49 protein-coding genes (1 of these 49 running past the window's edge) are annotated in these 44,795 nt (G+C 73.8%); 25 read left to right on the plus strand and 24 right to left on the minus strand.

Translation table 11 applies throughout. The annotated features are described in order from the left end of the window. Positions 1 to 509, minus strand: the 5' portion of a protein-coding gene (locus IEY96_RS01870) for a TrmH family RNA methyltransferase (protein WP_189193050.1). Its footprint begins 115 nt before the window's first position; 509 of the gene's 624 nt are visible here — the first part of the coding sequence; it begins with the start codon at positions 507 to 509; the stop codon falls past the left edge of the window. Positions 510 to 632: 123 nt separating this feature from the next. Between IEY96_RS01870 and IEY96_RS01875 the strand changes: the two genes are divergently transcribed. Continuing rightward, a complete protein-coding gene (locus IEY96_RS01875) occupies positions 633 to 1,283 on the plus strand; it encodes a hypothetical protein (RefSeq protein ID WP_189193051.1) in 651 nt (216 codons plus the stop codon). A 36-nt stretch (positions 1,284 to 1,319) separates the two neighbouring features. Here IEY96_RS01875 and IEY96_RS01880 read toward each other — a convergent pair whose 3' ends face one another. Next, positions 1,320 to 1,811, minus strand: coding sequence for a hypothetical protein (locus IEY96_RS01880; RefSeq protein ID WP_189193052.1), 492 nt, complete (start codon positions 1,809 to 1,811; stop codon positions 1,320 to 1,322). A 93-nt stretch (positions 1,812 to 1,904) separates the two neighbouring features. Then, positions 1,905 to 2,420: a MaoC family dehydratase gene (locus IEY96_RS01885; RefSeq protein ID WP_091314480.1), complete on the minus strand. Its 516-nt coding sequence runs from the start codon at positions 2,418 to 2,420 to the stop codon at positions 1,905 to 1,907. A 546-nt stretch (positions 2,421 to 2,966) separates the two neighbouring features. Here IEY96_RS01885 and trxA point away from each other — a divergent pair. The 3 genes from trxA (at position 2,967) to IEY96_RS01900 (ending at position 4,821) form a co-directional block, all read left to right on the plus strand. Further along, the gene (gene trxA / locus IEY96_RS01890) at positions 2,967 to 3,335 is read left to right on the plus strand and encodes a thioredoxin (protein WP_091314483.1); all 369 of its coding nucleotides are present in this window, start codon (positions 2,967 to 2,969) and stop codon (positions 3,333 to 3,335) included. A gap of 161 nt (positions 3,336 to 3,496) precedes the next feature. Further along, entirely contained in the window at positions 3,497 to 3,937 is a 441-nt protein-coding gene (locus IEY96_RS01895; RefSeq protein ID WP_189193053.1) for a hypothetical protein, read from the plus strand. Then, a complete protein-coding gene (locus tag IEY96_RS01900; RefSeq protein ID WP_189193054.1) occupies positions 3,934 to 4,821 on the plus strand; it encodes an HTTM domain-containing protein in 888 nt (295 codons plus the stop codon). The genes IEY96_RS01895 and IEY96_RS01900 overlap by 4 nt, the downstream gene beginning before the upstream one ends. A 25-nt stretch (positions 4,822 to 4,846) precedes the next feature. Here the strand turns inward: IEY96_RS01900 and IEY96_RS01905 are convergent, their stop codons facing one another. Continuing rightward, positions 4,847 to 5,266: a thiol-disulfide oxidoreductase DCC family protein gene (locus IEY96_RS01905; protein ID WP_189193055.1), complete on the minus strand. Its 420-nt coding sequence runs from the start codon at positions 5,264 to 5,266 to the stop codon at positions 4,847 to 4,849. A 92-nt stretch (positions 5,267 to 5,358) separates the two neighbouring features. Here IEY96_RS01905 and IEY96_RS01910 point away from each other — a divergent pair, with 92 nt between their 5' ends. Both IEY96_RS01910 and IEY96_RS01915 read left to right on the plus strand, forming a co-directional pair. Continuing rightward, a complete protein-coding gene (locus IEY96_RS01910; RefSeq protein ID WP_189193579.1) occupies positions 5,359 to 7,401 on the plus strand; it encodes an intein-containing Rv2578c family radical SAM protein in 2,043 nt (680 codons plus the stop codon). Positions 7,402 to 7,445: 44 nt separating this feature from the next. Beyond that, on the plus strand, positions 7,446 to 7,853 hold the full coding sequence (locus IEY96_RS01915; protein WP_189193056.1) for a CoA-binding protein: 408 nt from the start codon (positions 7,446 to 7,448) through the stop codon (positions 7,851 to 7,853). A 7-nt stretch (positions 7,854 to 7,860) separates the two neighbouring features. Here IEY96_RS01915 and IEY96_RS01920 read toward each other — a convergent pair whose 3' ends face one another. After that, positions 7,861 to 9,747 (minus strand): hypothetical protein, encoded by a 1,887-nt coding sequence (locus IEY96_RS01920; RefSeq protein ID WP_189193057.1) that lies wholly within the window; start codon positions 9,745 to 9,747, stop codon positions 7,861 to 7,863. A 74-nt stretch (positions 9,748 to 9,821) separates the two neighbouring features. Next, positions 9,822 to 10,421: a TetR/AcrR family transcriptional regulator gene (locus IEY96_RS01925; protein ID WP_189193058.1), complete on the minus strand. Its 600-nt coding sequence runs from the start codon at positions 10,419 to 10,421 to the stop codon at positions 9,822 to 9,824. 90 nt (positions 10,422 to 10,511) lie between these two features. Here IEY96_RS01925 and IEY96_RS01930 point away from each other — a divergent pair, with 90 nt between their 5' ends. Continuing rightward, on the plus strand, positions 10,512 to 11,162 hold the full coding sequence (locus tag IEY96_RS01930) for a hypothetical protein (protein ID WP_189193059.1): 651 nt from the start codon (positions 10,512 to 10,514) through the stop codon (positions 11,160 to 11,162). Positions 11,163 to 11,232: 70 nt separating this feature from the next. Here IEY96_RS01930 and IEY96_RS01935 read toward each other — a convergent pair whose 3' ends face one another. Next, the gene (locus IEY96_RS01935) at positions 11,233 to 12,429 is read right to left on the minus strand and encodes an acyl-CoA dehydrogenase family protein (protein WP_189193060.1); all 1,197 of its coding nucleotides are present in this window, start codon (positions 12,427 to 12,429) and stop codon (positions 11,233 to 11,235) included. Between the two features lie 182 nt (positions 12,430 to 12,611). On the opposite strand from IEY96_RS01935, the gene IEY96_RS01940 reads away from it, so the two are divergent. After that, a complete protein-coding gene (locus IEY96_RS01940; protein ID WP_189193061.1) occupies positions 12,612 to 13,040 on the plus strand; it encodes a DUF4190 domain-containing protein in 429 nt (142 codons plus the stop codon). Positions 13,041 to 13,043: 3 nt separating this feature from the next. On the opposite strand, the gene IEY96_RS01945 is transcribed toward IEY96_RS01940, so the two are convergent. Continuing rightward, positions 13,044 to 13,934 (minus strand): SDR family NAD(P)-dependent oxidoreductase, encoded by an 891-nt coding sequence (locus IEY96_RS01945; RefSeq protein WP_189193062.1) that lies wholly within the window; start codon positions 13,932 to 13,934, stop codon positions 13,044 to 13,046. Positions 13,935 to 14,048: 114 nt separating this feature from the next. Between IEY96_RS01945 and IEY96_RS01950 the strand changes: the two genes are divergently transcribed. Further along, complete coding sequence (locus IEY96_RS01950) at positions 14,049 to 14,615, plus strand: DUF4190 domain-containing protein (RefSeq protein ID WP_189193063.1); 567 nt, start codon at positions 14,049 to 14,051, stop codon at positions 14,613 to 14,615. A 56-nt stretch (positions 14,616 to 14,671) separates the two neighbouring features. Here the strand turns inward: IEY96_RS01950 and IEY96_RS01955 are convergent, their stop codons facing one another. Continuing rightward, positions 14,672 to 15,628 (minus strand): HpcH/HpaI aldolase/citrate lyase family protein, encoded by a 957-nt coding sequence (locus IEY96_RS01955; RefSeq protein WP_189193064.1) that lies wholly within the window; start codon positions 15,626 to 15,628, stop codon positions 14,672 to 14,674. Positions 15,629 to 15,754: 126 nt separating this feature from the next. Between IEY96_RS01955 and IEY96_RS01960 the strand changes: the two genes are divergently transcribed. Further along, positions 15,755 to 16,579, plus strand: a complete 825-nt coding sequence (locus IEY96_RS01960) for an SDR family NAD(P)-dependent oxidoreductase (protein WP_189193065.1) — start codon at positions 15,755 to 15,757, stop codon at positions 16,577 to 16,579. A 49-nt stretch (positions 16,580 to 16,628) separates the two neighbouring features. Next, positions 16,629 to 17,345 carry a GNAT family N-acetyltransferase gene (locus IEY96_RS01965; RefSeq protein ID WP_189193066.1) on the plus strand — a complete coding sequence of 239 codons (717 nt, stop codon included), beginning with the start codon at positions 16,629 to 16,631 and terminating at the stop codon, positions 17,343 to 17,345. A gap of 3 nt (positions 17,346 to 17,348) precedes the next feature. Here IEY96_RS01965 and IEY96_RS01970 read toward each other — a convergent pair whose 3' ends face one another. Then, on the minus strand, positions 17,349 to 19,499 hold the full coding sequence (locus IEY96_RS01970; protein WP_229791339.1) for an APC family permease: 2,151 nt from the start codon (positions 19,497 to 19,499) through the stop codon (positions 17,349 to 17,351). 55 nt (positions 19,500 to 19,554) lie between these two features. Beyond that, entirely contained in the window at positions 19,555 to 20,520 is a 966-nt protein-coding gene (locus IEY96_RS01975; protein WP_373293496.1) for a DMT family transporter, read from the minus strand. 89 nt (positions 20,521 to 20,609) lie between these two features. Between IEY96_RS01975 and IEY96_RS01980 the strand changes: the two genes are divergently transcribed. After that, the gene (locus tag IEY96_RS01980) at positions 20,610 to 21,305 is read left to right on the plus strand and encodes an HAD family hydrolase (RefSeq protein WP_189193068.1); all 696 of its coding nucleotides are present in this window, start codon (positions 20,610 to 20,612) and stop codon (positions 21,303 to 21,305) included. Positions 21,306 to 21,332: 27 nt separating this feature from the next. On the opposite strand, the gene IEY96_RS01985 is transcribed toward IEY96_RS01980, so the two are convergent. Then, positions 21,333 to 21,866: a hypothetical protein gene (locus IEY96_RS01985; protein WP_189193069.1), complete on the minus strand. Its 534-nt coding sequence runs from the start codon at positions 21,864 to 21,866 to the stop codon at positions 21,333 to 21,335. A gap of 8 nt (positions 21,867 to 21,874) precedes the next feature. Beyond that, positions 21,875 to 22,744 carry a PhzF family phenazine biosynthesis protein gene (locus tag IEY96_RS01990; RefSeq protein ID WP_189193070.1) on the minus strand — a complete coding sequence of 290 codons (870 nt, stop codon included), beginning with the start codon at positions 22,742 to 22,744 and terminating at the stop codon, positions 21,875 to 21,877. Positions 22,745 to 22,777: 33 nt separating this feature from the next. On the opposite strand from IEY96_RS01990, the gene IEY96_RS01995 reads away from it, so the two are divergent. The 3 genes from IEY96_RS01995 to IEY96_RS02005 all read left to right on the plus strand — a co-directional run bounded on the left by IEY96_RS01995 (position 22,778) and on the right by IEY96_RS02005 (position 25,999). Continuing rightward, positions 22,778 to 24,064: a magnesium transporter MgtE N-terminal domain-containing protein gene (locus IEY96_RS01995; protein ID WP_189193071.1), complete on the plus strand. Its 1,287-nt coding sequence runs from the start codon at positions 22,778 to 22,780 to the stop codon at positions 24,062 to 24,064. Beyond that, positions 24,057 to 24,677 (plus strand): DUF1003 domain-containing protein, encoded by a 621-nt coding sequence (locus tag IEY96_RS02000; RefSeq protein WP_189193072.1) that lies wholly within the window; start codon positions 24,057 to 24,059, stop codon positions 24,675 to 24,677. The genes IEY96_RS01995 and IEY96_RS02000 overlap by 8 nt, the downstream gene beginning before the upstream one ends. A gap of 173 nt (positions 24,678 to 24,850) precedes the next feature. Then, positions 24,851 to 25,999 (plus strand): P-loop NTPase, encoded by a 1,149-nt coding sequence (locus IEY96_RS02005; RefSeq protein WP_189193073.1) that lies wholly within the window; start codon positions 24,851 to 24,853, stop codon positions 25,997 to 25,999. A 68-nt stretch (positions 26,000 to 26,067) separates the two neighbouring features. On the opposite strand, the gene IEY96_RS02010 is transcribed toward IEY96_RS02005, so the two are convergent. Together IEY96_RS02010 and IEY96_RS02015 are read right to left on the minus strand one after the other, a co-directional pair. Continuing rightward, positions 26,068 to 26,490, minus strand: a complete 423-nt coding sequence (locus tag IEY96_RS02010) for a twin-arginine translocase TatA/TatE family subunit (RefSeq protein ID WP_107076009.1) — start codon at positions 26,488 to 26,490, stop codon at positions 26,068 to 26,070. A 73-nt stretch (positions 26,491 to 26,563) separates the two neighbouring features. Beyond that, positions 26,564 to 27,874 (minus strand): S1C family serine protease, encoded by a 1,311-nt coding sequence (locus IEY96_RS02015; protein ID WP_189193581.1) that lies wholly within the window; start codon positions 27,872 to 27,874, stop codon positions 26,564 to 26,566. A gap of 209 nt (positions 27,875 to 28,083) precedes the next feature. Here IEY96_RS02015 and IEY96_RS02020 point away from each other — a divergent pair, with 209 nt between their 5' ends. Next, positions 28,084 to 28,734 carry an O-methyltransferase gene (locus IEY96_RS02020; protein WP_255509951.1) on the plus strand — a complete coding sequence of 217 codons (651 nt, stop codon included), beginning with the start codon at positions 28,084 to 28,086 and terminating at the stop codon, positions 28,732 to 28,734. 12 nt (positions 28,735 to 28,746) lie between these two features. Here the strand turns inward: IEY96_RS02020 and IEY96_RS02025 are convergent, their stop codons facing one another. Beyond that, positions 28,747 to 30,207, minus strand: a complete 1,461-nt coding sequence (locus IEY96_RS02025) for a leucyl aminopeptidase family protein (protein WP_189193074.1) — start codon at positions 30,205 to 30,207, stop codon at positions 28,747 to 28,749. A 145-nt stretch (positions 30,208 to 30,352) separates the two neighbouring features. Next, entirely contained in the window at positions 30,353 to 30,520 is a 168-nt protein-coding gene (locus tag IEY96_RS02030) for a DUF3117 domain-containing protein (RefSeq protein WP_013283866.1), read from the minus strand. A 190-nt stretch (positions 30,521 to 30,710) separates the two neighbouring features. Between IEY96_RS02030 and IEY96_RS02035 the strand changes: the two genes are divergently transcribed. Together IEY96_RS02035 and IEY96_RS02040 are read left to right on the plus strand one after the other, a co-directional pair. Then, complete coding sequence (locus IEY96_RS02035) at positions 30,711 to 31,529, plus strand: PaaX family transcriptional regulator (protein ID WP_189193075.1); 819 nt, start codon at positions 30,711 to 30,713, stop codon at positions 31,527 to 31,529. A 3-nt stretch (positions 31,530 to 31,532) separates the two neighbouring features. Further along, positions 31,533 to 32,324 (plus strand): enoyl-CoA hydratase/isomerase family protein, encoded by a 792-nt coding sequence (locus tag IEY96_RS02040; RefSeq protein ID WP_189193076.1) that lies wholly within the window; start codon positions 31,533 to 31,535, stop codon positions 32,322 to 32,324. Between the two features lie 12 nt (positions 32,325 to 32,336). On the opposite strand, the gene IEY96_RS02045 is transcribed toward IEY96_RS02040, so the two are convergent. The 4 genes from IEY96_RS02045 to IEY96_RS02060 are packed head-to-tail and all read right to left on the minus strand — an operon-like array spanning position 32,337 to position 34,874. After that, positions 32,337 to 32,960, minus strand: coding sequence for a hypothetical protein (locus IEY96_RS02045; protein WP_189193077.1), 624 nt, complete (start codon positions 32,958 to 32,960; stop codon positions 32,337 to 32,339). A gap of 56 nt (positions 32,961 to 33,016) precedes the next feature. After that, positions 33,017 to 33,601: a DNA-3-methyladenine glycosylase I gene (locus IEY96_RS02050; RefSeq protein ID WP_189193078.1), complete on the minus strand. Its 585-nt coding sequence runs from the start codon at positions 33,599 to 33,601 to the stop codon at positions 33,017 to 33,019. 47 nt (positions 33,602 to 33,648) lie between these two features. Continuing rightward, positions 33,649 to 34,146, minus strand: coding sequence for an SRPBCC family protein (locus IEY96_RS02055; RefSeq protein WP_189193079.1), 498 nt, complete (start codon positions 34,144 to 34,146; stop codon positions 33,649 to 33,651). Next, the gene (locus IEY96_RS02060; protein WP_189193080.1) at positions 34,143 to 34,874 is read right to left on the minus strand and encodes a DivIVA domain-containing protein; all 732 of its coding nucleotides are present in this window, start codon (positions 34,872 to 34,874) and stop codon (positions 34,143 to 34,145) included. The genes IEY96_RS02055 and IEY96_RS02060 overlap by 4 nt, the downstream gene beginning before the upstream one ends. A 117-nt stretch (positions 34,875 to 34,991) precedes the next feature. Here IEY96_RS02060 and folP point away from each other — a divergent pair, with 117 nt between their 5' ends. Beyond that, positions 34,992 to 35,861 (plus strand): dihydropteroate synthase, encoded by an 870-nt coding sequence (gene folP / locus IEY96_RS02065; protein WP_189193081.1) that lies wholly within the window; start codon positions 34,992 to 34,994, stop codon positions 35,859 to 35,861. Between the two features lie 6 nt (positions 35,862 to 35,867). On the opposite strand, the gene ndhC is transcribed toward folP, so the two are convergent. Beyond that, positions 35,868 to 36,245, minus strand: a complete 378-nt coding sequence (ndhC, locus tag IEY96_RS02070) for an NADH-quinone oxidoreductase subunit A (protein WP_154229793.1) — start codon at positions 36,243 to 36,245, stop codon at positions 35,868 to 35,870. Positions 36,246 to 36,374: 129 nt separating this feature from the next. Between ndhC and IEY96_RS02075 the strand changes: the two genes are divergently transcribed. The 3 genes from IEY96_RS02075 (at position 36,375) to IEY96_RS02085 (ending at position 40,983) form a co-directional block, all read left to right on the plus strand. After that, positions 36,375 to 37,820 carry a hypothetical protein gene (locus IEY96_RS02075; protein ID WP_189193082.1) on the plus strand — a complete coding sequence of 482 codons (1,446 nt, stop codon included), beginning with the start codon at positions 36,375 to 36,377 and terminating at the stop codon, positions 37,818 to 37,820. Between the two features lie 288 nt (positions 37,821 to 38,108). Continuing rightward, positions 38,109 to 39,956: a 2-oxoacid:acceptor oxidoreductase subunit alpha gene (locus IEY96_RS02080; protein ID WP_189193083.1), complete on the plus strand. Its 1,848-nt coding sequence runs from the start codon at positions 38,109 to 38,111 to the stop codon at positions 39,954 to 39,956. Beyond that, on the plus strand, positions 39,949 to 40,983 hold the full coding sequence (locus IEY96_RS02085; protein WP_189193084.1) for a 2-oxoacid:ferredoxin oxidoreductase subunit beta: 1,035 nt from the start codon (positions 39,949 to 39,951) through the stop codon (positions 40,981 to 40,983). Before IEY96_RS02080 ends, IEY96_RS02085 begins: the two co-directional genes overlap by 8 nt. A 70-nt stretch (positions 40,984 to 41,053) precedes the next feature. Here the strand turns inward: IEY96_RS02085 and IEY96_RS02090 are convergent, their stop codons facing one another. After that, positions 41,054 to 41,701, minus strand: a complete 648-nt coding sequence (locus tag IEY96_RS02090) for an FMN-dependent NADH-azoreductase (protein ID WP_189193085.1) — start codon at positions 41,699 to 41,701, stop codon at positions 41,054 to 41,056. A gap of 84 nt (positions 41,702 to 41,785) precedes the next feature. Between IEY96_RS02090 and IEY96_RS02095 the strand changes: the two genes are divergently transcribed. Next, on the plus strand, positions 41,786 to 42,268 hold the full coding sequence (locus IEY96_RS02095; RefSeq protein WP_189193086.1) for a MarR family winged helix-turn-helix transcriptional regulator: 483 nt from the start codon (positions 41,786 to 41,788) through the stop codon (positions 42,266 to 42,268). Between the two features lie 31 nt (positions 42,269 to 42,299). Here the strand turns inward: IEY96_RS02095 and IEY96_RS02100 are convergent, their stop codons facing one another. Further along, positions 42,300 to 43,313 carry a potassium channel family protein gene (locus tag IEY96_RS02100; RefSeq protein ID WP_189193087.1) on the minus strand — a complete coding sequence of 338 codons (1,014 nt, stop codon included), beginning with the start codon at positions 43,311 to 43,313 and terminating at the stop codon, positions 42,300 to 42,302. 162 nt (positions 43,314 to 43,475) lie between these two features. Here IEY96_RS02100 and IEY96_RS02105 point away from each other — a divergent pair, with 162 nt between their 5' ends. Together IEY96_RS02105 and IEY96_RS02110 are read left to right on the plus strand one after the other, a co-directional pair. After that, positions 43,476 to 44,048 (plus strand): helix-turn-helix domain-containing protein, encoded by a 573-nt coding sequence (locus IEY96_RS02105; RefSeq protein WP_189193088.1) that lies wholly within the window; start codon positions 43,476 to 43,478, stop codon positions 44,046 to 44,048. Positions 44,049 to 44,184: 136 nt separating this feature from the next. After that, positions 44,185 to 44,778: an ATP-dependent Clp protease proteolytic subunit gene (locus tag IEY96_RS02110; protein WP_189193089.1), complete on the plus strand. Its 594-nt coding sequence runs from the start codon at positions 44,185 to 44,187 to the stop codon at positions 44,776 to 44,778. Positions 44,779 to 44,795 lie beyond the last annotated feature (17 nt).

Here is a 44,795-nt window from a genome sequence, read left to right on the forward strand (position 1 = left end):
TCGCAGGCGCCCCGCGCCACCTCGGAGAGCCCCGGCCCCTCCTGGCCGAAGAGCAGCACGCAGCGCCGCGGCAGGGTGCTCGTCTCCAGCGGCTTGGAGCCGGGCAGGTTGTCGATGCCGACCACCGGCAGCCGCTCCCCCGCCGCCCAGGCCACGAACTCCTCGATCGTCGGGTGGTGCCGGACGTGCTGGTAGCGGTCGGTCACCATGGCGCCCCGCCGGTTCCACCGCCGCCGCCCCACGATGTGCACCTCGGCGGCGAGGAAGGCGTTGGCGTTGCGCACCACCGTGCCGATGTTGAAGTCGTGCTGCCAGTTCTCGACGGCCACGTGGAAGTCGTGCCGGCGCCGGTCCAGGTCGGCCACCACGGCCTCGCGCCGCCAGTAGCGGTAGCGGTCCACCACGTTGCGCCGATCGCCCGCGGCGAGCAGGTCCGGGTCGTAGCGCGGGTCGTCCGGCGGGTCGCCGGGCCACGGCCCCACACCCACGTCGAGCTGGTCGTCGGTCACGGTCTCCAGAGGGTACGGCCCGGAGCGTCACGCCCGCGGGACCGGGTGTCGGGTGTCCGTCGACGCACGGGGCCACGAGCCGGCGCATCAGCACCTAGGCTCCGGCCCGAACGGGGGTGTGCGATGCGGACACGGATGCGGCGGAGCGCGACGGCGGTCCTGCTGGCGGGGCTGCTGGCGGCCGGCTGCGGTCCGGCCGCCGGGCGAGCCGGGTCGGGCGGCGCGGCGACCACGGCCGCGGGCGGGAGCACCGCCGCCGGGCCGGCGCCAGGAGCCTGGCCGAACGCCAGCGCCTCACCCGTCGAGCGGGTGCTCCGCACCGGCATCCGGATCGGCGACGACGAGCTGCTGCTCAGCCCCTCCCACAGCCACATCGTCGACACCGCCTGGTTCGACATCCGCACCGGTCGCTACCACGACCTCCCTGAGGACGAGAACTTCCGCTCGGCGCTCGGCGGCGACCGCACCCTGCCCTTCTTCGAGGTACGCGAGCGGCCCGCCCCGGACGGCCGCCTGATCACCTACGCCTTCGCCTCGACCCGGGTGGCCCGGGCGACCATCACCCAGCCGGGCTACCCGAACACCACCCTCACGCTGGCCCCGTGGGGCGGGAACGACCCGTCGACCCTGTTCTGGGCCGCCCGCCCGGGCCGGCCGCTGACCGCGGACCTGCCCACCGACCGGCGCGCCGTCTGCACCCTCTACGACGCGGCGGGGCAGGTGATCGCCCGGCTGGTTCTCGCCGAGACGCAGGGCGTGCAGAAGGGTGGCTGACCGTCCCGGCCCGGCGAGAGGCCGGTGGCGGCCGGTTCAGCGGAGGTCGAGCGCGCCGGCGAGCCGGTCGAGGAAGCGCCGGTCGGCGGGGCTCGGCGGCGCCTCGCCGGCCCGGCACACCCGGGCCGCCACCGACTCCACCCACTGCCGGTACGCCGCCGAGTCGGCGGGGTCGGCGCGCCGCCGGAGCACCCGTACCGCGGCCCGGGCGGCGGCGAGCAGGTCGACCAGGTCGGTGAGGCGCTCGTCCCGCTCGGCGGCGCCGTCGTGGCGGGCGTAGATGGCGGCGACCACGGCTCGGATCAGGTCGCTGTCGAAGGCCCGGCCGGCGGCCACCGCGTCCAGCCCGGCGAGCCCGGCGGCGACGCCGCGCGGCGGGCGGCCGGGACCGGGCGAGGCGGCGGCGACGAGGACCCGGCCCGGCAGGTCGGTCAACAGGTCCCACTCCGCCGCGGAGTAGACGGCGGTGGTCAGCGGTGCGGCACGGCGGCCGGCAGAGGGCGGCTCTCCGGCGACGGAGTGGCTCATGGGGACCTCCGGCGTCAGCATATGCCCCGGAACGGGAAAAGGGCCCCTTCCCCACGGATCGGAAAGGGGCCCTTTTCGGGCGTACGCGCGGGGTCAGCGCGGCTCGGGGAAGCTGGGCCGCTCGGGGTCGACGCCCTCGGGCAGCGCGGCGGCCGCGTACTCCTTCTTGGGGACCATGACCTTGCGGCGGAACACGCAGACCAGCGTGCCGTCCTGGTTGTAGCCCCGGGTCTCCACCGCCACCACGCCGCGGTCCGGCTTCGAGGAGGACTCCCGCTTGTCCAGCACCGTGGTCTCGCCGTAGATGGTGTCGCCGTGGAAGGTCGGGGCGACGTGCCGCAGCGACTCGATCTCCAGGTTGGCGATCGCCTTGCCGCTGACGTCCGGCACCGACATGCCGAGCAGCAGCGAGTAGATGTAGTTGCCGACCACCACGTTGCGCTTGAACTGGCTCGCCGACTCGGCGTAGTGGGCGTCCATGTGCAGCGGGTGGTGGTTCATGGTGAGCAGGCAGAAGAGGTGGTCGTCGTACTCGGTGACCGTCTTGCCCGGCCAGTGCCGGTAGACCGCGCCGACCTCGAACTCCTCGTAGTAGCGGCCGAACTGCATCCTTGTCCCCTTCGACGGGCGGCGATGGAGTTCGGCACAGCATGCCTTACCGCTTGTTAAGGCGGTGGGCGGGGCGTTGCCGGTGCGGAAAAGTCACACCCGGACCGACCCGGGGGGAGACGCAATGAGCGGCGGGGCCCTCCCCGGCACCCGCCGCCCACGCTCTGATGCGAGAGATTCTGCCGTACGGCGGTACTGTATCGACAGAGACGGACGTCACATTTATCTTTTCGTAACACTACTCAACGTGACGCAGGCTCACTCCACATGCGATCTCCGCGGGCCGGATCGCCGCTTGTCAAGCGTCAAGTTACCGATTCGTAGCTAGTACGCTGTGTGATCTCCCTGGAAGCGCTCCCATCACATCCCGTCACGCAAATGCGTCGTGCACTTGCGTTCCGCACGGGCGGGGAAACAGACTGCGCTCGATGCATCGCAGCGTCACCGTCGTGCTGCTCAGCGTTTCGTTGCGCACGTCACGGGAATGCGGAGGCATCGACCCTGGTTCCACGGGACGTAGGCAATCCGCGCTGATCGGAGAGTGCAATGGCAACGGTTGAGCTGACCACGGCCAACTTCGACGAGGTGACCGAACGCGACGGCATCGTCCTGCTCGACTTCTGGGCGGACTGGTGCGGCCCGTGCAAGCGCTTCGCCCCCGTCTACGAGCGCTCGTCCGACAAGCACCCGGACATCGTGTTCGGCAAGGTTGACACCGAGGCGCAGCAGGAGCTGGGCGCCAAGTTCAACATCAGCTCGATCCCGACGGTGATGGCGATCCGCGACGGCGTGATCGTCTACGCCCAGCCGGGCGCCCTGCCGGAGTCGGCCCTGGAGAACCTGATCGAGCAGGTCCAGCAGCTGGACATGGACGACGTCCGCAAGAAGCTGGCCGAGCACGGCCACAAGCACTGAGCCGACCGGCTCCGACACACCGGCCGGGTCCCCACCGTGGGGGCCCGTCCGGTGCTGTTCGGGCCGCCCCGGAGCGGCCCGAAAAGAGCGACACGGGCAGCGAGGAATGGACGACGGACCGACGCCTTCCGACCGTGTTCATCCCGTATCGTCACGAGCCGATGGAGACCTTGACCACCCGCGGGCGTGCCGTCCGACTGGGCGCCACGCTGCTCGGACTGGCGCTGCTCCTGCTCGGCACCGTGCATTGCACCGACGACGACTTCCCGTTCGGGCCGTTCCGGATGTACTCCACCTCCGACCCGCCGGACGCACCCGCCCCCGACACCCGGGTCGAGGGCGTCGACCGGACCGGGGCGGTGGTGCCGCTCGGCCAGGACGCCACCGGCATCCGGCGCGCCGAGATCGAGGGCCAGCAGGACCGGTACGCCGCCGACCCGAGCCTGCTGCGCCGCGTCGCCGAGGCGTACGCCGAGCGCCACCCCGCCGCCCCCGACCTGGTCGAGGTCCGCATCGTCGTCCGCTGGTACGACATCCAGGGCGGCCGCCCGACCGGCCGCTGGACCGATCGCACCGCCGTGAGCTGGGAGACCGCCCCGTGACCGGCTGGTTGACCGAGGCGGTCCCGCGCGGCCGGGTCGCCGCCTTCCGCACCCTGGTCTACCTCTTCGTCGCCGCCGACCTGGTGATCTTCACCCCCTGGGTCCGCACCCGGGTCGACGTGCCCGGCGACCTCTACCAGCCGCTGCTGATCGGCCGGCTGCTCCCGCTGCCCACCCCCACCTCGGCCCTGGTCGGCGTGATCTTCTGGGTGCTCCTGGCGGTCGCCCTGCTCGCCGCCACGGGCCGGGCGCCCCGGCTGCTCGGCTGGACGGTCTTCGCCCTCTACTTCGAGTGGATGATCGTCGCGATGAGCTACGGCAAGGTCGACCACGACCGGTTCGGGCTGCTCGTCGCGCTGGCCGTGCTGCCCACCGCCGGGCGGGCCCGGCACGGCGACCCCACCCGGAGCGAGGCGGGCGGCTGGGCGTTGCGGGTCACCCAGATCGCGGTGATCTGCACCTACTTCCTGGCCGCCTGGGCGAAGTTCCGCTTCGGCGGCCTGGACTGGGCCACCGGCTCGGTCCTGGCCCGGGCGATCATCCGGCGCGGCACCGACCTGGCCGACGTGATCGCCCAGGTGCCGCACCTGCTGATCGTCGCCCAGTTCGGCATCCTGGCCTTCGAACTGCTCAGCCCGCTGGTGTTCTTCCTGCCCGAGCGGTGGCGGCTGGCCACGGTCGGCTTCTTCTACTCGTTCCACGTGGTGACGATCGCGACGATCACCATCTCGTTCGCCCCGCACCTCGTGGCGATGACCAGCTTCCTGCCCCTGGAGAAGGTCCGCCCGGTGCGGTGGGCCCGGCACCTGCTCACCCGCCGTCGCGACCCGGCGGGCGAGGAGCCCGCCCTCGCCGGCCCCGAGCCAGTCGTCGACCCCGTCTGAGGCCGTCCGGCGGTCGGGAGCGCGGTCAGGGGGTCGGGCCGGGACGACCGGTGGGGCCGTAGAGCCGTTCCCGGGCCTCCTGCGGGAGGGCGCACGCGGCCGTGCCCCCGGGCATCCGGTGCCGGTTGCGGGCCACCCACCGGTAGGCGGGCCAGGCCGCGGCGCGCACCGGCGGGAAGCGCAGCCCGGCGCCGGCGACCCGCCAGACCGGCCCACTGTCGCCGAGCAGCTTGGCGATGGCGTCGGGACCGGCGGCGCGGGAGCCGTCGGCGCCCACCCACTGCACCGCCTCCTCGCACTCGGCCTCCGTCAGGCCCAGCGCCGCCAGGTCGGCGAACTGCCAGGGGACCACGCGGGCGCCGGTGGGGATCCGGCGCTCGATGAACTGCGCACAGCGGGTGCAGAACGCGCAGTCGCCGTCGTAGACGAAGGTCGACGTCTCCATGCCTCCATCCTGCACCCCACCCGCCCCACTCCGGTGGCCGGTGTTCGGCGGGTCACTTGCGCTTCGTTCGTACGCATGTTCGAATGAAGCACATGCGCTGGGACAACCTCTCCGCTCCCCCGGATGAGGGGACTCCCGACGGGGCAGCGCCAGCGACTCCACCCCTGCCGCTGGCGCTCCCCGGCGCCATCGCCCGCACCTTCGACACCCCCGGCTTCGCCGGCATGACCTTCTACGAGGTGCGGGCAAAGTCGATCATCAACCGGGTGCCGGGCCAGTCCCGCGTCCCGTTCGAGTGGACGGTCAACCCCTACCGGGGATGCAGCCACGCGTGTGTGTACTGCCTGGCCGGCGACACGCCGATCCTGATGGCCGACGGCCGCACCAGGCCGATCAGCGAGCTGGAGGTCGGTGACCGCATCTACGGCACCGAGCGGCGCGGCGCCTACCGGCACTACGTGGTGACCACGGTGCTCGACAAGTGGTCGACGGTGAAGCGGGCCCACCGCGTCACCCTGGAGGACGGCACCACCCTGGTGGCCAGCGGCGACCACCGGTTCCTCACCGAGCGCGGCTGGAAGCACGTGACCGGCAGCATGCGGGGTGACGGCCGCCGGCCCTACCTGACCACCCGCAACCGGCTGCTCGGCACCGGCCGGTTCGAGAGCGCGCCGAAGCGCTCCGCCGACTACCGACGGGGCTACCTCTGCGCCCTGGTGCGCGACGCCGACCACCCGGGCAGCCGCTTCCGGCTGGCCACCGCCGAGGAGGAGGCGCTGGCGCGCGCGGAACGGTTCCTCGCCGACGCCGGGATCGGCACGGAGCGGATTCCCGGCCCGCCGGTCCGCGCGGGCCGCCGGTCGACGACCGCGATCCGCACCGCCCGGCCCGGTGACGCCGAGGCGGTCGCCGAACTGATCCGCCCGGCGGACGAGCCGACGGACGACTGGTGGCTGGGCCTTCTCGCCGGCACCTTCGACGCCGCCGGCAGTTGCCGGCGGGGCGTCTTCCGGATCAGCGTCGGCGACGACGAGAGCCGGGACCGGACGGGCGCCGCCCTGGACCGGTTCGGCTTCCGTTGGGTGCTCGACGACCCGGGCAACCTCAACCGGGTACGCCAGCTCCGGCTGACCGGCGGCCTGCCGGAGCGGCTGCGCTTCTTCCACCTGACCGACCCCGCGGTCACCCGCAGACGCTCGATCGAGGGCATGGCGCTCAAGTGCCGGGCCCGGCTGCGTGTGGCCGGCATCGAGGATCTCGGGCTGGAGCTGCCGCTGTGGGACATCACCACCGGCACCGGCGACTTCATCGCCAACGGGGTGGTCAGCCACAACTGCTTCGCCCGCAACACGCACACCTACCTCGACCTCGACGCCGGGGCGGACTTCGACCGGAAGGTGATCGTCAAGGTCAACGCCGGTGAGCTGGTACGCCGGGAACTGGCCGCCCCGAAGTGGCGCGGCGCGCACATCGCCATGGGCACCAACGTGGACTGCTACCAGCGGGCCGAGGGGCGCTACCGGCTCATGCCCCAGATCATCGAGGCGCTGCGCGACTTCGCCAACCCGTTCTCGATCCTGACCAAGGGCACGCTGCTGCTGCGTGACCTGCCGCTGCTGCGCCAGGCCGCCGAGGTGACCCGGGTCGGGCTGTCCTACTCGGTGGGTTTCGTGGACGAGGCGCTCTGGCGGGCGGTCGAGCCGGGCACGCCGAGCCCGCGCCGACGGCTCGACGCGGTACGCCAGCTCACCGACGCGGGCTTCTCCGTCGGAGTCCTGATGGCGCCGATCCTGCCGGGGCTCAGCGACGACGACGAGTCGATCGACGCCACGGTTGCCGCCATCGCCGTGTCCGGGGCCACCGGCGTCACCCCACTGCCGCTGCACCTGCGTCCCGGCGCCCGCGAGTGGTACGCGCGCTGGCTGGCCCGGGAGTTCCCGCACCTGGTCCCCCGCTACCGGCAGCTCTACCAGGCCGGGGCGTACGCGCCGCAGGCGTACCAGCGGGAGGTGACCGCGCGGGTGCGGATGGCGGCCCGCCGGCACGGGCTGCACCGGGGCGAGGTCGGCGAGAATCGCCAACTACCCACCACGCCCACCCCGCCGCCGGCGGCCGAGCAGCTCTCCCTGCTCTGACCAGGCGCCCGGCCGTCCACCGTCGGCGGGGTTAGGCTCGACGAATGCGTTCCGCTCAGCAGATCCTCGCCGACTCCGCCGTGATCGCCGTCGTGGGCGCGTCCCGCGACCCGGGCAAGGCCGCGCACCGCGTACCGCTGGAGATGCAGCGGCACGGCTGGCGGATCATCCCGGTGAACCCGACGGTGGACGAGCTGTTCGGCGAGCGGGCGTACCCGTCGCTGGCCGACATCCCGCACCCGGTCGATCTGGTCGACGTGTTCCGCCCGGCCTCGGACGCCGTCGAGGTGGTCCGGCAGGCGGTGGCGATCGGCGCGCCGGCGGTGTGGTTGCAGCTCGGGATCTTCTCGGCCGAGGCGCGGCGGATCGCCGAGGAGGCGGGGATCGACTACGTCGAGGACCGCTGCCTGATCATCGAGCGGGCCGCCGGGGGCCTGACCCGCCGGAGCTGACCTCCACTCAGGGTCGGGCCACCACCATGACGTACTGGCCGTAAGGGTCGGTCGCCACCATCCGGCCGTCGGCGTCCACCGCCATGAGCCAGCGTTCTCGCGCGGGCCGGTCCAACCACCGGCTCCGGACCGGTGGTATCTCGACGAGCGGGATCTCTCTCGGCTCCCGGCAGGCCCGACCGGCGCAGACGCGCAGTACGGCGCGGTCGGGCCAGGGGCCGGAACCCACCCGGAGGTAGAGGCCGTCCGGGTGAGCCGGCTCGGCCACCACGTCCCAGACGTCACCCCGGGGCCGGTGAACGGTGGCCATGGGCTCGCGGCCGTCGCACCCGTGGCCGGCCCGGCAGCCGAGAACGTCGCCGAGGTTCAGCAGGGCGAGTTCGTCGGGTGTCGGCATGCCCGGGCGCTGTGGGCCCTCGATCGACGCGACCTCGGGCCGCGCACAGTCGAGGGTGGCGCACCAGCCCACGGAGACCGCACCGGTGGACGCGGAGCGGAGGGCGACGACCGGCCTGCCGCTCGCGTCGACCCGAACCACCAGCCTGGCGGGCCGGGAGCCGTCCCGATCGCCTAGCGAACCGTTCACCCGGCCGAGGCTGGTGACCCGGGGGGTCGCGCAGAAGACGTCCGGGCAGCGGATGAGCTTCAGCTCGACGGGGCCGGCGTCGTCGGGGGTCGGGGCGTCGGGCCGGACCTCCGTGGCGCTGGCGAGCAGGACCTCTCCGGCCGGGGACAGGGTGATGGCCGCGGCTCGAGTCCCGCGCAGCACCTCCAGCCCACCCTTGCTCCCCCGGCAGATCCGCTGGGCGTCGCACTGTTCCAGCGCGTGCTGGCCGAGGGCGTAGACGGAGCCGTCCGCGCCGAAGGCCGCTCCCCCGTACGGTTCGTACATCGTCACGGACAGGTCGGTGCGGCGGCGGGTCCGGCACGTGTCGTCGAGGCAGTCGTCGAACCACGTCTGACCGACGAGGATCGGACCTCGCCCCGCCGGCCAGCCGACCGCGATCATCCACTGTGAGTGGCCGGATGTGTTCACGGTGACCTCGGGCAGTCGGTCCGCGGCGACGACGCCACCGACCAGCCCGGCGGGCAACAGGACCGCGGCCAGCCCCAGCGGCACGGTGAGTCGGCCGAGCCGCCGGGTGAGCCGGTCGACCGCGGACACCGACTCCTCGGGAGCAGGGGCCGGCAGCAATGACGGTCCAGCCAGATGGCGGTGGGCCGTCAGGAGGGTCGCTGCCTGGAGGGCGACGACGGCGACGAGGGTCGCGTCCCGCAACAACCAGGCCAGGACACCCAGGAGAGGGTCGGTCACGTGCTCCTCGGGGCGGGTGAAGGCCCAGCCGTACAGCAGAGCCGGTGCCGCGACGCCGAACAGGAGTGCGACGCCGAGGCCCAGCACGTTTCCCCGTACGCCCACGGAGGACGCCCGGAACGCCGCCCTGCCGCGCCGGCCCTCCAGGACCGCGATCGGCAGCACGATGGCGAAGCGGACCAGGAGCGCGGCGACCGGCAGGGCGAGCAGCGCGGCGACCACCCAGACGAGTTCCACGGCGGCGGGCAGCACCATCCCGAGCAGGAAAAACGCCACGAGCAGCGTCCCCGCCCCGGCGAGCAGGGCGGCGCCGACCGTGGGAAGGGCCCGGAAAGCCCGCCGCAGCGGGCGGTCGACGGGGGCCAGGGCGGCGATCGCGGCGGTCACCGCCCAGGCCCACACGACCGGCTCCACGAGGGCGCCGACGACGCCGGCCGGCGGGACGAACATCCCGTTGACCACCCGCGCCGGGTCGACACCGGGCAGCGGGATCAGCCCGCCGAGCACCCGGAGCAGCGACCACGGTACGAGCACCAGCACGATCGTCGTGAGCGCGACGCGGCGGCGGGGAATCGGCACGGGCGTACGGTACGGCCCGGCCGCCACCTCTCGCTGTCCCGCCGCCTGCCGGTCGGACCTGGCCGAGCGGGCGCTCAGCTCGTGGGTTCCGCCGGCCCGAAGAGCAGGTCGAGCTGGGTGTCGAGGGCGGCCAGGGCGGTCTCCGGCGGGTAGTGCCCGCCGAGCAGGTAGATGCCGAGCCCTTCCATGACGGCCAGCAACCCGACCGCCGCCCGCTCCGGATCCACCGTCGTGCCGGCTCCGGAGCTGATCAGGCCGGCGATGAAGCCCAGCAGGGCGGCCGTCTCGTCGTGCAGCGCGGCGGCGACGGCCGGGCGTACGACGGTGTAGGCCAGGAACGCCAGCGCCACCCGGCCGTCGGCACGGCGCTCCTCGTCCAGCGGCAGCAGCTCGGCCAGCATGGTCCGCAGCAGTTCGCGCGGTGCCGGTGTCTCCCCGAGCGCCGCGATCGCCCGGGTCACCCGGGCCTCGTTCCGCTCCCGGATCACGGCGAGCGCGAAGGTCATCATCTCGTCGCGGGTACGGAAGTAGTGCTGCACCATCCCGGAGCTGACCCCGGCCGCGGCGGCCACGTGCCGGAGGCTGACCGCCTCCAGTCCCTGCTCGGCCGCGACCCGCATCAGCGCGTCCGCGATCAGCGCGCGACGCTCCCGGTGGTCGACCCGCTTCGGCATCCCCCCATGCTTTCACAATACGACTGCATTGACACGTCCCCGCTCCAGCGTTTACGTTGCAACTGCAATGCAAACGGAGGGTGGGCGGGGATGGGGAAGATCGACGCAGCCAGGCTGGCGCGCCGCGCGGTGGCGTACGAGTGGGGCATGTGGCGCAGCCTGGCCCGGTGGGCCCTGCGCCGGCCGTACCCGCTGGCGCCGGGCGCCGAGACGTTCGGCTACGTCGGCGTGGTGCAGCCGATCCTCGGCGTCTTCATCGCGCTGTCGGCGATCGAGATCCCGGTCCTCGACCTGATCCTCCGGCACACCGTCGGCTGGCCCACGGTGCGGCACGTCGCCATCGGGCTCGGCGTCTGGGGCGTGCTGTGGATGGTCGGGCTGCTCGCCAGCCTGCGGATCCACCCGCACGTCGTCGACGACACCGGCCTGCGGCTGCGCAACGGCGTCTCGCTCGACGTTCGAATCCCGTGGACCGCCGTCGCCCGGGTGGAGGCGCGCTACCGGTCGCTGCCGTCCAGCCGCGCCGTGCAGTACGACCCGGAGGACCCGGCGGTGCTGAACCTCGGCGTGGGCAGCCAGACCGCGGTGGACGTGGTGCTGCGGGAGCCGCTGTCGGTACCCCTACCCAAGGGCCCGAGCGCGCCCGTACGCGAGATCCGCCTCTACGCCGACGACCCAAAGTCGCTGGTGAACCAGGCCCGCCAACACCTACCGGCCCTGAACCCCACCCAGTCCCGTTGATCAAGAAGTTTGCGTCAGCGGCACGGCCGGATCGGACGCAAACTTCTTGATCAACCGGGGACGGTGCCGGTCAGAGCTTGTACTCCTTGAGGAGACCGCGGGAGATGATGGTCTTCTGGATCTCCGAGGTGCCTTCGCCGATGAGCAGGAACGGGGCCTCGCGCATCAGCCGCTCGATCTCGTACTCCTTCGAGTAGCCGTAGCCGCCGTGGATGCGGAACGCCTCCTGGACGACCTCGGCGCAGTACTCGGAGGCCAGCAGCTTCGCCATCCCGGCCTCGACGTCGTTGCGCTGGCCGGCGTCCTTGAGCCGGGCCGCGTTGACCATGAGGGCGTGCGCGGCCTCGATCTTCGTGCCCATCTCGGCGAGCTTGAACGCGACGGCCTGGTGCTTGGCGAGCGGCTGGCCGAAGGTGCGGCGCTGCTGGGCGTACGCGACGGCCAGTTCGAAGGCCCGGATGGAGATGCCGCAGGCGCGGGCGGCCACGTTGACCCGGCCGACCTCGATGCCGTCCATCATCTGGTAGAAGCCGCGGCCCACCTTCTCCTCGCCGCCGAGCACCGCGGAGGCGGGGACGGTGACGCCGTCGAGCACCATCTCGGTGGTCTCGACGCCCTTGTAGCCCATCTTGTCGATCTTGCCGGGGATGGTCAGGCCGGGGGCGGTCTCGCCGAAGCCGGGCTCCTTCTCCAGCAGGAAGGTGCTCATGTTGCCGTAGACCGAGTCGGCCCCGGTCTCGGTCTTGACGAGGGTGGCGACCACCGAGGAGTACGCGCCGTTGGTCAGCCACATCTTCTGGCCGTTGAGCACGTAGTTGTCGCCGTCGCGGACCGCCCGCGACTTGATCGCCGAGACGTCCGAGCCGCACTCCGGCTCCGACATCGAGAACGCGCCGCGCACCTCACCGGTGGCCATCCGGGGGAGCAGCCGGGCCTTCTGGTCCGCGGAGCCGTGCTGGGAGATCAGGTACGCCACGATGAAGTGGGTGTTGACGATGCCGGAGATCGACATCCAGCCGCGGGACAGCTCCTCCACCACGAGGGCGTAGGTCAGCAGGGACTCGCCGAGACCGCCGTACTCCTCGTCGATGGTGAGGCCGAACAGCCCCATCTCGCGCATCCCGTCGAGGATGTCGGTGGGGTACTCGTCGGCGTGCTCCAGCCGCTGGGCGTGCGGGATGATCTCCTTGTCGGCGAACTCCCGGACGGTTTCCAGGATCGACCGCTGCACATCGGTCAGGCCGGGCGTCTGGGCGAGTCGGGCCATCTCAGCCTCCGGGGGATCGGCGCACTACTCGTGGGTAACTGAACGCTGGGTCAGTATCGGCCCCGGGACCGGCGGAGCCAAGGTGACCAGTCCACACAACCGCTGTGAAAAGGTTCACCGCTGCGGGTAGCGTCCGCAAGAGAGAGGGCCGTCGACCTGCGAGGCGAGGGGGCGAGGAGGGCGTGAGCCAACCACCCGGTGAGCCGGACCAGCCACCGTCGCCGTACGAGCCGCCCGCCTACGGCCAGCCGTACGGGGAGCCGCAGCAGCCGCACTGGGGGCACCAGCCACCCGGCGCGGCCCAGCCGCCCTACGCCCCGCAGCCCCCGTACGGCCAGTACGGGCCACCCGGCCCCGGACCGCAGCCGCGCGGCGGCCCGAACGTGCTCGCCATCCTGTCGCTGGTCTTCGCCTTCGTCTTCGCCCCGGCCGGCATCGTCTGCGGCCACCTGGCGAAGCGGCAGATCCGGCAGACCGGCGAGGAGGGCGACCAGCTCGCCACCTGGGGGCTGATCCTCAGCTACGTCTTCACCGCGATCGGCCTGCTGGTCTGCTGCGGCTGGATCGGTCTGGCCATCTGGGCCAACTCGGACAACGGCGGCAGCTACTGACGGTCAGCGGAACTCCGCCTCGCGGACGCTGTTGCCGCCGTCGACCACCAGCATCTGCCCGGTGATGTAGGAGGCGGCCGGCGAGCAGAGGAAGGCGATCGCCGCGGCCACCTCGTCGGGCGTGCCGGGGCGGCCGACCGGGGTGCCGAGGCCCTGCTTGATCTCGACCATCGTGGACGCCGCGGTGTGGATGATGCCCGGCGCCACCGCGTTCACGGTCACCCCGTCGGCGATCATCTCCATGGCCAGGGCGCGGGTCAGCCCGACCACGCCGGCCTTCGCCGCAGCGTACGCGGCCTCGGTGGGCAGCGCGTTGACCGGACCGGCGGTGGCCGCCAGATTGACGATGCGCCCCCAGCCCCGCTCGGCCATCCCGCCGATGAACGCGCGGCTGCACAGGAACGCGGTGGTCAGGTTCCGGTCGATCTCGCCGCGCCACTCGTCGTAGGTCAGCTGGGCGACCGGCCGGAGCACCTCCGGGCTGGCCCGGCTGGCCAGGCCGGCGTTGTTGACCAGCACCTCGACGTCGCCGAGCTGCTCGGCCACCGCGTCGGCGAGCGCGCCCACCTCGGACTCGTCGGTGAGGTCGGCGACGAAGCCGGTGACCCCCAGCTCGCCGGCCCGGTCGTGGATCCGCCGGGTGGTCGAGACGATCGCCACCCGGGCGCCCAGGTCGGCCAGGCGGCGCGCGGTCGCGTACCCGATGCCGTCCGGACTGCCCGCGCCGGTGACCAGCGCGACCCGGCCGTCCAGGCGCATGGTGGCCGGCTCTTCGAGCGGAGCCGGCTGGTCCTGGTCGGCGGAGCCGGTGGGGCCGCCGCCGCGCGGCCGGCGCACCAGCCCCGGCCTGCTGACGTCCCGTCGCGACCGACCGCCGCGCGCGTCAAGTGCCATGCCGCGATCCTGCCCGTTGTGGACGTCCCGGGCAACGCGGCACCCGGAAAGGGGGTCCTGCGACTTGCCCGCAGATGGCTACCCTGACCGCACCACGTACATGGAGATGATCTGATGACCTATCCCCCACCGCCCGGTGGTTGGCACGACCCGTCGGCGGCGGCCGGACCGCAGTCGAGCCCGCCGGCCGACCCGACGCTGCCGATGGCCGGCAACCCCATCCCGACCCAGCCGACCTCGGCGGACCCGTACGCGCCCGCCGACCCGTACGCCGGCATGAAGTCCGGCGACCCTTACGCCGCCGCCGGCTACCCGCCGGCCGGCAACCCGTACGCCGCGCCCGGCTACCCGGCGCCCGGCGACCCGTACGCGGCGGCCGGCTACCCGCCGCCGGCGTACCCCGGCTACGCGCCCCCGTCCAGCAAGACGAACACCCTGGCCATCGTGGCGCTGGTGCTCTCGCTGATCGGCTTCACCTCCTGCATCACCGCCCCGATCGGCGCGATCATGGGCCACGTCGCCCGCAAGCAGATCCGGGAGACCGGCGAGCAGGGCGAGGGCATGGCGAAGGCAGCCATCATCGTGGGCTGGATCCTCACCGCCCTGCTGGTGCTGCTGATCATCTTCTACGTCGTGATGATCGTGATCGCGGTCAACTCGGACAGCTCCAGCGGCTACTGACGCGGACGGGCCGCCCCGGTCGACTGGGGCGGCCCGTCGCGGTCAGCGGCTCGCGGTCACTCCGACGGCGGGGTGAACGAGGAGGTACGGGTCATCCCGGCGGCCCGGCCCTTGGCCGCGATCACCAGCGCCATCTTGCGGGACGCCTCGTCGATCATCTCGTCGCCGAGCATCACCGCGCCGAGCTTGCCGCCCGCCTCCGAGGTGTACCAGTCGTACGCGTCGAGGATCAGTTCGGCGTGGTCGTAGTCGTCCTGGGCCGGGGAGTAGACCTCGTTGGCCGCGTCGATCTGGCCCGGGTGCAGCACCCACTTGCCGTCGAAGCCGAGCGCCGCCGAGCGCTTGGCCACCTCGCGGAACGCGTCGACGTCCCGGATCTGCAGGAACGGGCCGTCGATGGCCTGCTTGTCGTGCATCCGGGCGGCCATCAGGATCCGCATGAGGATGTAGTGGTAGGGGTCCCCCGGGTAGTCCGGGATCAGCGCGCCGACCACCAGCGACTTCATGTTGATCGAGGCCATGAAGTCGGCCGGGCCGAAGATGATCGTCTCGACCCGGGGCGAGGCGGCCGCGATGGCGTCGACGTTGACCAGGCCGGCCGCGTTCTCGATCTGCGCCTCGATGCCGATCCGGCCGACCTCCAGGCCGAGGGTCTTCTCGATCTGGGTGAGCAGCAGGTCCAGCCAGTGCACCTGCTCGGCGTTCTGCACCTTCGGCAGCATGATGCAGTCCAGGTTGGCCCCGGCGCCCTCGACCACCTCGATGACGTCCCGGTAGGTCCACGGCGTGGTCAGGTCGTTCACCCGCACCACCCGGGTCTTGCCGGCCCAGTCGCCCTCGTTCAGCGCGGCGACGATGTTCTTCCGGGCGTCCGGCTTGGCCAGCGGCGCGACCGCGTCCTCCAGGTCGAGGAAGACCTGGTCGGCGGGAAGGCCCTGGGCCTTGCCGAGCATCTTGACGCTGGAGCCGGGTACCGCGAGGCAGGACCGGCGGGGGCGACCGACTGCGGCCATGGATGCGCTCCTTCCAGCGTCCGGCGGGCACGCCGACGCCACCAGGTGAAAGACCAGAACTTAACGATCCCAAAGGGCGTTGTGACGCCACGGTAACCTCGTGCCGTGACCGGGGTGAATGGACCTGTGGAAGATCTCACTGAGCGACGGACCGTGGTGGTGACCGGCGCCAGCTCGGGCATCGGACTGGCCGCCGCGGTCGACCTGGCGGGCCGCGGCGACCGGGTGGTACTGGTCGGCCGGGATCCCGCGCGGCTGCGGGCCGCCGGGGAACGGGTCCGCGAGTGCTGCGGCGAGCAACCCGAGCTGTTCCGCGCGGACTTCGCCGTGCTGGACGACGTACGCGGGCTCGCCGAGCGGCTGCGCGCCGCGTACGACCGGATCGACGTGCTGGCCAACAACGCCGGCGCGATCGTGCTCCACCCGGTCACCACGGTCGACGGCTTCGAGCTGACCATGCAGGCCAACCACCTCGCCCCGTTCCTGCTCAGCAACCTGCTGCGGGACCGGATCGGCCGGATGGTGGTGACCGCCTCGGGCGCGCACCGCAGCGGCGTGCTCGACCCGGACGACCTCAACGCCGCGCTGCGCCGCTACCGGCCGATGCGCGCGTACGGCACCAGCAAGCAGGCGAACATCCTGTTCACCGCCGAGGCGGCCCGGCGCTGGCCGGAGGTGCCGGCGTACTCGTTCCACCCCGGCGTGGTGCGAACCCGGTTCGGCAACGAGAGCCGGCTGGTCGCCCTCGGCATGCGCCTGCTGCCGTTCCGCAGCCCCGAGCGGGGCGCGGAGACCCTGGTCTGGCTGGCCAACCAGGACCCGGCCCGGCTGGTCGACGGCGGCTACTACGCCGACCGTCGGCTCCGCCGGCCGCTGCCCAAGGCGGCCGACCCGGCCCTCGCCGCCCGGCTCTGGACCGCCAGCGCCAAGGCCGTCGGGATCGACGCCTGAGCCCTCGCCGGGTCCGCCCGCCGGGCCGACCGCTGCCATACTCCGCCGCATGACCGAGCACGAGGGAGCGACCCTGCACGTCGGCGGCGCCGACGACGGGCTGGCCGCCCGGATCGACCGGGAGCTGACGGCCTTCAACAACGCCGCCACCGGCGCCACCGACGAGGCCGACCTGACCGTGCGCGTCGTCGACCCGGACGGCGAGCTGGTGGCGGGGCTGACCGGGTGGACCTGGGGCGGCCGGGCCGGGATCAACACCGTCTGGGTGCGGGCGGACCGCCGCCGCGAGGGCTGGGGCGGCCGGCTGCTGCGGGCCGCGGAGGAGGAGGCCCGGCGGCGCGGCTGCACCGAGATCTCGGTGGCCTCGTTCTCCTTCCAGGCGCCGGACTTCTACCGCCGGCACGGCTACACCGACACCGGCATCCGGGACGGCATCCCGGGCGGCCACGTCGACCACCACTTCTGGAAGCCGCTCGTCGAGGACCCGGCCGGGGTGCTCCGGGTGGTCGCCCTGGTCGACCTGAGCGCCGACCCCGAGGCCGGCCGGCGGTACGAGGACGCGGTGCTCGCCCTGCTCGGGCGGCACGGCGGGCGGCTGGAGCGGCGGCTGCGTACCGGGGACGGACAGACCGAGGTGCACGTGATCCGGTTCGCCGCGCGGGCCGGCTACGACGCGTTCCTGGCCGACCCGGAGCGGGTGGCGCTGCGGGCCGCGCTCGGCGACGCCGCCCCCACCACCCAGGTCCTCGACGTCCACGACGTCTGACGCTCACTCGGCGAGGTGGACCGGGACGCTGGTGACCACCACGCCGGGCAGGGCCCGCAGGGCGGCGCGGAGCCGCTGCTCGACGCGGCTGTGCAGCGGGCGGTGCCAGCGGCGGCGGAGCACCACCTCGGGCACGATCACGGTGAGGGTCAGCTCCGGCCGGGTCGTGTGCAGCGCCTCCAGGTAGTGCGCCAGCGGCCCGATCACCGCCCGGTACGGCGACACGATCGTCTCCAGCCGCAGGTGGTCGCCCCAGGCCTGCCACTGCTCCCGGAACCGGTCCGCCTCGGCCTCCTCGGGAGCGATGTGCACGGCCAGCGTGGGCTGGCCCAGCGACGCCGCGTACGCCAGGGCCCGCAGCGACGCCCGGTTCAGCCGGGCCACCGGCACGACGACCAGGTGGCGTACCTCCTGGGGCAGTTCCTCGCCCTCGGCGGACCCGGCGGGGCCGGGCGGCGCGGGCGGGTGCAGCGCCAGGGCGTGGTGCAGCGTGGCGTAGTGGCGGTGGATCCGCCGGAACAGCAGCACCAGCAGCGGCACGGCGACCACCACCACCCAGGCGCCCTCGCTGAACTTGGCCACGGCGGCGGTGAGCAGCACCAGCGCGGAGAGGGTGGCACCGATGGCGTTGAGCGCCAGTCGGCGATGCCAGCCCGGCCCGCGGCGGCGCCACCAGTGCACGACCATGCCGGTCTGCGACAGCGTGAAGGCGAGGAAGACACCGACGGCGTAGAGCGGGATCAGCGACGCGGTGTTGCCCCGGAAGGCAACGAAGATGAGCCCTGCGGCGAGCGACAGCGCGACCAGGCCGTTGCTGAACGCCAACCGGTCACCCATGTGCAGGAACCGGCGGGGGGCGTGGCCGTCCCGGGCCATGAAGAAGAGCAGCCGGGGGAAGTCGTTGAACGCGGTGTTCGCCGCGAGCAGCAGGATCAGCGCGGTGGTGGCCTGGAGGAACGCGTACCAGGGGCCGGTCGGGAAGGTCACCCGGCCGAGCTGGGAGAGCAACGTCTCGCCCGGCCGCGGGACCAGGCCGTCCAGGTGGATCAGCCCGACCAGGCCGGCGAAGAGCGCGACCAGCATGGCGACCATCCAGCCCAGCGTGGTGCGGGCGTTGCGCCACTCGGTGGGCCGGAACGCGGGGACCGCGTTCGACACCGCCTCGATGCCGGTCATCGACACCGCGCCGGAGGAGAACGCGCGTAGCACCAGCAGCAGGCCCAGCCCTTCGGCGGCCGGCACCGGCGGCGGGGGCACCGGCGCGAAGCCCCGGCCCGCCGCCCGTGCGTATCCGACCACCAGCAGCACGAGGACCGCGACCACGAAGGCGTATGTGGGGAGCACGAAGAGGTTCCCGGCGGTGCGCACGCCGCGCAGGTTGCCGGCGAGCAGCACGGCGATCACCAGCAACCCGAGCGGCACGGTGACCGGGGCCAGCCCGGGCAGCGCCGAGGTGACCGCGTGCACCCCGGCCGCCACCGACACCGACACGGTCAGCACGTAGTCGAGCATCAGCCCGGCCGCCGCCGCCAGTCCCGGGATACGTCCCAGGTTGTCGCCGGCCACGATGTACGAACCGGCCCCGTGCGGGTACGCCGGGATCGTCTGCCGGTAGGACAGCCCGACCGCGACCATCAGCACCACCAGCAGAGTGGCCAGCGGCAGGGAGAGCCCGAGCGCGGCGCTGCCGGCCAGCACCAGCACGCCCAGCATCGCCTCCGGCCCGTACGCCACCGAGCTGAGCAGGTCGGAGGAGAGCACGGGCAGGGCGACCAGCTTGCGCATCCGCTCGTAGAGCACCGAGGCGCTGGAGAGCGGCGGCCCGAACAGCGTCCGGCGGGCCCGGGTGAGCAGCCGTCCGGCCCGCGTGCCGGGCAGGTGGGCCGGCTCGGTGGCGACCAGCTCGTCCGGCTCCTCGACGGTGAACATCTCGATCGGCACGAGCCGACCGAACCGGGTCGGCCGCGGCGGCCGCCCGCTACGCCCGAGGGTGGGGTCGACGGGCAGCTCGTCCGGGCCGCGCGGCTCCCGCCAGCGCTCGCCGATCCGGCCCAGGGCCGCCCGTTCCTCGGGGCCGAGCGGCGGGAACTCGGCCGACGGGGTGACGATCGTCCCCCGCTCGGCCGCGTCGTCGTGTTCCCCTGCCGCCCCCACCCTCCGCACTTTCATGGAATCGGGCCGGGCGGGGGGCGCTTTCCGCAAAAGCGGGTCAGTCGGCCAGCGGGGCGGGGTCGGCGGGCACGGCGACCGGCGCGGTGCGGCGGCCGGCCCGGGCCCCGCCGAGGATGACGACGGCGACGCCGGCCAGCAGCAGGCCCAGCCCGGGCAGGGCCAGCGTGCGGGGCAGCTGGCCCAGCCAGGCCCAGCCGATCAGCGCCGCGCCGGGCGCCTCCAGCAGGATCAGGACGCTGACCGTGGTGGCCGAGACCCGGTGCAGGGCGTAGTTGAACATCGAGTGGCCGAGCAGTTGGGCGCCGGCCACCAGGCCGAGGATCGCCAGCCAGGTGGCGCCGTCGTAACCGTGCAGGCGTACGCCGCCGGCCAGGCAGACCACCAGCAGGATCGCCGCGCAGACGCCGTAGCAGATGGTGGTGTAGGTGGTGGTGCTGATGCTGGCCCGGGCGCGCTCGCCGAAGGCGGTGTAGACCGCGGCGAACATGCCGCCCGCGACCGCCAGGAGGTCACCGGTGAAGGCCCGGCCGGAGACGCTGAAGTCGGCGCCGGTGGCCAGCGCCGCACCGAGCACCGCGACCGCGATGCCGGCCCAGACCACCGCGGGCAGCCGCCGCCCCTGCCAGCGGGCGATCAGCCCCTGCCAGACCGGCTGGGTGGCGCCCAGCGCGGTGGCCGCGGCCACCGAGGTGAGCTGCGCGCTCGGCATCCAGGTGGCGAAGTGGGCGGCCAGCGCCACCCCGGAGAGTACGCAGTACAGCCCCTCCCGACGGCCCGCGCCGACGGTCAGCGCCCGGAACTCGGCGCGCCGCCGGGTCAGCGAGACCGGCCCGAGCACGGCCAGCGAGAGCACGTTGCGCCAGAAGGCGATGGCCAGGGCCGGCGCGGCGGCGAACGCGACCAGCGGCGCCGAGGACGAGACGGCGGCGACGGCCAGCGCGAGCGCGCCGACGGTCAGCGCGTCGAGCGGCGGGCGGTGCGGAGGGTGGGACACGGAGAGCAATACTCACACGCCGCCCGGCACCACGGAACGTCAGCACTCCGTTACGATCATGCGCGTCCCGGCGATCCCCCCTCGACGTCCGGAGGCTCATGCCCACGTACCAGGCGGTGCTGTTCGACTTCTTCGGCACGCTGACCCGCTGCGTCCAGCGCGGGTCCGCCCACCGGACCATCGCCGAGCTGCTCGGCTGCTCGGCCGACACCCTGATCGAGGTGCTCGACCGCAGCTACTACCAGCGCGCCAGCGGGCGGTTCGGCAACGCCGAGGCGACCCTGCGCTGGGTCTGCGGCCAAGCCGGCGTGCACCCCTCCGACGAGGCGCTACGCGCCGCCGTCGCCTCCCGGCACCGGGCGGTACGCGCCGACACCCGGCTGCGCGCCGAGGCGGTGCCGGTGCTGGCCGCGCTGCGCCGGCAGGGTGTCCGCACCGGCCTGATCAGCGACTGCACGCACGAGCTGCCGGCGTTCCTGCCCCAGCTGGCGGTCGCGCCGCTGCTCGACGTGCGGGTCTTCTCGGTACAGGTCGGGCGGTGCAAGCCCGACTCGGCGCTCTACCTGGCCGCCTGCCACCGGCTCGACCTCACGCCGGCCGACTGTCTCTACGTGGGCGACGGCGGCAGCCAGGAACTCACCGGCGCCGAGCGGGCCGGCATGACCGCGGTCCGGCTGGCCGCCCCCGACCTGACCGGCCACATGGTCTTCAACGCCGACCACGGCTGGGACGGACCGGCGCTCACCTCGCTCACCGAGGTGCTCGACCTGCTCGACCCGGTCGGCGTCGGCTGAGCGGCCGGCGGAGCCGGGCCCGGCGGTTCAGCGGCGGCGGACCTTGTGCAGCCGGAACGGCTTGCGGGTGGCCCGGACCACCGGCGCCTCCCGGGGCTGCTCGGCCAGCGACCCGGCCGGCAGGTCGCCGCCGGTCGTCGCGGTGCCCGCCGGGCTCAGCCGGTTCAGGGCACACCCCTCGGCCGCCCAGCGGGCCACCAGGTCGGCGGAGGGGCCGGAGGCGTTCAGCCGCTTCGCGGCGACCAGCGGCGCCGCGGTCTCCCACTCCTCGGTGCCCGGCCGCAGCCGGGTGACCCGGGCCGGCCAGGTGACGATCCGGCCGCCGTGGTCGCCGCGCAGGGTCACCTCGGCGGCGTCCGCGTCGGCCAGCCCGGGGGCCGACTGCTCGCCCGGGCCGGTCACCACCAGCAGCGCGCCGTCGAGCGGCAGGCACCACAACGCGTACGCCGGCCCGCCGGCCACCGACACCCAGGCGACCGCGGCCTTCTTCACGGCCTCGTCCACCAGGGGCGGGGTCGGCCGCTCGTCCACCTCGTCGCTCACTCCGACATCCTCCCGCATCCCGGCGCTCAGCCCACGAAGGGCGGGACGGCGATCTCGCCCCGGGCCACCGGCATCACGTGACCGGCGACCGTGGCGCCCACCGCCACCCCGCCGGCTGCGGTCACCGTGCAGGCCAGCGCGGACGGCCGGTTGATCTCGATGCCCTGGCGGACCGCGTACTCGGAGCGGCCCTCGCCGGGCAGCAGCCCGCTGGCCACCAGCCAGACGCCCAGGCCCAGGGCGGCCGAGCCGGTCGCCGGGTCCTCCGGCACGCCGAGGCCCGGCACGAAGACGCGGGCGTGCGCGGTTTGCGAGTCGGCGTCCCAGGAGAAGACGCTGACGTGCTCCACGCCGTACCGCTCCGCAGCCGCCGTGTTCACCCTGGCGCGGGCCACCGCGTCCGGGCGTACCGGAAGGTAGGGGAACTCCAGGCCGCAGCCGGCGACCCGGGGTGCCGGGCCGGCGTGGTCGGCGGCGGTGAGGCCGGCCATCTCCAGCAGCGGCTCCGGGTCGAGTTCGGGCCCGAGGGTCGGGGTGCCCCCGGTGAGCGTCGCGCCGGTGGGGGTGACCTCGATGGGCAGCACCCCGGCGCCGCACTCCTGGGTGACCCTGCCCACATCGAACATGCCGCGCCGGCTCGCGGTCACCGCGGCGCCCACGCTGGGGTGACCGGCGAACGGCAGTTCCTCGGCCGGTGTGAAGATCCGCGCCCGGTACGTCGCTCCGACCTGCGTGGGCGGCAGCACGAACACCGTTTCCGACAGGTTGAACTCCACCGCGAGCGTCTGCATCTGCTCGGTGGCGAGCCCTTCCGCGCCGAACACCACGGCCAGCGGGTTGCCGGCGAACGGGCGGTCGGTGAAGACGTCCACGATCTCGTACGCCAAGGTCGACATGTTGATAAACACTAGGCCCTTAGGCTGGTGCCCGTGAGCACGCCGAACCGGGTCTACATCGCTCGACTCGCCGGAGTCGCCGTCTTCGACCCGAACGGCGACCAGGTGGGTCGGATCCGCGACGCCGTGGCCCGGATGCGGCCGACCCAGCGCCCACCCGAGGTGGTGGGGCTGGTCGCCGAGATGCCGATGCGGCGGCGCATCTTCCTGTCCATCAACAGAATCACCTCCATCGACGCCGACGCCGTGGTGCTCGGCAGCGGCACCCTCAACCTGCGCCGGTTCGAGAAGCGCCCGAACGAGCTGCTGGTGCTCCAGGAGCTGCTGGACCGGCGGGTCCAGCTGGACACCGGGCAGGCCGGCTCGGTGGTCGACGTGGCCATGGAGTGCAGCCGCGGAGGCGAGTGGGCGCTCACCCGGGTCGCCGTCCGCGAGCAGACCAGCCGGCTCGCCCGCCGCGGTCACCTGCACCAGGTGGAGTGGGACCGGGTGCGCGGCCTCGGCACCCTCGGCGAGAACCGGGGTACGGCCAACCTCCTCGCCGTGCTGGAGGACATGCGCCCGGCCGACCTGGCCAACGCCCTCCAGGACCTGCCCGACGCCCGGCGCAACGAGGTCGCCGCCGCGCTGGACGACGAGCGCCTCGCCGACGTGCTCGGCGAACTGCCCGAGCACGACCAGGTGGAGATCCTGGCCGCGCTGGACCGGGAACGCGCCGCGGACGTGCTGGAGGAGATGGACCCGGACGACGCCGCCGACCTGCTCAACGAGCTGCCCCCGCCGGAGCAGGACGTGCTGCTCGACCTGATGGAGCCGGACGAGGCCACCCCGGTCCGCCAGTTGCTGCGCTACGCCTCCGGCACCGCCGGCAGCGTGATGACCTCCGAGCCGGTGATCCTGCCGCCGGACGCCACGGTGGCCGAGGCGCTGGCCCGGATCCGCGAGCCGCAGCTCTCCCCCGCCGTGGCCGCGCAGGTCTTCGTGACCCGCGCCCCGCTCACCACGCCCACCGGGCGCTACCTGGGCATGGTGCACTTCCAGGCGCTGCTCCGCGAGCCGCCGGCCGACCTGCTCGGCGGGGTCGTCGTCAACGACATAGACCCGCTGCGGCCGACCACCCCGCTGCCCGAGATAACCCGCCGGATGGCCACGTACGACCTGGTCGCCATGCCGGTGGTGGACCGGAGCATGCGGCTGGTCGGCGCGGTGACCGTGGACGACGTGCTGGACCACTCGCTGCCGCGGGACTGGCGGGACCGGGACGCCATGCCGACCGCGCCCGCCACCGACGAGGGGCACCTGGACGGCGGCAATGGCTGACCAGCGACGGTCCGAGCGGCTGGACCAGCCCCGGGCGCCCCGGGGACTCCGGCTGCCCCGGATCGACGCGGAGACCTTCGGCCGCTGGTCGGAGGGGATCGCCCGGGGCATGGGCACGGCGAACTTCATCGTCTACATGACGCTGGTGATCGCCGCCTGGTTCGCGTGGAACACCCTGGCCCCGGCGGACCTGCGCTTCGACCCGTACACGTTCACCTTCCTGACCCTGGTGCTCTCCCTCCAGGCCTCGTACGCGGCCCCGCTGATCCTGCTCGCGCAGAACCGGCAGGCCGACCGGGACCGGATCGCGCTGGAGGAGGACCGGCGGCGGGCCACCATGCAGAAGGCCGACACGGAGTACCTGGCCCGGGAGATCGCCGCCCTGCGCATCGCGATGGGTGAGGTGGCGACCCGGGACTTCCTCCGCTCCGAGCTGGCCCGGCTGGCCGAGGAGCTGGACGAGGCAGCCGAGCGGCGGCGGAAGCTGGAGCGCCGGCAGCAGGAGCGGGAGGTCCGGCGGGAGGCCCGGCGGCAGCCCGGCGGGGAGCCGCTCGACGAGCCCCGCGACGACCTCGACGGCGACTTCGCGCACGACGGCCGCTTCGAGAGCTGAACCGGCCCGGAGCGTATTGAACGCCGCGCGCCTCAAGGGGCCAGGCGAGCGGCGTTCGGCCCGATCGTCCCACTTCGCGGCATGCCCGTCCACCCCTCGGGCGGCCATCGATTCGCTCACACCGGCCCCCGCCAGCGGCGGACGCCGATGACCACCGACGTAGCATTGCGGGCATGTCAGCACCCGTCAGCACCGTCTCCGACGCGATCCAGGCCGCCCTGGCCACCGTCAACGACCCGGAGATCCGTCGGCCGATCACCGAGCTCGGCATGGTCCGTTCCGCCGTGGTCGGCGACGACGGCGTGGTCCGGGTGGAGCTGCTGCTCACCGTGGCCGGCTGCCCGCTGAAGGACAAGCTGCGCACCGACATCACGGCCGCCGTCGCGGCGGTGCCCGGCGTGACCGGCGTCGAGATCGAGTTCGGCGTGATGAGCCCGGAGCAGCGCCAGGAGCTCCAGTCGAAGCTGCGCGGCGGCGGGGCCAGCGCCGAGCCGGTCATCCCGTTCGCCCAGCCCGGTTCCCGCACCCGCGTCTACGCGGTCGCCAGCGGCAAGGGCGGCGTCGGCAAGTCCAGCGTCACGGTCAACCTGGCCGCCGCGCTGGCCGCCCGCGGCCTCTCGGTCGGCGTGGTGGACGCCGACATCTACGGCCACTCGGTGCCCCGGATGCTCGGCGCCGACGGTGCGCCCACCCGGGTCGAGGACATGATCATGCCGCCGCAGTCGCACGGCGTGAAGGTGATCTCGATCGGCATGTTCACCCCGGGCAACGCGGCCGTCGTCTGGCGTGGCCCGATGCTGCACCGGGCGTTGCAGCAGTTCCTCGCCGACGTCTACTGGGGCGACCTGGACGTCCTCCTGCTGGACCTGCCCCCGGGCACCGGCGACATCGCGATCTCGGTGGCGCAGCTGCTGCCGAACGCGGAGATCCTGGTCGTCACCACCCCGCAGGCGGCCGCCGCCGAGGTGGCCGAGCGGGCCGGCGCCATCGCGCTGCAGACCCACCAGCGGGTGGTCGGCGTGATCGAGAACATGTCCTGGCTGGAGTTGCCGGACGGCTCCCGGATGGAGGTCTTCGGCGCCGGCGGCGGCGCGGCCGTCGCCGAGTCGCTGACCCGGACCATCGGCGCGCAGGTGCCGGTGCTGGGGCAGATCCCCATGGACACCCGGGTGCGCGAGGGCGGCGACGCCGGCAACCCGATCGTGCTGGCCCAGCCGGACGCCCCGGCCGCCCGGGCGCTGGTCCAGGTCGCCGACCGGCTCGCGGTGCGCCGCGAGTCCCTGCTCGGCAAGCCCCTGGGTCTCAAGCCCGCCGGTCGCTGACCGTCCGGAAAACTTTTCCACCGACCCTCCCCGGCCCACGGCCGAGGGGGGTCGGTCCCGTTACGGGCTCAGGTGGCGTCGTCGTAGGAGGGGCGGGGGGCGGGCGCCGGGGCGCCGCCGGTCGCGGTGGCCGGGCGGGTGCCGTTGGTACGCAGGTCGGCCGCCTTCGCCACGTCCTTGAGCTCCTCGTGCACGCCGGTGACGTCCGAGCGCAGGTTGTCGTACATGCTCTGCAGCGGCTTCCGGAGGGCCTGCTCGTCCTCCTCGCTGAGCAGGTGCTTCCGGATGAACGCCTTGGGGTGCAGGTCCTCCAACTGGATGTCCGTGCCCAGCTCGCGGCTCAGGTCGCCGGTGGCGTTCCGCGCCATGTTGCGCAGGTTGCGGACCATCCGGAGGCCGTCGTTGATCACCGTGGGCAGCCGGTCCCCGAAGATCAACAGTGCCAGGAGCAGCAGGGCGCCGATCTCCCACCAGTTCAGGTTCTCGAACACTCCGGCCTCCTCGTGGCGTGTCAGGGCAAGACTACGCACGTCAGGTGGCCGGCCGGGAGGGGGTGAGGGGTCCCTACTTGGCGTCTGCGGCGAGCGTCACCGAGGCGTTCTGCCGATTCGACCCGCGCCGGTACTCCACCCTCACCACCGAACCCGGGGCGTACTTGCGGACCAGCGCCACCAGATCGGTCGGATCGTTCATCGGGTGCCCGTCCAGCCGGAGCACCACGTCCCCGGTACGCAGCCCGGCGGCCGCGGCCGGCCCGGCCGGCTCGACGCCGTTGAGGCGTACGCCGCCGCCGCTCACGCCGGTGCCGCCCACCTGGGCGCCGATCACCGTGCGCCGGGCCTTGCCGGTGCCGATGATGTCCTCGGTGACGCGCTTCGCCTGGTTGATCGGGATGGCGAAGGCGAGCCCGATGTTGCCGGCCTCCTGCCCGTCGGCGACCAGCGACTTGATGGTCGAGTTCACCCCGACCACCCGGCCGGCCCCGTCGACCAGCGGGCCGCCGGAGTTGCCGTGGTTGACCGCCGCGTCGGTCTGGATCGCCGCGTAGTAGCGGGTCGGCCCGCCCGGCTCGCCGGCCATCATGGTGCGGTCCAGGGCGCTGACGATGCCGGCGGTCACCGTGTTGGCCAGGGAGAGCGGCGACCCCATGGCGAGCACCGGGTCGCCGACGGCGAGCGCGTCGGAGTCGCCGAACTCCACCGGCTTCAGCCCGGTGCGGGTCACCTTGATCACCGCTATGTCCGACTCCGGGTCCTGCCCGACCACGGTGCCGGGGGCGGTGCTGCCGTCGTTGAAGACCACCGTGGCCTTGCCGGGGCCGCCCGCGACCACGTGGTCGTTGGTGACGATGTGCCCGTCGGCGCTCACCACGAAGCCGGAGCCCTCGCTCGTGCCGCCGAGGCTGGCCACCCGGACGGTCACCACGCTGGGCAGCACCCGCTCGGCGACCCCGGCCAGTGACTCGGGCTTGCGCTGGGCGAGCGCCGGGGCCTGGCCGGACTGCGCCCCGAGCGTCGGCACGGCCCCGCCGCCCCGCAGGAAGGCGTAGGTCAGGGCGCTGCCGAGCGAGCCGGCGAGCAGGGCGGTGATCAGCGAGATGAGCACCACCTGGCGCAGCCCCGGCCGGGTCGGCGCGTCCGGGTCGGTCACCGGTTCCGGCTCGCCGCTCCCGGTGACCGGGGCGGCCGGGACCACCACGGCGGCGGGCGCGTACGGGTCGCGCCACGGGTCGGCGAGCGCGTCGGACCACCAGGGCGAGGTCGTGCCGCCCCCGGCGCCCTGCGGGGGCTGCCCGGGCGCCGGCCCACCCGCCGGTGCCGGGCTCCCGCCGGGCTGGCGCCAGTCCCAGCCGTCGGTCACGTCGGTGCCTCCCAGTCCGTCCCCCATGCCCCGTGCCGGAGGGCCGGCGGAGCCGACCGTGCCGCACGGGACTCCGTCCAGGATTGCACGGATGCCCCGCGTGGAGTCAGGGGTTGCCGCGCGTGATCGTCTGAGGGCCGACTCGCGGCTGCGCCCGCCGAGGCACGCCTCTAGGCTCTCAGTGCCAACCGACCCCTCGCACCAAGTCCGCCCGGAGGTGTCCCATCGCCACGGTCGCCGGCTCCGGCAACTCGACCGCCCAGGCGCTCCAGTTCGCCGAGTCGTACGTCACCGAGGACCTCGTGCTGCGGACGGCCCGCGCCCTCGCCCACGAGGTGGGCGTCGACGCGGTCACGCCGGGCGCCGGGGCCGCGCTGCGCCTGCTCGCCGCCGCCGGGAACGCCCGGGCGGTGGTGGAGATCGGCACCGGCACCGGGGTGAGCGGGGTCTGGCTGCTGCGCGGCATGCGCCCCGACGGGGTGCTCACCACCATCGACGTGGAGGTCGAGCACCAGCGCATCGCCCGCCGGCTGTTCCAGGAGGCGGGGTTCGCGTCGGGGCGTACCCGGATCATCACGGGCCGGGCCCTCGACGTGCTGCCGCGGCTCGCGGACGGCGCCTACGACCTGGTCTTCGTCGACGCCGAGGCGACCGGCTTCGCCGCCTGCGTGGATGCCGCGCTGCGGCTGCTGCGCCCCGGCGGGGTGCTCGCGCTCAACGGCGCCCTGGCCGGCGGCCGGATCGGCGACCCGGCCGCCCGCGACGTGGAGACGGTGACCGTGCGGGAGACCATCAAGGCGATCCGCGAGTCGGAGCACTGGGTGCCGGCGCTGCTGCCCGTCGGGCACGGCCTGCTCGCCGCCGTGAAGGGCTGACCGCCCCGCCGGTCAGCCCAGCGTGGCAAGCCAGCGCAGCAGCCCGCGGACGCCCCAGCCGGTGGCGCCCTTGACCAGCTCGCCGTGCACGTCGTCCGACCAGGAGGGGGCGGACATGTCCACGTGCACCCAGCGGTCGCGCAGGTCGCCGGTGAACTCGCGAAGGTAGAGCGCGGCCACCACCGAGCCGGCGCCCCGGTTCGGGGAGCTGTGCAGGTCGGCGATGTCGCTGCCCAGGTACTCGACATAGTCGTCGGCCAGCGGCATCCGCCAGGCCCGCTCGCCGGCCGCCGTGATCGCGGCCAGCAGGTCGGCGGCGAGGTCGTCGTTCTCGCTGTAGAGGGCGGCGTGCCGCTTGCCCAGCGCCACCGCGTTCGCCCCGGTCAGCGTGGCCAGGTCGACCAGCAGGTCGGGCTTCAGCTCCCGGACGGCGTACGCCATGGCGTCGGCGAGGACCAGCCGGCCCTCCGCGTCGGAGTTGGTGCTCTCGCTCGTCAGGCCGCCGTAGTGGCGGATGACGTCGCCGGGGCGGAACGCCGAGCCGCTGACCATGTTCTCGGCGAGCGGGGCCAGCGTGGTGACCCGCACCGGCAGCCCCAGCGCGGCGGCGCCCAGGGTGGCGGTGACCACCGCGGCGGCCCCGGCCATGTCCTTGCGCATCAGCTTCATGGCCGGCACCGGCTTGATCGAGATGCCGCCGGTGTCGAACGTGATCCCCTTGCCGACCAGCACCACGTGGGTACGCGCCCCGGCCGGCCGCCAGTCCAGCTCGACCAGGCGGGGGCCGCTGGCCGAGCCGCCGCCGACGGCCAGGATGCCGCCGAAGCCCTCGGTGACCAGTTCCTCCGGCCCGCGCACCCTCAGGTGGAGGTCGGCGCGGCCGGACGCGGCGGAGGCCACCTGGGCGGCGAACCACTCCGGGTTCTTGGTGGACGAGGGGGTGTTGGTCAGGTCCCGGGCCAGCCGGGTCATCTCGGCGGTGGTCCGGGCGGTGGCCAGGGTCGGCGCGAGCGCCTCCGGGTCCCCGACCACGACGTCCACCTCGGCCAGCGCGGGCGTGCCACCGGCCTCTGTCAGCCGGTAGCGGTAGGAGCCCAGCAGCAGCCCCTCGGCCAGGCCGCGCAGCGCGTCCGTGGCCTCGTCCGGCAGCGCGATCGTGATATGTGTCTCATCCTTGGCGGCCCGTGCCAGCGCCGCGCCGGCGAGCCGCCAGCCGTGCTCGTCGCCCGCGCCGACGCCGAGCAGCCAGAGCCTGGCCGGGGTGCCGCCGGGACGCAGGTGCTCCCGCACCTCGCCGGCGGCGCCGGTGAGCCGGGCGGCCGGCAGCAGCGCCACCGCCTCGGCCCGGACGTCGTCGCCGGGCGCGGCGGCGGTGGGGACCAGCGCGGCCGGGCCGTCCGGCCCTTCGGGACGAATGGGCAGGACGAGGGTGTCGGGCCGCGCGGGCCCGCTCACCAGACGAATGGCCAGCACGCTGGACCGAACCTCCGAAGATTGCTCGAATCGGGACACTTTGCCGCTCACCGGCCGATGAAGGCCCTGAGCCACCGGCTCAGCCGGTGGCTCAGGGTAGGACGAACCGTCCGCGCGACGGACGTCGCGCGGACCGCTCCTCGAATCAGCCGGCGGCCGCCTTCAGCGCGTCACCCAGCGCGGTGGCCTCGTCGGGAGTCATCTCGACGACGAGCCGGCCACCACCCTCCAGCGGGACCCGCATGACGATGCCCCGGCCCTCCTTGGTGACCTCCAGCGGACCGTCGCCCGTCCGCGGCTTCATCGCCGCCATGTTGTCTCCCCTCAGACCTACACCAGGGTCGGTGGGTTGCCCCACAGCCACTTCGTCATGACCACCCGCAACCGTCGCGGGGGCGTCGACCAACGATTTTCCCTGATGAACACCGCCGGACCCAAACCGAAGCAGCATTGATGTAACAGCATCTAGCTTATCTTGGATAGGCCTGTCACAATGTGCGGTCATGCAGGCACGGTCGGCACTCTTCGACCTGTACGGCGACCACCTCCGGGCGAGGGGTGGCCGCGCACCGGTCGCCGCCCTGGTCAAGCTGCTGGCGCCGCTCGGGATCGCGCCACCGGCGGTCCGCACCGCGGTCTCCCGCATGGTCCGCCAGGGCTGGCTCGAACCGCTGCGGCTCGCCTCCGGACCCGGATATTCGATCACACCGAAGGCGGCCCGCAGACTGGACGAGGCGGGCGCCCGGATCTACCGCACCGGCCGGCACGCCTGGGACGGCCGCTTCGACCTGCTGGTGCTGGAGGCGCCCGCGTCCCGGCGGGACCGGCAGCGGCTCGCCGCCAACCTGACCTTCCTCGGCTACGGCACGCTGGACGACTGCACCTGGGTGGCGACCCGGCCGGGCGAGGACGTCGACGTCCTGCTCGCCGAGGCCGGGGTGCGCTACGAGCGGTTCACCGCCGCGCACGCCGCCGGCACCCCCGGCGCCATGGGAGTGGTCCGCCGCGCCTGGGACCTGGCCGAGATCGGCCGCGCCTACGAGCGGTTCGTCAGCGAGCAGAAGCCGCTGCTCGCCGGAGTCACCGTGCGCAGCAGCGACGAGGAGGCGTACGCGGCCCGGTTCCGGCTCGTGCACGCGTGGCGTACCTTCCTGTTCCGGGACCCGCAGCTGCCCCCGGCGCTGCTTCCCGAGCGCTGGCCGGGCAGCAGCGCCGCCAGTTTCTTCGACCGGCACGCGGCCCGCCTCCGGCCGGCCGCCGACCGGTACGTCGAACACTGCCTCGACGCCGGCAACCGCCTAGCCCGACAGAAGGGTCGTTAGAACGTGACCGAGCCGCTGCTCGTCGACCGCACCGACGCCGTCGTCACCGTGACGCTGAACCGCCCGACGGCGATGAACTCGCTCGACGTGGCGCTCAAGGAGGCGCTCCGGGACACCCTCGCCGAGCTGGAGGCCGACCGGTCCTGCCGGGCGGTCGTGCTGGCGGGCGCGGGCGGCTCGTTCAGCGCCGGACAGGACCTGCGGGAGCACGTGCAGACCCTGGAGTCCGCCGACGCCGACCCGCTGGGCACCGTGCGGGCCCACTACAACCCGATCGCCGCCCGGCTGGCCAACCTGCCCAAGCCGGTGATCGCCGCGGTCCGGGGCATGGCCGCCGGGGCCGGCGCCTCCCTGGCGTTCCTCGCCGACTTCCGGATCGGCGGCCCGAAGACCCGGTTCCTGATGGCCTTCGCCGGGGTCGGGCTCGCCGCCGACACGGGTGCCTCCTGGACGCTGCCCCGGCTGGTCGGCCACGCCAAGGCCGTCGAGCTGCTGATGCTCGCCGAGCCGGTGGGCGCCGAGGAGGCCTGCCGGCTGGGCCTGCTCACCCGGCTGGTGGACGACGACGAGCAGGTGCTCCCGGCCGCGCAGGAGCTGGCCGCCCGGCTCGCCGCCGGCCCGACCGTCGCGTACGGGGCGATCAAGCGGCAGCTCTCCATCGCCGACGCCGGCACCCTGGCCGACGCGCTGGCCGCCGAGGCCCAGGCCCAGGCGATCTGCGGCGCCACCGCCGACCACCGGGCCGCGACCATGGCGTTCGTGAACAAGCAGAAGCCGGTCTTCGAGGGCCGCTGACCCCGTCGCGGGTCAGTCGTCCTCTTCGGGATCCTGGTTGGCCTCGGCACCGAGCACGAACGCCTGCATGGCCAGCTCGTCACCGGACGGCGAGACGAAGGCGGGCAGCTCGCGCGGGCCCAACTCCTGCACGTAGGCCCAGAAGAGCCGGACCGCCTCGGCGGGTGAGGCCGCCTCGATCGGCAGGTCGAGGCTGACCAGCCAGGAGCGGCGGGCCGGCGGCGGGCCGATCCGGTCGGCCAGCTCCCGGAAGCGGGCCGGGTCGAGCCCGGTCACCGGCCCGCCGAGGGCCAGGCCGGGCACCGGCACCGGCTCGTCGAGCACCCGCCGGGTGTACGTCACGACGAGCGCCCCCGGACCGGCCTCGGACTGCGGGTCGTCCGGGTCCTCCCGGATCTCCGCGGTGGCCGACGCGACCCGGCCGAGCCCCACCAGCCGCAGCGGCTCGTCGGCCAGCACCGCGACCGGGTCACCGGGGCGGGGCCGCACGGCCGCGTCCAGCCCGGTCAGCTCCAGGGTGTCGTGGTGCACCAGCCGCTCGGCCTCGTAGCGCTCGGCGGGCAGCAGCACCGCCCAGGCGCCCGGCGCGGTGCCGCCCTCGGTCGTCCCGCTCGTCCGCGGCTCGGTGTCGGTCATGTCCCAATCCCATCACGCCGGACCCGGGCCGGTCCCGCCGCGTCCGCCGTCCCGGGTCACGCCCCGGGACGGTCGCGGACGACGTGGCAGCCGGCGAGGTGGTCGTCGACCATGCCGGTGGCCTGCATGAGCGCGTAGGCCGTGGTGGGGCCGACAAACCGGAAGCCGCTCTTCTTGAGCGCCTTGGCCATCGCGGTGGACTCCGGGGTGAGCGCCGGCACCTCGCCGAACGACCGCGGTCGGGCCGCCCGGGGCGGCGGCGCGTAGGACCAGAGCAGCGCGGAGAGGCCGTCGGGCAGCTCCAGGGCGGCCCGGGCGTTGGCGATGGCCGCCTCGACCTTGGCCCGGTTGCGGACGATCCCGGCGTCGGCCATCAGCCGGGCCACGTCGGCCTCGCCGTAGCCGGCGACCTTCTCGATCCGGAACTCGTCGAAGGCGAGCCGGAACGCGGGCCGCTTGCGCAGGATGGTCAGCCAGGACAGGCCGGACTGGAACGCCTCCAGGGTCAGCCGCTCGTAGAGCGCGTCGTCGCCGCGCAGCGGCCGGCCCCACTCCTCGTCGTGGTAGACGGCGTAGTCCGGGGTGCTCGCCCCCCAGGCGCAGCGGGGCAGCCCGTCGGCGCCGGTCACCAGGTCAGTCACGCCGTACACGGTAGGCCAGCCCACCGACAGCGGGCGGCGGCCGGCGGTCAGGGCAGCCGGCCCCGCTCCACCAGCCGGGCGAACTTCTTCAGCGCCTGGGTCAGGCCGAACTTGGAGCCGGGCCAGAGCACCGGCCAGGCCACCCGGCCGGCCGACCCGCCGGGGAGGTGGAACCACTCGTGCCAGACCACCTGGGTCCGGTCCCGCCCCATCGGGGTGCAGCGCAGCACGCCGGGGCCGCGCAGCAGCTTGCCGCAGTGCACCACGCCCACCTCGTACGGCGCGTCCACCCGGACCACCCGCATCTCGTCGCGGAGCACGGCCGGGCCGAGCGCGGTGACCGCCTCGACCAGGCTCCCCTCGCCGCCGTCCCCCTCGACCACCCGGACGGTGGTGAGCGGAATCCAGTCGGACTGCCGCTCCCAGGCGGTCAGCGCGGCGAAGACCCGCTCGGCCGGCGCTCTGACGATCACCGTCGCGGTGACCTCGGCGGCCCCGGGCTGCGCCGCCTCGGCGAAGCCGGCGTCGCCGTCGGCGCCGGTCACGCGGACTCCGAGCGGACCACCGGTCCACGGTCCCGGTCGGCGTCGTCGCCACTGTCGGCCCCGGGGGCGCCGTCGGCGGTCGGGCCGGCGTCGGTGGGGTCGCGGTCGGTCGTGTCGGCGGGTGGCCGGAGGCCGACCTCGGGCGGGGTCTGGTCGACCGGGGCCGCCACCGGGGCGATCGGGGCCGGCCGGCCGGTGGCGGCCGCCGGGGCAGCGGCGGACGGCAGGGTGGCCACGTCCTCGACGGCGGCAGCGGCCGGGGCCTCCGCCACGCCGGCCTCGGCGGTGAGCGACCCGGCGGGCGGCGGGTCGGCGATCGGCCGGCCGGTGGCCGGCGGCGGGGCGGGAGCCTCGGCCTCCGCGCCGGTCGCCGCGGCCTCCGCACGGGCCCGGCGCAGGGCGTCGGCCTCCTCGATCCGGCCCTCGCGGAGCGCGGCGTTCTCGGCCTCCAGCACGCCGATGAGCTCGGTCTTGTAGCCGATGTCGTACGCGGCCCGGCGCAGCGCCGCGTCGACCTGGGCCATCCGGTAGCCGCGCAGCGCGGTGTCGAAGCGCACCTCGGCGACGTCCGACTCGTCCAGCGGGCGGCTGCCCGGCAGGGGCACGGCCCGCCCGTCCGGCTCGGCCGGCGCCAGGCCCGGATCCCGCCCGGAGACCAGCACCGTCACCCCGAACACCACCGCCGCGACGACGAGCGCGACGACCAAGAGGAGCAGAACCTCACCCATGGGGAGATCGTGGCATGCGGGCGGGGATCGGGCGAGCCCTCCGCCGCCTCCGATCGGAATCGCCCGGCGGGATAGCGTCGGGGGCGACCGGGGAGGATCGGCGATGCGGAGGCGGGCATGAGCGGGGCGCTGCGGCTGGGCGGGCGGACCTTCTCCCCCGGCGAACTGGTGGTGATGGCGATCGTCAACCGCACGCCGGACTCGTTCTTCGACCGGGGCGCCACGTTCGCCCAGGACAGTGCGCTGCGCGCGGTCGAGCGGGCGGTGACCGAAGGCGCGGAGATCATCGACATCGGCGGGGTGAAGGCCGGGCCGGGCGACGAGGTCGACGTGACCGAGGAGATCCGCCGCACCGTGGACACCATCGCCGCCGTGCGGGCCGCCTTCCCCGACGTGGTCATCTCGATCGACACCTGGCGCGCCGAGGTGGCGGTGGAGGCGGTGGCGGCCGGCGCCGACCTGCTCAACGACACCTGGTCGGGAGCGGATCCCGCGCTGGCCCGGGTCGCCGCGGCGACCGGTGCCGGGTTGGTCTGCTCGCACGCGGGCGGGCTCACCCCGCGGACCCGGCCGCACCGGGCCGCGTTCGACGACGTGGTGGCCGACGTGGTCGCGACGGTCACCGGCCTCGCCGAGCGGGCGGTCGGCCTGGGCGTACGGCGGGACGGCATCCTGATCGACCCGGCGCACGACTTCGGCAAGAACACCCGGCACTCGTTGGAGATCACCCGGCGGCTGGGCGAGCTGACCGACACCGGCTGGCCGCTGCTGGTCGCCCTGTCGAACAAGGACTTCATCGGCGAGACCCTGGACCTGCCCGTGCCCGACCGGCTGGAGGGCACGCTGGCGGCCACCGCCGTCTCGGCCTGGCTCGGCGCCCGGGTGTTCCGCGCCCACCAGGTCCGGGAGACCCGCCGGGTGCTGGACATGGTGGCCACGATCCGGGGGGACCGGCCGCCGGCCCTCACCCGGCGCGGGCTGGCCTGAGCCGGGTCAGGTCCAGCGGAGGATGTTCCGGCGCCAGGCGTAGAGGATGCCGAGCGCCACCACCGCCACGAAGACGCCCATCTCCACCACGGTGGTCACGCCGAACCCGGGCCGGTCGAAGACCAGCGCCCAGGGGAAGAGGAAGACCGCCTCCACCGCGAAGAGCACGTACAGGTAGGCGTAGACGTAGTAGCGGATCTGCATCTGCGCCCAGTCGCCGCCGACCGGGTCGAGACCGCACTCATACGTGGCGCGCTTGCCCCAGGGATCGGCCGGACGGCCAGGACGTAACACCCGATTGGCTGAGAACGCCGTAACGAAGAAGAGCACGGCGGCCAGCAGCAAGAGACCGAGCGTGGCGTACGAGCCGAGGTAACCGGTCACGGTCGGGAGCCTACCGGGCCGGCCGTCGGGACACCCCGAACACGTTACGGATTTGTTTCCTCGCTGGACTAGTGCTCGAAGGCAACTGTTGTCAAATAATGAGACCTCACTGAGCGTCACGGAGGACAGATGGCCCGCCCCCGCGTACGGCCTGCTCGGCGCGCCGCGCTCCGAGGTACCCCCGCACTGCTCGTGCCCGCGCTGGTCGCCGGTATGGCGGCGGCCGTCGCGGTGGCGCCGGGGTGGGCGACGGCCTCGCCGACCGTGACCGGCGTGGTCCGGGCGGCCGAGCCGGGCGACCCGGGTGAGCCGGGCGGCGAGCCCGGCACCGACCCGACCGAGGCCACGCCCACCGTGGACCCCACGACGACGGAGCCGGCGCCGACCACCCCGCCGCCGACCGAGGAGGCCCCGCCGCCGACCACGCCGCCGGCCCCGACCACCACCGCGCCGGCGCCCACGACCACGGCGCCCGAACCGGTTCCCACCACCACCTCGCCGACCACCACGGCGCCGGCGCCCCCGCCGGTCGTGCCGCCGCCCGCCGGGCCGCCGCCGGGCCAGCCGGGCCAGCCGGCCGGCAGCCCGCTCGGGGTACGGGTCACCACCGAGGACGTCGTGCTGACCCCCGCCTACTGGAACGCGGACAGCACGGTGACCACGCTGCGGGTGACGGTGACCAACACCGGCGGGCGGACGGAGCTGATCCGTCTCGGCTACACCCTGCCGGCCGGCCTGACCGACGCCGGCACGCCCGGCTGCGCGTCCGCCGGCGGCGGCAGCCACCGCTGCGGCGAGTGGACCGCCGCCCCCGGCGCGCGGTTCCGTGCCTCGATCCGGGTCCGGGTCGCCGGCACCGCCTGGCGGTCCATGCCGCTGAGCGGGTCGGTCCAGGTGACCGCCACCGCCCCGGGGGTGGCCGGCGCGGCCGGCGACGACCAGGGCTTCGCGGTTCTCTTCCCGCCCGGGCCGCCGGTGCCCGGCATCTCGCTCCGCGCCGACGAGGTGCTCTTCGACATCAGCGGCGCGCCGAGCACCCTGGCCGTCCGCCTCGGCAACACCGGCAAGGTCGACGCCGCCAGCCGGGTCGACGTGGTCCTTCCCGCGGGGGTCACCGTCACCGAGCCGCCGGCCGGCTGCACGGCGACGGCCCCGGACCGGGCCCGGTGCGAGCTGGGCACCGTCCCGGCCGGTCGAACCGTCACCCTGAGCCTGTCCGTGGCCGCCTCGGCGGAGGCCCAGCGCCGGGCCCCGCTGGCCGGCGCGGTGGTCGCGCGGCTCGACCCGCGCAGCGGGCGGGACCGGCAGGTGCAGATGAGTTTCCGGATCACCGCGGCGGCCGCGCTGGCGACCCCGGCGGTCGGCGCGCCCGCACCGACCGGGTCGCAGGGCGTGGTGGCCGCCGCCGGTCAATCCTCCGGCGACGACGCCGGCTCGGTGCACCGGACGGCGATCACCCTGATCGGGGTCTCCGGGCTGCTGGTCGTGCTGGCGCTGGCCCTGGCGACCACGTCGCTGCGCCGCCGCATGGGCGCCGCGGCGACCGATCCGGTCGTCCGCCCCGCCGAGGAGTGAGTCACGGAAAGCGTCCGGCTGGTTGCGGTGATCTGAATTACGGGTCGCGGTACTAAACGCCGCAAAGCCGGGCATACACCGGCCCGATCAGGTCCCATACGTCGGACCTCCACCAAGGTTGCCCTAACGGACCGACGTAGGCTCTGACGTGAGAAATGGAGCGGGCCGAGCCAGCGACGGACGGCCTGCGGCAGCAGCGCGTCTAGGAGGGCACGTGGCCGGGCAAGGCGGGGTCACCATCACGTTCAGCCGCCCGTGCGACGGCGCTCAGCGAAGCGAGGTGCGGGCGTGACAAAGCAGATCCGTCAACTGGACCGGGTGGTCATCCGGTTCGCCGGCGACTCCGGCGACGGCATGCAGCTCACCGGCGACCGGTTCACCTCGGAAACGGCGCAGCTGGGCAACGACATCTCCACGTTGCCCAACTTCCCGGCCGAGATCCGCGCCCCCGCAGGCACCCTGCCGGGCGTGTCGAGCTTCCAGGTGCACTTCGCCGACTACGACATCCTGACCCCCGGCGACGCGCCGAACGTGCTGGTGGCGATGAACCCGGCCGCGCTCAAGGCCAACCTGACCGACCTGCCGCGCGGGGCGGACATCATCGTCAACACCGACGAGTTCACCCGGCGCAACCTGGCCAAGGTGGGCTACACGACCAGCCCGCTCGAGGACGACTCGCTCGCCGGCTACGTGGTGCACCCGGTCGCGCTGACCTCGATGACCGTCGGCGCGCTGGCCGAGCACGAGGTGTCCAAGAAGGACGCCGAGCGGGCCAAGAACATGTTCGCGCTCGGCCTGCTGAGCTGGATGTACTCGCGCCCGTACGAGTCGACGCTGCGCTTCCTGGAGCGCAAGTTCGCCGCCCGCCCCGAGCTGGTCGCGGCGAACGTGGCGGCCTTCCGGGCCGGCTGGAACTTCGGCGAGACCACCGAGGACTTCTCCGTCCGCTACGAGGTCAAGCCGGCGAAGATGCTGCCGGGCACCTACCGGAACATCACCGGGAACGCGGCGCTGTCGCTGGGTCTGGTGGCCGCCGGGGTCCGCTCGGGGCTGCCGGTCTTCCTCGGCGCGTACCCGATCACCCCGGCCTCGGACATCCTGCACGAGCTGAGCAAGCACAAGAAGTTCGGCGTCGTCACCATGCAGGCCGAGGACGAGATCGCCGCGGTCGGCGCGGCCCTGGGCGCCTCGTACGGCGGCTCGCTCGGCATCACCACCACGAGCGGCCCGGGCGTGGCGTTGAAGAGCGAGACCATCTCCCTGGCCGTGGCGCTGGAGCTGCCGCTGGTCATCGTCGACGTGCAGCGGGCCGGGCCGTCCACCGGCATGCCCACCAAGACCGAGCAGGCCGACCTCAACATGGCCCTGTACGGCCGGCACGGCGAGGCCCCGGTCGCGGTGATCGCGCCGAAGTCGCCGGCCGACTGCTTCCACGCGGCCCTGGAGGCGGCGCGGATCGCGCTGACCTACCGCACCCCGGTGCTCCTGCTGTCCGACAACTACGTGGCCAACGGCTCCGAGCCGTGGCTGCTGCCGGACGTGGAGAGCCTGCCCGACCTGCGGGTCGAGTTCGCCACCCGGGCCAACGGCGAGGACGGCACCACCTTCCTGCCGTACCTGCGGGACCCGGAGACCCTCGCCCGGCCGTGGGCCATTCCGGGCACCCCGGGGCTGGAGCACCGGATCGGCGGCCTGGAGAAGGCGGACAAGACCGGCGACATCTCGTACGACCCGGCGAACCACGACTTCATGGTGCGCACCCGGGCGGCCCGGATCGAGACCATCCCGGTGCCGGACGTCGAGGTGGAGGACCCGGACGGCGACGCCCGGGTGCTCGTGCTCGGCTGGGGCTCCACGTACGGCCCGATCGGCGCCGCCTGCCGGGGCCTGCGGCAGCGCGGGCTCTCCGTCGCCCAGGCGCACCTGCGCCACCTGGCCCCCATGCCGGCCAACCTCGGCGAGGTGCTGCGCTCCTACGACCGGGTGGTCATCCCCGAGATGAACCTCGGCCAGCTCGCCCACGTGATCCGGGCGAAGTACCTGGTCGACGCGATCGGCTACAACCAGGTCCGCGGCCTGCCGTTCACCGCCGCCGAGCTGGAGACGATGCTGGAAGAGGTCCTGAAGAATGTCTGAGCCCGTCGCCCTCAAGCTCACCGCCAAGGACTTCAAGTCCGACCAGGAGGTGCGCTGGTGCCCCGGCTGCGGCGACTACGCCATCCTGGCGGCCGTCCAGGGCTTCATGCCGGAGCTGAACATCCCCCGGGAGAACGTCGTCTTCATCTCGGGCATCGGCTGCTCGTCCCGCTTCCCGTACTACATGAACACCTACGGGATGCACTCCATCCACGGCCGCGCCCCGGCGATCGCCACCGGCCTGTCGGTGACCCGGCCGGACCTGTCGGTCTGGGTGGTCACCGGTGACGGCGACGCCCTCTCCATCGGCGGCAACCACCTGATCCACGCGCTGCGCCGCAACGTCAACCTCAAGATCCTGCTGTTCAACAACCGGATCTACGGCCTGACCAAGGGGCAGTACTCGCCGACCTCCGAGATCGGCAAGATCACCAAGTCGACGCCGGTCGGCTCGGCGGACGCGCCGTTCAACCCGCTGTCGCTGGCGCTCGGCGCGGAGGCCACCTTCGTGGCCCGGACCATCGACTCCGACCGCAAGCACCTCCAGTCGGTGCTGCGGGCCGCCGCCGAGCACCAGGGCTCGGCGTTCGTGGAGATCTACCAGAACTGCAACATCTTCAACGACGGCGCGTTCGACCCGATCAAGGAGCCGGCCACCCGGGACGACTTCCTGATCCGGCTGGAGCACGGGCAGCCGATCACCTTCGGCAAGGACGGCCAGTTCTGCGTCGTCCACCCGCCGGGCGGCTTCGGGCTGGAGGTCCGGGAGACGGCGGGCACCCCGGCGGAGGAGATCGTGGTGCACGACGCCACGGTCACCGACCCGGCGTACGCCTTCGCCCTGTCCCGGCTGCCCGGGCTGGACCTGCGGAACACCCCGATCGGCGTGTTCCGTTCGGTGACGCGCTCGTCGTACGACAGCGTGGTGCAGGAGCAGGTCGCCGCGGCGAAGGCCAGCGTCGACCAGACCCCTGAGCAGCAGCTCGCCGGTCTGCTGTCCGCCGGCGACACCTGGACGATCCTCTGACGCGTTCCTGACGACGACCGGAAAGGGCGGGCCGCTCCCTCACGGGAACGGCCCGCCCTTCGTCGTCGGGTCAGGCGACCGCCGAGGCCGGCACCCACAGCTCGTCGATGGCCCGCTCGGCCGCCGCGAGGCTCTCCTCGTGCAGCGGGATCAGCTCGGCCATGGCCGGGTTGACCGGGGCGAGGGTCAGCTCGGCCGAGATGAAGCGCGGCTCCAGGCCGGTCATGGACAGGCCGTGCGGGAGCCAGGGCTCGGCGTGGTCCCAGCCCTCGCGCGGCGTGCCCGGGCCGTAGCCGCCGCCCCGGCTGCCCAGCACGATGAACTCGCGACCGCCGAGCAGGCCGGCCCCGGTGGCCGGGTCGTACGCGATGCCGGGCGCGATGAGGTGGTCGACCCAGGTCTTCACGCTGCTCGGCGCGCCGTAGTTGTAGAGCGGGAGGCCGAGCAGGATCGTGTCGGCCCGCCTCACCTCGTCCACCAGCCGCTCGCTCAGCTGCCAGGACGCGCGCTGCGCCGGGGTGTGCTGCTCCGCCGGCACCATCCGGGCCAGGCCACCGGCCTCGTCCAGGTGCGGCAGCGGCTCCCGGCCGAGGTCCCGGTAGGTGACCGTGCCGCCCGGGTGGGCGGCGCGCCACGCGGCGGCGGCGCGGGCGGTGAGCCGCCGGCTGACCGAGTGCTCGCCCCGGATGCTGGAGTCGATGTACAACAGGTGTGCCATTTGGTTAACCCTCCACGGATCGTTTGTGTAGCGCCAACCATTTATAGCAGGCTGATGTTCCGCGCCGTGCGTAAACTGGCTCACATGGCAGCCGTACCGGTCGAGGAGTCGGAGCACCGCTCCGGGCCGCTGCTCGACCACCTGGCCCGCCGGATGCGGCTCCGGTCCGAGTCGGTGCTGGCGCCCCTCGGGCTGCGCCCCCGGCACCTCGTCGCGCTCACCGTGCTGCGGGACTCGGAGGGCATGAGCCAGCAGGGCCTGGCCGGCACGCTCCAGATCGACGGCACGAACGTGGTCGGGCTGCTCAACGACCTGGAGGCGGAGGGGCTGGTCGAGCGGCGCCGGTCACCCGAGGACCGCCGCCGGCACGTGGTGAGCCTCACCGGGGCGGGCGCGAAGCGGCTGCGCGAGGCCGAGTGCGCCCTCGCCGTGGCGGAGGACGAGGTGCTCGGCGCGCTGGAGCCGGCCGAGCGGGACACGCTCTACGAACTGCTCCGGCGGGCGAGCAGCGGCCGCCCGGTCAGCTGCGTCGAGGCGACCGGGGACGAGCCGGACGCCGCCTGCTGACCGCGAAGCGGCCGGCCGGATCGGGAGAAGGTCAGACCGTCGCCGCGGACTGCGGCCGGTCGTCACGGACGTGGACCAGCATGTCGCCGGTCTCGATCACCGCGCCGGCCTTGTCGTTCAGCGCGACCACCTTGCCCCGGCGGACCAGGGCGATGACCAGCGAGTCCAGCTCCCGGGGCGACCGGCCCACCTCGCTGCGCTCGGCGGAGCGCATGGCCAGCGCCATGCCCTGGCCGGGGGTGAGCAGGTCCTCCACCACGTCGATCAGCGGCGGGGCGGAGGTGGAGAGGCCGAGCAGCCGGCCGGCCGTCGCCGAGGAGACGATCACGTGGTGCGCCCCGCTCTGCTTGAGCAGCGGCGCGTTCTCCGCCTCCCGGACCGCCGCGATGATCCGCACCTGGCCGGCGGTGAGCTGCCGGACGGTCAGCGCCACCAGCACCGAGGCGTCGTCGCTGTCGGTCGCGATGATGACCGACTTGGCGGTGCGGACGTGCGCCTCCTCCAGCACCGAGGAGCGCGTCGCCGAGCCCTCGATGGCGACCAGCCCGGCCGAGGTGGCCTGCCGCAGCGCGGCGCCACTCCGCTCGACCACCACGATCTTGGACTTGTCCAGACCGTTCTCCAGCAGCGCGGAGACGGCGCTGCGGCCCTTGGTGCCGTAGCCGCAGATGATGACGTGGTCCTTCACGACTCTCCTCCACCGCGCCAGGCGACGGCCGGTCCGGTACTGCTCGGTCAGGACTTCCAGGGTGGTGCCGACCAGGATGATCAGGAAGAGCACCCGGGCGGGGGTCACGAACAGGACATTGACCAGGCGCGCCGAGGAGGCGGCCGGGGTGATGTCGCCGTAGCCCGTGGTGGAGAGCGAGACCACCGCGTAGTAGAAGCAGTCGAGGAGGGTGAGGCCGTCCTCGTTCACGTCGCGGTAGCCGTCGCGGTCGATCCAGACCGCCAGCACCACGGCGAGGACCAGGCCCAGGGCGGCGAGCAGGCGCAGACTCAGCGCGCTCAGCGGCCCCCGCCGTTGCGCGGGAAAATGGATCACCGTCGGCCCTGCTCCACCACCGTCGCCTGCACGCCCACAACATAGCGGGTACGCGGAACTCCGGCCTGCCGGGGCGAGGTGCGGGCGGTCCGGGCCGGTCTCCGTCGCCGGGACGGGGCATGATGGGGACGTCCGGGGGACGACGACCGCGAGGAGGCCCGTATGTCGTTGCTGCGACGGGTGATCGGCGGGGTGCTCCGCCGGGTACGCCTGCGCCAGGGCCGCACCCTGCGCGAGGTGGCGCTGGCGGCCGGCGTCTCCCTGCCCTACCTCTCCGAGGTGGAACGCGGCCGCAAGGAGGCGTCCTCCGAGGTGCTGGCGGCGATCTGCCGCGCCCTCGGGATCCACCTCTCCGACCTGCTCGAGGAGGCCCGCGACGAGCTGCGCCGGGTCGAGCGGCGGGCGCCGGTGGCCTCCGGGGTGACACTGGCCCGGCTCGACCGGGTGCCGGCCACCCGGACCGGGCCGCAGCTACGGGTCGGCGCGCCGCGGCTGCACGCCACCCGGCGGCCGGTCGCCCCGACCCCGCTGCTCGGCGGGGCGCTGCGGCTGCCGGGCGCCGCGCCCGCACCGGTCGGCCCGGAACTCGGGTACGCCTCCCCCACCGTGTTCGGCACCGGCACCCGGATCTGGCTGATCCCCTCCGCGCCGGCCGCCCGCCACCGCCCGCGTACCTCCGTCACGCTGGCCCGGCGGCAGGCCCGGGCCGGCCGGCGGCGGCTGGCTGCCGCCTAGGCCCGGCCGGTTCTGCCCACGGCGGATCTGCCCCGGGCAGAAACGCTGGGCCGCGGGGCGCTGCCCGCCGGAGGCTGGAGACCGCCGGTTGCCGGGCGGTCCCACGCCCACCGGCGGCACGGAGGGTGGTCAGGTCATGGGATACGGCATCTGGATGCTGGACGAGGGACAGCCGACCCTCGGCGACCGGGTCTTCGAGCGGCTGCTCAAGGAGCGGATCATCTTCCTCGGCACCGAGGTCACCGACGCCTCGGCCAACCAGATCTGCGCGCAGATCCTGCTGCTGGCCGCCGAGGACCCGGAGCGGGACATCTTCCTCTACATCAACTCGCCCGGCGGCTCGGTCAGCGCCGGGATGGCCGTCTACGACACCATGCGGTACGTCAAGAACGACGTGGCGACGCTGGCCCTCGGAATGGCCGGCTCGATGGGGCAGTTCCTGCTCTGCGCGGGCGCGGAAGGGAAGCGGTTCGCGCTGCCGCACTCGCGGGTGATGATGCACCAGCCGTCCGGCGGGATGGGCGGCACGGCCGCCGACATCACCATCCAGGCGGAGAACATGCTGCACGTGAAGCGGACCATGCAGGAGCTGATCGCCCGGCACAGCGGGCACACGCTGGACGAGATCCAGCGCGACTGGGACCGGGACCGCTGGTTCACCGCCGAGCAGGCCCGCGACTACGGCCTGATCGACCAGGTGATCACCCGGGCGGAGCAGCTGCCCGGCTGAGGTACGGCCGGAAACGG

The sequence above is a fragment of the Micromonospora fulviviridis genome (assembly GCF_014648395.1).
Lineage (GTDB): Bacteria > Actinomycetota > Actinomycetes > Mycobacteriales > Micromonosporaceae > Micromonospora > Micromonospora fulviviridis.

Excerpts from the sequence above, each read along its gene's own strand:
- IEY96_RS01875 (WP_189193051.1), top strand. The coding sequence starts at position 633 with ATGCGGACACGGATGCGGCGGAGCGCGACGGCGGTCCTGCTGGCGGGG.
- IEY96_RS01880 (WP_189193052.1), bottom strand. The coding sequence starts at position 1,811 with ATGAGCCACTCCGTCGCCGGAGAGCCGCCCTCTGCCGGCCGCCGTGCC.
- IEY96_RS01885 (WP_091314480.1), bottom strand. The coding sequence starts at position 2,420 with ATGCAGTTCGGCCGCTACTACGAGGAGTTCGAGGTCGGCGCGGTCTAC.
- trxA (WP_091314483.1), top strand. The coding sequence starts at position 2,967 with ATGGCAACGGTTGAGCTGACCACGGCCAACTTCGACGAGGTGACCGAA.
- IEY96_RS01895 (WP_189193053.1), top strand. The coding sequence starts at position 3,497 with ATGGAGACCTTGACCACCCGCGGGCGTGCCGTCCGACTGGGCGCCACG.
- IEY96_RS01905 (WP_189193055.1), bottom strand. The coding sequence starts at position 5,266 with ATGGAGACGTCGACCTTCGTCTACGACGGCGACTGCGCGTTCTGCACC.
- IEY96_RS01910 (WP_189193579.1), top strand. The coding sequence starts at position 5,359 with ATGCGCTGGGACAACCTCTCCGCTCCCCCGGATGAGGGGACTCCCGAC.
- IEY96_RS01915 (WP_189193056.1), top strand. The coding sequence starts at position 7,446 with ATGCGTTCCGCTCAGCAGATCCTCGCCGACTCCGCCGTGATCGCCGTC.
- IEY96_RS01925 (WP_189193058.1), bottom strand. The coding sequence starts at position 10,421 with ATGCCGAAGCGGGTCGACCACCGGGAGCGTCGCGCGCTGATCGCGGAC.
- IEY96_RS01930 (WP_189193059.1), top strand. The coding sequence starts at position 10,512 with ATGGGGAAGATCGACGCAGCCAGGCTGGCGCGCCGCGCGGTGGCGTAC.
- IEY96_RS01935 (WP_189193060.1), bottom strand. The coding sequence starts at position 12,429 with ATGGCCCGACTCGCCCAGACGCCCGGCCTGACCGATGTGCAGCGGTCG.
- IEY96_RS01945 (WP_189193062.1), bottom strand. The coding sequence starts at position 13,934 with ATGGCACTTGACGCGCGCGGCGGTCGGTCGCGACGGGACGTCAGCAGG.
- IEY96_RS01950 (WP_189193063.1), top strand. The coding sequence starts at position 14,049 with ATGACCTATCCCCCACCGCCCGGTGGTTGGCACGACCCGTCGGCGGCG.
- IEY96_RS01955 (WP_189193064.1), bottom strand. The coding sequence starts at position 15,628 with ATGGCCGCAGTCGGTCGCCCCCGCCGGTCCTGCCTCGCGGTACCCGGC.
- IEY96_RS01965 (WP_189193066.1), top strand. The coding sequence starts at position 16,629 with ATGACCGAGCACGAGGGAGCGACCCTGCACGTCGGCGGCGCCGACGAC.
- IEY96_RS01980 (WP_189193068.1), top strand. The coding sequence starts at position 20,610 with ATGCCCACGTACCAGGCGGTGCTGTTCGACTTCTTCGGCACGCTGACC.
- IEY96_RS01985 (WP_189193069.1), bottom strand. The coding sequence starts at position 21,866 with ATGCGGGAGGATGTCGGAGTGAGCGACGAGGTGGACGAGCGGCCGACC.
- IEY96_RS01990 (WP_189193070.1), bottom strand. The coding sequence starts at position 22,744 with ATGTCGACCTTGGCGTACGAGATCGTGGACGTCTTCACCGACCGCCCG.
- IEY96_RS02000 (WP_189193072.1), top strand. The coding sequence starts at position 24,057 with ATGGCTGACCAGCGACGGTCCGAGCGGCTGGACCAGCCCCGGGCGCCC.
- IEY96_RS02005 (WP_189193073.1), top strand. The coding sequence starts at position 24,851 with ATGTCAGCACCCGTCAGCACCGTCTCCGACGCGATCCAGGCCGCCCTG.
- IEY96_RS02030 (WP_013283866.1), bottom strand. The coding sequence starts at position 30,520 with ATGGCGGCGATGAAGCCGCGGACGGGCGACGGTCCGCTGGAGGTCACC.
- IEY96_RS02035 (WP_189193075.1), top strand. The coding sequence starts at position 30,711 with ATGCAGGCACGGTCGGCACTCTTCGACCTGTACGGCGACCACCTCCGG.
- IEY96_RS02045 (WP_189193077.1), bottom strand. The coding sequence starts at position 32,960 with ATGACCGACACCGAGCCGCGGACGAGCGGGACGACCGAGGGCGGCACC.
- IEY96_RS02060 (WP_189193080.1), bottom strand. The coding sequence starts at position 34,874 with ATGGGTGAGGTTCTGCTCCTCTTGGTCGTCGCGCTCGTCGTCGCGGCG.
- folP (WP_189193081.1), top strand. The coding sequence starts at position 34,992 with ATGAGCGGGGCGCTGCGGCTGGGCGGGCGGACCTTCTCCCCCGGCGAA.
- IEY96_RS02075 (WP_189193082.1), top strand. The coding sequence starts at position 36,375 with ATGGCCCGCCCCCGCGTACGGCCTGCTCGGCGCGCCGCGCTCCGAGGT.
- IEY96_RS02085 (WP_189193084.1), top strand. The coding sequence starts at position 39,949 with ATGTCTGAGCCCGTCGCCCTCAAGCTCACCGCCAAGGACTTCAAGTCC.
- IEY96_RS02090 (WP_189193085.1), bottom strand. The coding sequence starts at position 41,701 with ATGGCACACCTGTTGTACATCGACTCCAGCATCCGGGGCGAGCACTCG.
- IEY96_RS02095 (WP_189193086.1), top strand. The coding sequence starts at position 41,786 with ATGGCAGCCGTACCGGTCGAGGAGTCGGAGCACCGCTCCGGGCCGCTG.
- IEY96_RS02105 (WP_189193088.1), top strand. The coding sequence starts at position 43,476 with ATGTCGTTGCTGCGACGGGTGATCGGCGGGGTGCTCCGCCGGGTACGC.
- IEY96_RS02110 (WP_189193089.1), top strand. The coding sequence starts at position 44,185 with ATGGGATACGGCATCTGGATGCTGGACGAGGGACAGCCGACCCTCGGC.